This window comes from Pseudoxanthomonas mexicana (assembly GCF_046736355.1).
GTDB lineage: Bacteria > Pseudomonadota > Gammaproteobacteria > Xanthomonadales > Xanthomonadaceae > Pseudoxanthomonas_A > Pseudoxanthomonas_A mexicana_B.
Genome location: NZ_CP157201.1, coordinates 1,935,148 through 1,992,818, shown reverse-complemented (window position 1 = coordinate 1,992,818; position 57,671 = coordinate 1,935,148). Strand labels below are relative to the sequence as shown.

The 57,671-nt window shown below is 69.3% G+C and carries 46 protein-coding genes and 1 pseudogene (2 of these 47 only partly in view); 27 read left to right on the top strand and 20 right to left on the bottom strand.

What is annotated here, in order from left to right; genetic code table 11:
* Nucleotides 1-629: the 3' portion of an efflux RND transporter periplasmic adaptor subunit gene (locus tag AAG688_RS09125; RefSeq protein ID WP_411831947.1), read on the top strand. 601 nt of this gene lie to the left of the window's left edge; only the last 629 of its 1,230 coding nucleotides appear in the window; its start codon lies beyond the left edge, outside the window; its stop codon occupies nt 627-629.
* 11 nt (nt 630-640) lie between these two features.
* On the top strand, nt 641-3,799 hold the full coding sequence (locus tag AAG688_RS09120) for a multidrug efflux RND transporter permease subunit (RefSeq protein ID WP_411831946.1): 3,159 nt from the start codon (nt 641-643) through the stop codon (nt 3,797-3,799).
* A gap of 93 nt (nt 3,800-3,892) precedes the next feature.
* On the opposite strand, the gene AAG688_RS09115 is transcribed toward AAG688_RS09120, so the two are convergent.
* Nucleotides 3,893-5,041 (bottom strand): acyl-CoA dehydrogenase family protein, encoded by a 1,149-nt coding sequence (locus tag AAG688_RS09115; protein ID WP_411831945.1) that lies wholly within the window; start codon nt 5,039-5,041, stop codon nt 3,893-3,895.
* A 123-nt stretch (nt 5,042-5,164) separates the two neighbouring features.
* Between AAG688_RS09115 and AAG688_RS09110 the strand changes: the two genes are divergently transcribed.
* The 4 genes from AAG688_RS09110 (at nt 5,165) to AAG688_RS09095 (ending at nt 11,622) form a co-directional block, all read left to right on the top strand.
* The gene (locus AAG688_RS09110) at nt 5,165-6,160 is read left to right on the top strand and encodes an ArsR/SmtB family transcription factor (RefSeq protein WP_411831944.1); all 996 of its coding nucleotides are present in this window, start codon (nt 5,165-5,167) and stop codon (nt 6,158-6,160) included.
* A complete protein-coding gene (locus AAG688_RS09105) occupies nt 6,157-7,290 on the top strand; it encodes a homocysteine S-methyltransferase family protein (protein WP_411831943.1) in 1,134 nt (377 codons plus the stop codon). Before AAG688_RS09110 ends, AAG688_RS09105 begins: the two co-directional genes overlap by 4 nt.
* A gap of 250 nt (nt 7,291-7,540) precedes the next feature.
* Complete coding sequence (metH, locus tag AAG688_RS09100; RefSeq protein ID WP_411831942.1) at nt 7,541-10,297, top strand: methionine synthase; 2,757 nt, start codon at nt 7,541-7,543, stop codon at nt 10,295-10,297.
* A gap of 140 nt (nt 10,298-10,437) precedes the next feature.
* The gene (locus AAG688_RS09095; protein WP_411831941.1) at nt 10,438-11,622 is read left to right on the top strand and encodes an MFS transporter; all 1,185 of its coding nucleotides are present in this window, start codon (nt 10,438-10,440) and stop codon (nt 11,620-11,622) included.
* 213 nt (nt 11,623-11,835) lie between these two features.
* On the opposite strand, the gene AAG688_RS09090 is transcribed toward AAG688_RS09095, so the two are convergent.
* The 5 genes from AAG688_RS09090 to AAG688_RS09070 all read right to left on the bottom strand — a co-directional run bounded on the left by AAG688_RS09090 (nt 11,836) and on the right by AAG688_RS09070 (nt 15,690).
* The gene (locus AAG688_RS09090; protein ID WP_411831940.1) at nt 11,836-12,447 is read right to left on the bottom strand and encodes a DUF2058 domain-containing protein; all 612 of its coding nucleotides are present in this window, start codon (nt 12,445-12,447) and stop codon (nt 11,836-11,838) included.
* Between the two features lie 74 nt (nt 12,448-12,521).
* The gene (locus tag AAG688_RS09085) at nt 12,522-12,758 is read right to left on the bottom strand and encodes a SlyX family protein (protein WP_411831939.1); all 237 of its coding nucleotides are present in this window, start codon (nt 12,756-12,758) and stop codon (nt 12,522-12,524) included.
* The gene (locus tag AAG688_RS09080; protein WP_411831938.1) at nt 12,748-14,100 is read right to left on the bottom strand and encodes a UDP-glucose dehydrogenase family protein; all 1,353 of its coding nucleotides are present in this window, start codon (nt 14,098-14,100) and stop codon (nt 12,748-12,750) included. The genes AAG688_RS09085 and AAG688_RS09080 overlap by 11 nt, the downstream gene beginning before the upstream one ends.
* 34 nt (nt 14,101-14,134) lie before the next feature.
* Nucleotides 14,135-15,070, bottom strand: a complete 936-nt coding sequence (locus AAG688_RS09075) for an FKBP-type peptidyl-prolyl cis-trans isomerase N-terminal domain-containing protein (protein WP_411831937.1) — start codon at nt 15,068-15,070, stop codon at nt 14,135-14,137.
* A gap of 89 nt (nt 15,071-15,159) precedes the next feature.
* Nucleotides 15,160-15,690 (bottom strand): glutathione peroxidase, encoded by a 531-nt coding sequence (locus AAG688_RS09070; RefSeq protein WP_411831936.1) that lies wholly within the window; start codon nt 15,688-15,690, stop codon nt 15,160-15,162.
* A 160-nt stretch (nt 15,691-15,850) separates the two neighbouring features.
* Here AAG688_RS09070 and AAG688_RS09065 point away from each other — a divergent pair, with 160 nt between their 5' ends.
* The 8 genes from AAG688_RS09065 to AAG688_RS09030 all read left to right on the top strand — a co-directional run bounded on the left by AAG688_RS09065 (nt 15,851) and on the right by AAG688_RS09030 (nt 21,521).
* Nucleotides 15,851-16,093, top strand: a complete 243-nt coding sequence (locus tag AAG688_RS09065; RefSeq protein ID WP_411831935.1) for a hypothetical protein — start codon at nt 15,851-15,853, stop codon at nt 16,091-16,093.
* 3 nt (nt 16,094-16,096) lie between these two features.
* Entirely contained in the window at nt 16,097-16,459 is a 363-nt protein-coding gene (locus AAG688_RS09060; protein ID WP_411831934.1) for a GntR family transcriptional regulator, read from the top strand.
* Complete coding sequence (locus tag AAG688_RS09055; RefSeq protein ID WP_411831933.1) at nt 16,459-17,334, top strand: ABC transporter ATP-binding protein; 876 nt, start codon at nt 16,459-16,461, stop codon at nt 17,332-17,334. The genes AAG688_RS09060 and AAG688_RS09055 overlap by 1 nt, the downstream gene beginning before the upstream one ends.
* Entirely contained in the window at nt 17,331-18,374 is a 1,044-nt protein-coding gene (locus tag AAG688_RS09050; RefSeq protein ID WP_411831932.1) for a hypothetical protein, read from the top strand. Before AAG688_RS09055 ends, AAG688_RS09050 begins: the two co-directional genes overlap by 4 nt.
* Nucleotides 18,375-18,427: 53 nt before the next feature.
* A complete protein-coding gene (locus tag AAG688_RS09045; protein WP_411831931.1) occupies nt 18,428-19,252 on the top strand; it encodes a DUF4097 family beta strand repeat-containing protein in 825 nt (274 codons plus the stop codon).
* A 20-nt stretch (nt 19,253-19,272) separates the two neighbouring features.
* Nucleotides 19,273-19,953, top strand: coding sequence for a hypothetical protein (locus AAG688_RS09040; protein WP_411831930.1), 681 nt, complete (start codon nt 19,273-19,275; stop codon nt 19,951-19,953).
* A 14-nt stretch (nt 19,954-19,967) separates the two neighbouring features.
* The gene (locus AAG688_RS09035; RefSeq protein ID WP_411831929.1) at nt 19,968-20,690 is read left to right on the top strand and encodes a hypothetical protein; all 723 of its coding nucleotides are present in this window, start codon (nt 19,968-19,970) and stop codon (nt 20,688-20,690) included.
* 132 nt (nt 20,691-20,822) lie between these two features.
* A complete protein-coding gene (locus AAG688_RS09030; RefSeq protein ID WP_411831927.1) occupies nt 20,823-21,521 on the top strand; it encodes a hypothetical protein in 699 nt (232 codons plus the stop codon).
* 129 nt (nt 21,522-21,650) lie between these two features.
* Here AAG688_RS09030 and AAG688_RS09025 read toward each other — a convergent pair whose 3' ends face one another.
* On the bottom strand, nt 21,651-23,084 hold the full coding sequence (locus AAG688_RS09025; RefSeq protein WP_411831926.1) for a class II fumarate hydratase: 1,434 nt from the start codon (nt 23,082-23,084) through the stop codon (nt 21,651-21,653).
* Between the two features lie 177 nt (nt 23,085-23,261).
* Entirely contained in the window at nt 23,262-23,528 is a 267-nt protein-coding gene (locus AAG688_RS09020) for a hypothetical protein (RefSeq protein WP_411831925.1), read from the bottom strand.
* On the opposite strand from AAG688_RS09020, the gene purB reads away from it, so the two are divergent.
* The 12 genes from purB (at nt 23,527) to pilH (ending at nt 36,762) form a co-directional block, all read left to right on the top strand.
* Nucleotides 23,527-24,894 carry an adenylosuccinate lyase gene (gene purB, locus AAG688_RS09015; protein WP_411831924.1) on the top strand — a complete coding sequence of 456 codons (1,368 nt, stop codon included), beginning with the start codon at nt 23,527-23,529 and terminating at the stop codon, nt 24,892-24,894. The genes AAG688_RS09020 and purB overlap by 2 nt on opposite strands.
* 49 nt (nt 24,895-24,943) lie before the next feature.
* Nucleotides 24,944-26,128 (top strand): JmjC domain-containing protein, encoded by a 1,185-nt coding sequence (locus AAG688_RS09010; RefSeq protein ID WP_411831923.1) that lies wholly within the window; start codon nt 24,944-24,946, stop codon nt 26,126-26,128.
* A gap of 1 nt (nt 26,129) precedes the next feature.
* Complete coding sequence (locus AAG688_RS09005) at nt 26,130-27,032, top strand: GNAT family N-acetyltransferase (RefSeq protein ID WP_411831922.1); 903 nt, start codon at nt 26,130-26,132, stop codon at nt 27,030-27,032.
* 162 nt (nt 27,033-27,194) lie between these two features.
* On the top strand, nt 27,195-30,023 hold the full coding sequence (locus AAG688_RS09000) for a 2-oxoglutarate dehydrogenase E1 component (RefSeq protein ID WP_411831921.1): 2,829 nt from the start codon (nt 27,195-27,197) through the stop codon (nt 30,021-30,023).
* A 37-nt stretch (nt 30,024-30,060) separates the two neighbouring features.
* Nucleotides 30,061-31,287 (top strand): dihydrolipoyllysine-residue succinyltransferase, encoded by a 1,227-nt coding sequence (gene sucB / locus AAG688_RS08995; protein WP_411831920.1) that lies wholly within the window; start codon nt 30,061-30,063, stop codon nt 31,285-31,287.
* 156 nt (nt 31,288-31,443) lie between these two features.
* Nucleotides 31,444-32,886: a dihydrolipoyl dehydrogenase gene (gene lpdA / locus AAG688_RS08990; RefSeq protein WP_411831919.1), complete on the top strand. Its 1,443-nt coding sequence runs from the start codon at nt 31,444-31,446 to the stop codon at nt 32,884-32,886.
* A gap of 149 nt (nt 32,887-33,035) precedes the next feature.
* A complete protein-coding gene (locus AAG688_RS08985; protein ID WP_411831917.1) occupies nt 33,036-33,629 on the top strand; it encodes a TIGR00730 family Rossman fold protein in 594 nt (197 codons plus the stop codon).
* 67 nt (nt 33,630-33,696) lie between these two features.
* A complete protein-coding gene (locus tag AAG688_RS08980) occupies nt 33,697-33,969 on the top strand; it encodes a hypothetical protein (RefSeq protein WP_411831916.1) in 273 nt (90 codons plus the stop codon).
* Nucleotides 33,966-34,667 (top strand): TorF family putative porin, encoded by a 702-nt coding sequence (locus AAG688_RS08975; protein ID WP_411831914.1) that lies wholly within the window; start codon nt 33,966-33,968, stop codon nt 34,665-34,667. The genes AAG688_RS08980 and AAG688_RS08975 overlap by 4 nt, the downstream gene beginning before the upstream one ends.
* A gap of 144 nt (nt 34,668-34,811) precedes the next feature.
* Nucleotides 34,812-35,267 carry a hypothetical protein gene (locus AAG688_RS08970; RefSeq protein ID WP_411831913.1) on the top strand — a complete coding sequence of 152 codons (456 nt, stop codon included), beginning with the start codon at nt 34,812-34,814 and terminating at the stop codon, nt 35,265-35,267.
* Between the two features lie 10 nt (nt 35,268-35,277).
* The gene (locus tag AAG688_RS08965; protein WP_411831912.1) at nt 35,278-36,273 is read left to right on the top strand and encodes a YhdH/YhfP family quinone oxidoreductase; all 996 of its coding nucleotides are present in this window, start codon (nt 35,278-35,280) and stop codon (nt 36,271-36,273) included.
* A gap of 105 nt (nt 36,274-36,378) precedes the next feature.
* Entirely contained in the window at nt 36,379-36,762 is a 384-nt protein-coding gene (pilH, locus tag AAG688_RS08960; protein ID WP_411831911.1) for a twitching motility response regulator PilH, read from the top strand.
* A gap of 434 nt (nt 36,763-37,196) precedes the next feature.
* On the opposite strand, the gene AAG688_RS08955 is transcribed toward pilH, so the two are convergent.
* A complete protein-coding gene (locus AAG688_RS08955) occupies nt 37,197-38,081 on the bottom strand; it encodes a DnaJ C-terminal domain-containing protein (RefSeq protein WP_411831910.1) in 885 nt (294 codons plus the stop codon).
* Between the two features lie 183 nt (nt 38,082-38,264).
* Complete coding sequence (locus tag AAG688_RS08950) at nt 38,265-38,708, bottom strand: Hsp20/alpha crystallin family protein (RefSeq protein ID WP_411831909.1); 444 nt, start codon at nt 38,706-38,708, stop codon at nt 38,265-38,267.
* Nucleotides 38,709-38,857: 149 nt separating this feature from the next.
* Here AAG688_RS08950 and AAG688_RS08945 point away from each other — a divergent pair, with 149 nt between their 5' ends.
* Nucleotides 38,858-39,337, top strand: a complete 480-nt coding sequence (locus AAG688_RS08945) for a peroxiredoxin (RefSeq protein ID WP_411831908.1) — start codon at nt 38,858-38,860, stop codon at nt 39,335-39,337.
* Nucleotides 39,338-39,379: 42 nt separating this feature from the next.
* On the opposite strand, the gene pbpC is transcribed toward AAG688_RS08945, so the two are convergent.
* The 10 genes and pseudogenes from pbpC to smc all read right to left on the bottom strand — a co-directional run.
* On the bottom strand, nt 39,380-41,692 hold the full coding sequence (gene pbpC / locus AAG688_RS08940; protein WP_411834967.1) for a penicillin-binding protein 1C: 2,313 nt from the start codon (nt 41,690-41,692) through the stop codon (nt 39,380-39,382).
* Nucleotides 41,693-41,802: 110 nt separating this feature from the next.
* The gene (locus tag AAG688_RS08935; protein ID WP_411831907.1) at nt 41,803-46,725 is read right to left on the bottom strand and encodes an alpha-2-macroglobulin family protein; all 4,923 of its coding nucleotides are present in this window, start codon (nt 46,723-46,725) and stop codon (nt 41,803-41,805) included.
* Between the two features lie 453 nt (nt 46,726-47,178).
* Nucleotides 47,179-49,878: a DNA gyrase subunit A gene (gyrA, locus tag AAG688_RS08930; RefSeq protein ID WP_411831906.1), complete on the bottom strand. Its 2,700-nt coding sequence runs from the start codon at nt 49,876-49,878 to the stop codon at nt 47,179-47,181.
* Nucleotides 49,879-50,074: 196 nt separating this feature from the next.
* Complete coding sequence (gene mtnA / locus AAG688_RS08925) at nt 50,075-51,145, bottom strand: S-methyl-5-thioribose-1-phosphate isomerase (RefSeq protein ID WP_411831905.1); 1,071 nt, start codon at nt 51,143-51,145, stop codon at nt 50,075-50,077.
* A gap of 45 nt (nt 51,146-51,190) precedes the next feature.
* Complete coding sequence (gene epmA / locus AAG688_RS08920; protein ID WP_411834966.1) at nt 51,191-52,207, bottom strand: EF-P lysine aminoacylase EpmA; 1,017 nt, start codon at nt 52,205-52,207, stop codon at nt 51,191-51,193.
* Between the two features lie 237 nt (nt 52,208-52,444).
* Nucleotides 52,445-52,699, bottom strand: a pseudogene (locus AAG688_RS08915) (endonuclease domain-containing protein); the annotation flags it as partial.
* A 70-nt stretch (nt 52,700-52,769) separates the two neighbouring features.
* Nucleotides 52,770-55,313 (bottom strand): NAD-dependent DNA ligase LigA, encoded by a 2,544-nt coding sequence (gene ligA / locus AAG688_RS08910; RefSeq protein WP_411831904.1) that lies wholly within the window; start codon nt 55,311-55,313, stop codon nt 52,770-52,772.
* Nucleotides 55,314-55,444: 131 nt separating this feature from the next.
* On the bottom strand, nt 55,445-55,813 hold the full coding sequence (locus AAG688_RS08905) for a glyoxalase (protein WP_411831903.1): 369 nt from the start codon (nt 55,811-55,813) through the stop codon (nt 55,445-55,447).
* 70 nt (nt 55,814-55,883) lie between these two features.
* Nucleotides 55,884-56,621, bottom strand: a complete 738-nt coding sequence (zipA, locus tag AAG688_RS08900) for a cell division protein ZipA (protein ID WP_411831902.1) — start codon at nt 56,619-56,621, stop codon at nt 55,884-55,886.
* A gap of 46 nt (nt 56,622-56,667) precedes the next feature.
* Nucleotides 56,668-57,671: the final stretch of a chromosome segregation protein SMC gene (gene smc, locus AAG688_RS08895; protein ID WP_411831901.1), read on the bottom strand. 2,500 nt of this gene lie beyond the right edge of the window; only the last 1,004 of its 3,504 coding nucleotides appear in the window; its start codon lies off the right edge, out of view; its stop codon occupies nt 56,668-56,670.

Here is a 57,671-nt window from a genome sequence, read left to right as displayed (position 1 = left end):
TCGACCAGATCGATCCGCTGTACGTGAACTTCTCGATGAGCGTCAGCGAACTGGACAGCCTGCGCCGCGCGCAGGGCGAAGGCGGCGTCGAGCTCAACGCCGCCGGCGAATCGCCGGTGCGGGTGCTGCTGCCGGACGGCCGCGTCCATGCACACACCGGCATGCTCGACTTCTCCGGCATCGTCGCCGACCCGGCGACCGGCTCGGTGTCGCTGCGCGCGCGCGTGCCCAACCCCGAGCTGAGCCTGCTGCCCGGCATGTTCGTCACCCTGCAGGCGACCCTGGGTTCGCGCAGCGGCGCCTACCTGGTGCCGCAGGCGGCGATCCAGCGCGACGCCAACGGCGCCTACGCGATGGTGGTCGGCAAGGACGGCAACGTGCTCCGCCGCAACGTGGTCACCGACCGCGCGCAGGACGGCCAGTGGCTGATCAGCGAAGGCCTGCAACCGGGCGACCAGGTGATCGTGGCGGGATTGCAGAAGGTCAAGGAAGGCGCACCGGCCAAGCCGACGCCGTGGACGCCGCCGGCCGCCGCCAACGGCAATGCGCCAGCCGCCCCCGCTCCCGCCGACGCGGCGCCCGAAGCCGCGGCCGGCGATGACGCGGCCGACGGCAAGCAGGCCGAGTAAGGACCCCGCCCATGCCTAAATTCTTCATCGAGCACCCGGTCTTCGCCTGGGTGGTGGCCATCCTGATCTCGCTGTCGGGCGTGATCTCGATCCTCAACCTGGGCGTCGAGTCGTATCCCAACATCGCCCCGCCGCAGGTCACCGTTGGCGCCAGCTATCCCGGCGCCAGCGCCGACACCACCGAGCGCGCGGTCACCCAGATCATCGAGCAGCAGCTCACCGGCATCGACAACCTGCTCTACTTCAACTCCTCGTCCAGCTCCAGCGGACGCGCCAGCATCACCCTGACCTTCGAGTCGGGCACCGACCCGGACATCGCCCAGGTGCAGGTGCAGAACAAGGTCTCGCTGGCCACGCCGCGGCTGCCCACCGAGGTCGTGCAGCAGGGCGTGGTGGTGGCCAAGGCCAACGCCGGCTTCCTGATGGTGGTGGGCCTGCAGTCGGAGAACCCGGCCGTCGACCGCGACGCGCTCAACGACATCGTCGGCTCGCGCGTGCTCGACCAGATCTCGCGCATCCCCGGCGTCGGCAGCACCCAGCACTTCGGTTCCGAGTACGCCATGAACATCTGGCTCAACCCGGACCAGTTGCGCGGCTACAACCTGTCGGCCAGCCAGGTGCTGGCCGCCATCCGCGGGCAGAACGTGCAGTTCGCCGCCGGCGCGGTCGGCTCGGACCCGGCGCCGGAAGGCCAGGGCTTCACCGCCACGGTGTCGGCCGAAGGCCGCTTCAGCACGCCCGAGCAGTTCGAGAACATCATCCTGCGCGCCAACCGCGACGGCACCACGGTGCGGCTGAAGGACGTGGGTCGGGTCGCGTTCGGGCCGGCCTCCTACGGCTTCGACACCCGCTACAACGGCAAGCCGACCGGCGCCTTCGCCATCCAGCTGCTGCCCGGCGCCAACGCGCTCAACGTGGCCGGCGCGGTGCGCGCCAAGATGGACGAACTGCAGCCCAGCTTCCCGCAGGGCGTGACCTGGTTCTCGCCCTACGACAGCACCACCTTCGTGCGCATCTCCATCGAGGAGGTGGTCAAGACGCTGGCCGAGGCGCTGGTGCTGGTGTTCCTGGTGATGCTGCTGTTCCTGCAGAACTTCCGCGCCACCGTCATCACTACGCTGGTGATCCCGGTCGCCCTGCTCGGCACCTTCCTGGGCATGAGCATCATCGGCTTCACCATCAACCAGCTCACCCTGTTCGCGATGGTGCTGGCGATCGGCATCGTGGTCGACGACGCGATCGTGGTCATCGAGAACGTCGAGCGCATCATGAGCGAGGAAGGCCTGCCGCCGAAGGAGGCCACCCGCAAGGCGATGGACCAGATCACCGGCGCGGTCATCGCGATCACGGTGGTGCTGGCGGCGGTGTTCATCCCCAGCGCGTTGCAGGGCGGCGCGGCCGGCGAGATCTACAAGCAGTTCGCGCTGACCATCGCCATCTCGATGGGCTTCTCGGCGTTCCTGGCGCTGGGCTTCACCCCGGCGCTGTGCGCCAGCTTCCTGAAGAGCACGCACGGCGAGCGGCCGAACATCGTCTTCCGGGTCTTCAACAAGTACTACGACAAGGTGAGCCGCAGCTACGTCGGCCACATCGGTAGCGCGATCAAGCATACGCCGCGCTGGATGATGGTGTTCGCCGTGCTGGTGGTGCTGTGCGGATTCCTGTTCACCCGCCTGCCCGGCAGCTTCATCCCCGAGGAGGACCAGGGCTACGCGCTGGCCATCGTGCAGTTGCCGCCCGGCTCCAGCAAGGCGCGCACCAACGAGGTATTCGGGCAGATGCGCGGCATCCTCGAGCAGCAGGACGCCTACGAGGGCATGATGCAGGTGGCCGGCTTCAGCTTCGTCGGCCAGGGCGAGAACGTCGGCATGGCCTTCATCCGGCTCAAGCCCTGGGACGAGCGCGACGTCAACGTCACCGACTTCATCAACCAGATGAACGGCGCCTTCTTCGGCATCAAGGAGGCCGGCATCTTCGTGGTCAACCTGCCGACGGTGAACGGCCTGGGCCAGTTCGGCGGCTTCGACATGTGGCTGCAGGACCGCAGCGGCGCCGGCCAGGAAGCGCTGACGCAGGCCCGCAACCAGTTGCTGGGCAAGGCCGCCGAGAGGCAGGACCTGCTGACCGGCGTGCGCCCCAACACGCTGGAGAACGCGCCGCAGCTGCAACTGCACGTGGACCGCGTGCAGGCGCAGTCGATGGGCATGTCGGTCAACGACATCTACAGCTCGATCCAGTTGATGCTGGCGCCGGTGTACGTCAACGACTTCTTCTACCAAGGCCGCATCAAGCGGGTGACGATGCAGGCCGATGCGCCGTACCGCACCGGGCCCGAGTCGCTGGGCCGCTTCTTCACCCCCAGCAACGCCGCCACCGACGCCGACGGCACGCCGGCGATGATCCCCCTGGACAGCGTGGTCACGCCGGAATGGATCACCAGCGCACCGGCGCTGAGCCGCTACAACGGCTACTCGGCGGTCAACATCGTCGGCGCGCCGATCCCCGGCCGCAGCTCGGGCGAGGCGATGCAGGCGATGGAGGACATCGTCAACAACGACCTGCCGCAGGGCTTCGGCTTCGACTGGAGCGGCATGTCCTACCAGGAAATCCTGGCCGGCAACGCCGCCACCCTGCTGCTGGTGCTGTCGATCCTGGTGGTGTTCCTGTGCCTGGCGGCGCTGTACGAGAGCTGGTCCATCCCGGTGGCGGTGCTGCTGGTGGTCCCGCTGGGCGTGCTGGGCGCGATCATCTTCACCTGGATGCGCGGGCTGCCGAACGACATCTACTTCAAGATCGGCCTTATCACCGTGATCGGCCTGGCCGCCAAGAACGCGATCCTGATCATCGAGTTCGCGGTCGAGCAGCGCCGCGAGGGCAAGACCCTGCGCGATGCGGTGGTCGAGGCGGCGCGCCTGCGCTTCCGCCCGATCCTGATGACCTCGTTCGCCTTCATCATGGGCGTGTTCCCGCTGGCCATCTCCAGCGGCGCCGGCGCCAATTCGCGCCATGCCATCGGCACCGGCGTGATCGGCGGCATGCTGTTCGCCACGCTGCTGGGCCTGCTGCTGATCCCGGTGTTCTTCGTGGCGGTGCGCAGGCTGCTCGGCGACAGGATGGACGAGCCGTCGAAGGAGTACCTGGAGATGCACGACAAGGCTTCGATACGCTGAGGCCTGTGTTGCAGGCAAAAGAAACCCCGGCACAGGCCGGGGTTTCTGTTTGCCCCTTCTCCCCCGCAAGCGGGGAAGAGGGAAATTACAAGATCAGCGCAGCCCGGTCTCGTTGCGGGCGATGACCAGCCGCTGGATTTCCGAGGTGCCTTCGTAGATCTCGGTGATCTTGGCATCGCGGAAGTAGCGCTCCAGCGGCATTTCCTTGGAGTAGCCCATGCCGCCGTGGATCTGCACGGCCTGGTGGGTGATCCACATCGCCGCCTCCGAGGCGGTCAGCTTGGCGATCGCCGCCTCGTTGCTGAAGCGCTGATCCTGGCCCTTGACCCATGCCGCGCGCAGGGTCAGCAGCAGCGCCGCGTCCAGCTTGCACTTCATGTCGGCGATCTTGGCCTGGGTCATCTGGAAGGTGCCGATCGGCGCGCCGAACGCCTTGCGCTCCTTCACGTAGGCAATCGTCGCCTCGTAGGCGGCGCGGGCGATGCCGATGGCCTGCGAGGCGATGCCGATGCGGCCGGCGTCGAGCACGCCCATCGCGATCTTGAAGCCCTCGCCTTCCTTGCCCAGCACGTCCTCGGGCCCGACCACGTAGTCGGTGAACTCGATCTCGCAGGTCGCCGAGGCGCGGATGCCCAGCTTGGGCTCGGTCTTGCCGCGGTGGAAACCGGCCTTCCCGGTGTCGATCATGAAGGCGGTGATGCCCTTGGCGCCCTTGTCCGGCTCGCTCATCGCGAACAGCACGATGTAGCGGGCGACCGGGCCGGAGGTGATCCAGCTCTTCTTGCCGTTGACAACGAAACCGCCGTCGGCCTGCTTGACCGCGCGGCAGCGCATCGCGGTGGCGTCGGAGCCGGACTGCGGCTCGGTCAGCGCGAAGGCGCCGATCTCGCGGCCTTCGGCGATGGCGCGCACGTACTTCTGCTTCTGCGCCTCGCTGCCGAACTTCAGGATGCCGTTGCAGAACAGCGAGTTGTTGACCGACACGATGGTGGAATGGGCGGCGTCGGCGGCGGCGATCTCGACCATCGCCAGCACGTAGGCGATCGGATCCATGCCGGCGCCGCCGTACTCGGTCGGCACCTCGATGCCCATCAGGCCGTTCTCGCCGAGCAGGCGGATGTTATCCAGCGGGAACTCGCCGCTCCTGTCGTGGTGCTCGGCGCTGGGCGCGATCTTCTCCTGCGCGATCCGGCGCGCCACGTCCTGGATCATCAGCTGCTCTTCGGTGAATGCGAAATCCACGGCTACCCCTCACATACCAATTGAAACCGCCATTGTAGCGGCAGCCCCGTACGCGCACGCATGCCGCTTGACCCCCGGCGCCGGCGGACGCTAATATCTCTATATCGCGATAGGAAGATATTTATGGATCTGGAGGACTGGTCGTCCCGCCTGAAGGTCTTCGCCGACGCCACCCGCGTGCGCCTGCTGGCGCTGCTGGAGCAGGAGGAACTGACCGTGGCCGAGCTGTCGGCCATCACCCGGCTGGCGCAGCCGCGCGTGTCCACCCACCTGGCCAGGCTCAAGGAGGCCGGGCTGGTGCGCGATCGCCGCGCCGGCGTGTCGGCCTACTACCGCTTCGACGAGGCCAAGCTGGACGCCGCCCAGCGGGCATTGTGGCACGCGCTCAGCAGCGGCAGCGACGACCCGCTGCTGCGCCAGGACGCCGAGCGCGTGCCGTCGGTGCTGGCCATGCGTGCGGCCGACCAGAACTGGGCCGACTCGGTGGCCGGCGACATGGAGCGCCACTACTCGCCCGGCCGCACCTGGGAGGCGCTGGCGCGCACCGCCCTGCCGCTGCTGGAAACCGGCGACGTGCTCGACATCGCCTCCGGCGACGGCGTGCTGGCCGAACTGCTGGCCCCGCACGCGCGCCGGTACGTCTGCATCGACACCAGCGCGCGCGTGGTCGCCGCGGCCAGCGAACGCCTGCGCCGGTTGGAGAACGTCGAGGTGCGCGAGGGCGACATGCACGCGCTGCCGTTCAAGGACGGCAGCTTCGACCTCGTGGTGCTGATGCACGCGCTCACCTATTCCGGCAAGCCCGCACAGGCGGTGGCCGAGGCCGCGCGGGTGCTGCGCAAGGGCGGCCGCCTGCTGCTGAGCAGCCTGGCCCGGCACGAGCACCGCGTCGCGGTGGAGGCCTTCGGCCACGTCAACCTGGGCTTCACCGCCAAGGAACTGCGCCGCTTCGTCGAGAAGCCCGGCCTGCACGTGGCCAGCCTGGAAACCGTCACCCGTGAGAAGCGCCCGCCGCACTTCGAGGTGATCTCGCTGATTGCGGTGAAGCAGGGGGCAGAGGCCAGGGACCAGGAGCCAGGGCGAGCAGAAGCCAATCCCCGGCGGAAGGCGCAACCATGACGTCCCCCCTGGCCCCCGCCCCCCGGCCCCCGGCCCCATATCGCTTGCCCTGGCTCAATCCCGCGCGCGCCGAGAAGCTGCTGAAGGCGCTGTCCGAGCGCATCCTCGTCATCGACGGCGCGATGGGCACGATGATCCAGCGCCACCGGCTGGAGGAGACCGACTACCGCGGCGAGCGTTTCGCCGACGGCTACGACCACAGCCATCACCCGGCGCACGACGACCACGGCCCGCACTGCGGCCATGATCTGAAGGGCAACAACGACCTGCTGCTGCTGACCCGGCCGGAGATCATCGCCGGCATCCACCGCGACTACCTGGAAGCCGGTGCCGACCTGATCGAGACCAACACCTTCAACGCCACCTCGATCAGCCAGGCCGACTACCACCTCGAGCATCTGGTCTACGAACTCAACAAGGCCGGTGCACAGGTGGCGCGGCAGGCCTGCGACGAGATCGAGGCGCGCACGCCGGATCGTCCCCGCTTCGTCATCGGCGTGCTCGGCCCGACCAGCCGCACCGCCTCGATCAGCCCGGACGTCAACGACCCCGGTTTCCGCAATACCGATTTCGACGAACTGCGCGTCACCTACCGCGAGGCCATCGACGGCCTGATCGACGGCGGCGCCGACACGCTGATGGTCGAGACCATCTTCGACACGCTCAACGCCAAGGCCGCGCTGTATGCCATCGAGGAAGCCTTCGACGCGCGCGGCGCGCGGCTGCCGGTGATGATCTCCGGCACCATCACCGACGCCTCCGGCCGCACGCTCTCAGGGCAGACCGCCGAGGCGTTCTACACCTCGGTGGCGCACGGCCGGCCGCTGTCCGTCGGCCTGAACTGCGCGCTCGGCGCCGGCGACCTGCGCCCGCACGTGGAAACGCTGGCGACAGTGGCCGACTGCCATGTCAGCGCGCACCCCAATGCAGGCTTGCCGAACGCGTTCGGCGAGTACGACGAGACGCCGGAGGAGATGGCCGCGACGCTGAAGGAGTTCGCGCAATCCGGCTTGCTCAACCTGGTCGGCGGATGCTGCGGCACGACGCCCGAGCACATCCGTGCGATTGCCGAGGCGGTGGCGGGTATTGCGCCGCGCAGGCTCCCGCAGGCGCTGGAGCGGGCGGCATGACTCGATTGAGATCGTCTGCTCCATCCCTTCTCCCGCTTGCGGGACAAGGTGGCGCGAAGCGCCGGATGAGGACAAGCCACGCTCTCGATCTGACCGGCCATCCCGCGCGCGTCCTGCCCCCATCCGCCCTTCGGGCACCTGCCCGGCCCGGCGCAGCGTGCCGGGCGTTCGGCCGGCCTGCGCGGCAATGCCGCGCAAACAGGCCGTCCTCACCCCCCGCAAGCGGGGGAAGGGAACACTTTTGCATCGCATGAATCCCTTGCACCGCCCTACCCGCCTGTCCGGGCTGGAACCGCTGGTCGTCACGCCGGACCTGCTGTTCGTCAACGTCGGCGAGCGCACCAACGTCACCGGCAGCGCGCAGTTCCGCAAGCTGATCAAGGAGGAGCGCTACGAGGAGGCGGTGGAGGTCGCGCGCCAGCAGGTCGCCAACGGCGCGCAGATCCTCGACGTCAACATGGACGAGGGCCTGATCGACTCGGCCAGGGCGATGACGCGCTTCCTCAACCTGATCATGTCCGAGCCGGACATCGCCCGCATCCCGGTGATGGTGGACTCGTCCAAGTGGGAGGTGATCGAGGCCGGGCTGAAGTGCCTGCAGGGCAAGGGCGTGGTCAACTCGATCTCGCTGAAGGAAGGCCAGGACGCCTTCGTCGAGCAGGCGCGCAAGGTGCTGCGCTACGGCGCGGCCGCGGTGGTGATGGCGTTCGACGAGCAGGGCCAGGCCGACACCTGCGCGCGCAAGGTCGAGATCTGCACGCGCGCCTATCGCATCCTGACCGAGGAGGTGGGCTTCCCGCCGCAGGACATCATCTTCGATCCCAACATCTTCGCCGTGGCCACCGGCATCGAGGAGCACGACAACTACGCGGTCGACTTCATCGAGGCCACCCGGATCATCAAGGCCACCCTGCCCCACTGCCACGTGTCCGGCGGCGTGTCGAACGTGTCGTTCTCGTTCCGCGGCAACGAGCCGGTGCGCGCGGCGATCCATTCGGTGTTCCTGTACCACGCGATCGCCGCCGGCATGGACATGGGCATCGTCAACGCCGGCGCGCTGCCGATCTATGACGACCTGGATCCGGAACTGCGCGAACGGGTCGAGGACGTGATCCTCAACCGCCGCCGCGACGCCACCGAGCGGCTGCTGGAGATCGCCGAGCGATACAAGGGCAGGAAGGGCGAAAGCAAGAGCGAGGACCTGGCCTGGCGCGGCCGGCCGGTGCGCGAGCGGCTGGCGCATGCGCTGGTCCACGGCATCGACGCCTGGGTGGACGAGGACACCGAGGAGGCCCGCCAGCAGGCCGCACGGCCGCTGGACGTGATCGAAGGCCCGCTGATGGACGGCATGAACGTGGTCGGCGACCTGTTTGGCGCCGGCAAGATGTTCCTGCCGCAGGTAGTGAAGTCGGCGCGGGTGATGAAGAAGGCGGTGGCCTACCTGCTGCCGTTCATCGAGGCGGAGAAGCTGCGCACCGGCGACGTCGGCAAGTCCAACGGCAAGATCGTCATGGCCACGGTCAAGGGCGACGTGCACGACATCGGCAAGAACATCGTCGGCGTGGTACTGGCCTGCAACAACTTCGAGGTGGTGGACCTGGGGGTGATGGTGCCGGCGCAGAAGATCCTGGACATCGCCCGCGCCGAGAACGCCGACCTGATCGGCCTGTCCGGGCTGATCACCCCGTCGCTGGAGGAAATGAGCCACGTCGCGCGCGAGATGCAGCGCCAGGGCTTCTCCACCCCGCTGCTGATCGGCGGGGCCACCACTTCGCGCGCGCACACCGCGCTGAAGATCGATCCGCACTACGACGCGCCCACGGTGTGGGTGAAGGACGCCTCGCGCGCGGTCGGCGTGGCGCAGTCGCTGATCTCGCGCGACCTGCGCGAGAAGTTCGTCGCCGCCAACGACGCCGACTACGCCGAGATCCGCACCCGCCACCGCAACCGTGGCGACGCCAAGCGGCTGGTGTCGCTGGAGAAGGCGCGCGGGCAGAAGTTCGACGGCGGCTGGGACGCCTACGTGCCGCCGGCGCCGCGCCAACCCGGCCTGCACGTGTTCGACGACTACCCGCTGGAGGAATTGCTCGACTACCTCGACTGGACCCCGTTCTTCAGCGCCTGGGAACTGGCCGGCAGGTTCCCGGCCATCCTCACCGACGAGGTGGTCGGCGCGCAGGCCAGCGAGCTGTACCGCGACGCGCGGGCGATGCTGGAGAAGATCATCGCGGAGAAATGGCTGACGGCGAAGGCGGTGTTCGGGATATGGCCGGCGAACAGTGTCGGTGACGATGTGGTGCTCCTGACGGAGCCCCGGGAATGGGGAATGGGGAATGGGGAATGGGAAAGCGATGCTCCTGTTCCCTCCCATTCCCGATTCTCCATTCCCCATTCCCTGCATTTTCTACGCCAACAAGTCGACAAGCCCGCCGACCGCCCCGACTTCTGCCTGGCCGACTTCATCGCGCCGAAGGATTCGGGCGTGCAAGACTGGATCGGTGCGTTCGCGGTCACCGCCGGCATCGGCATCGACGCGCACGTGGCGCGGTTCGAGGCCGACCACGACGACTACAACGCGATCCTGCTCAAGTCGCTGGCCGACCGGCTGGCCGAGGCGCTGGCCGAGCGCCTGCACCAGCGCGTGCGCATCGAATTCTGGGGCTACGACGCCGGCGAGTCGCTCGACAACGAGGCGCTGATAGCCGAGCGATACCGCGGCATCCGCCCCGCGCCTGGCTACCCGGCCTGCCCCGAGCACAGCGAGAAGGCCACGCTGTTCCGGCTGCTGGACGCGACCGCCAACGCCGGCATGTCGTTGACCGAAAGCTTCGCGATGCTGCCGACCGCGGCGGTGTCCGGCTACTACTTCAGCCATCCGAAGAGCCAGTACTTCGTGGTCGGGCGGGTGTCGAAGGAACAGGTCGCCGACTACGCGCGGCGCAAGGGCGCGACGCTGGCGCAGGCGGAAAGGTGGCTGGCGTCCAACCTGGACTACGATCCCGAGTAGCCGCGGCTTCCCGGCCGCCACCCGATGGCGGCCGGACACGATGCGGCAACTGCGCGCCCCCGCCCTCTGGCATCCTTGCCTTCCTGCGCCCCCGCCGCGACGCGATCCGGCCCGGCGCCGCCCTTCCCCGACGCCCGCCGATGCACGCCTCCCCCGCCCCCCGGTCCGCTGCCGCAATCCCGCTCGCGCGCCTGTCCGGCTTCTACTTCGCCTACTACGCCGCGCTGGGCGCGTTCACCCCGTACTGGAGCCTGTACTTGCAGTCGCGCGGCATGGACGTGGCCGCCATCAGCGTGCTGATGAGCCTGTGGTACGCCACCCGCATCGTCGCGCCCAGCACCTGGACCACCGCCGCGGCCCATTCGCGCAACCCGATCCGCTGGCTGTGGCTGGGCTGCGCGCTGACGGTGGTCAGTTTCCTGGCCTTCCTGCTGCCGCTGCGCTTTGCCGGCCTGTTCGCGGCGATGTGCGCCTTCTGCTTCTTCTACAACGCGGTGATGCCGCAGTTCGAGGCGATCACGATGTCGCACCTGGGCGATCGCAGCGATCGCTACGGGCATGTGCGCGTGTGGGGATCGATCGGCTTCATCGCGGTGGTGGCGCTGTACGGCGTGCTGATCGATCGCCTCGGGGTCGCCACCCTGCCCTGGCTGATGCTGCCGCTGCTGCTGGCGATGCTGCTGTCCTCGTTCGGCAACCGCTACGCGCACCTGCCCGAAGCCGCCGCCGATGCGCAGCCGGATGCGTTCCGCGACCGCATCCGCCATCCGCAGGCCATCGCGTTCTTCGCCGCGGCGTTCCTGGCGCAGGTGTCGTTCGGCCCGTACTACACGTTCTTCTCGATCTACCTGGACGAGCACGGCTATTCGGCGTCGCGGCTGGGATTGTTCTGGACGGTCGGGGTGCTGGCCGAGATCGCGGTGTTCTTCCTGTCCGCGCGCATCTTCCGCCGCTGGGACGCCGGCCGGGTGCTGGTGCTGGCCCTGCTCAGCGCCGCGCTGCGCTGGCTCGCCACCGCGCTGTGGCCGGACAGCATGCCGGTGATGCTGCTGGCGCAGCTGACCCATGCGCTGAACTTCGGCGCGTTCTTCGCCGCGGCGATGCAGCTGCTGGTGCGGTTCTTCCCGGGCCGCATGAACGGCCACGGGCAGGGCGTGTTCTACGGGCTGTCGTCGGGCGTGGGCGGCGTGGCCGGCGCGCTGCTCGCCGGCCAGCTCTGGCGCTTCGGCGGCGAGGCCGCGTTCATGGCCTCCAGCGTATTCGCCCTGCTGGCCGCGGCGATCGCCTGGCACTGGCTGGTGCGCGCCGGCGCGCATCGCGGCTGAGCTACTTCCTCCTCCCTTCTCCCGCTTGCGGGAGAAGAGCCTGCCCCGTACTCGATACGGGGTGGCCCGAAGGGCCGGATGAGGGTACGGCGAAGATCAGTTCGCCGAGCTCGCCCTCACCCCAACCCCTCTCCCGCACGCGGGAGAGGGGCTTTCAGGCCGATTGCGCCAGGGTCGGGACGGTTCGGTCCCCGGCAGGCATGCTTGCCGCGATCACCAGATCAGATCGTCGGGCACCTGGTATTTCGGATCCGAATACGGATCCTGTTCGGCCGGCGCGTCCGGATCGATCCTCAGCGCGATCGCCGCCGGGAAGATCGCCTCGGCCTGCGCCAGCAGCGCCGCCGTCACCAGCAGGTAGCGGCCGTTCTGCTGCACCACGCCCAGTTCGCCGGCGTTGAGCGCCTTGAGCTGCGCCTCGGTCACGTAGATGCGCTTGATCTTGCCGCCGTAGGGGAAGTGGCGGGCGATCTCGGCGTCGGCCGCGTTCAGCGCGGCGTCCTTGAGCAGTTCGTCCAGCCTGGCCTTGGCCTCGCGGCGCTGGCGCGCCTGTTCCTGCTTCAGCCGCTCGGCCTCGATGCGTTCTTCCTTCTCGCGCTGGCTGCGGATCGCGTAGGCCTTGGCGAGATCGATGTCCTGCTGCGAGCGGCCACCCTTGCCAGGTGGCTTGCCGCCCCTGGCCTGCTGCGCATGCGGCCGCTTGCCCTCGGGCTTGCGCGGGCCTTGCCGGTCGGCGTCGCGCCTGCCGGTTTCCGGCTTGCGTTCGGGTTTCGGGGCGGGCTTGAAGCCCAGTCCCAGCAGTTGGTCGCGCAGGGTGTCGCTCATGGCGGTATTGCGATGGAAAAGGAAAGGAAGTCCGGTCCGCGCAAGCGTACCGCCATGCCCGGAGAAGCGGAGTGTCAGTAATGCGGCGGCGGCGGCTCGTCGGCCGGATCTGCGTAGAGTTCGGTGCGCACCTTGCGCAGGTCGGAAAGCATGTGGCGCAGCAACTCGGCGTTGCGGCCGCCCTCGATGCGCGCGTCGGCCAGCGCCTGGCTCAATTCGGCCAGCGCGTGCTCCTGGAACGCCAGCCGCGTCTCCAGTTCGATCAGGCGCCGCTCCAGCGCGCTGCCGCCCGTCGCAGGATCATGCTGCATGCAGTGAACGCCCCCTGCCGATGCCGTAGTAAGCCAGTCCGGCGGCTTCCACCTCGGCCGGTTCGTAGAGGTTGCGGCCGTCGAACATGACCCTTTCCTTCAGTGCGGCGCGCAGCTGCCCGAAATCGGGACTGCGGAACTGCTTCCATTCGGTCACCACCACCAGCGCATCGGCGCCTTCCAGCGCTTCGTCGGCGCTGTCGCACAGCACCAGGTCCTCGCGCGCGCCGAAAATGCGGGCTGCCTCGGCACCCGCTTCCGGATCGAAGGCGCGCACGCGCGCGCCAGCCTCCCACAGCTGCGCCAGCAGGCGCCGGCTGGAGGCCTCGCGCATGTCGCCGGTGCCGGGCTTGAACGCCAGTCCCCACACGGCGAAGGTACGCCCGCGCACGCCCTCGTCCTCGCCGGGATCGAAATGGCGCTGGATCAGCTCGAACAGGTGGCCCTTCTGCGCGTCGTTGACCGCCTCCACCGCATGCAGCAGGCGCGCGGGATAGCCGTGCTGGAGGGCGGTGCGCTCCAGCGCCCGCATGTCCTTCGGGAAGCACGATCCACCATAGCCTGCACCGGGATAGATGAAGTGCCAGCCGATGCGCGGATCCGAGCCGATGCCCTGGCGGACCTGCTCGACGTCGGCGCCGACGCGCTCGGCGATGTTGGCGATCTCGTTCATCAGGCTGATCTTGGTGGCCAGCATCGCGTTGGCCGCGTACTTGGTCAGCTCGGCCGAGCGCACGTCCATCACCACGATGCGTTCGTGGTTGCGGTTGAACGGCGCGTACAGCCGGCGCAGCCTGTCGACCGCGGCCGGGCTGTCGGAACCGATGACGATGCGATCCGGACGCATGCAGTCGCCGACCGCATCGCCCTCCTTCAGGAATTCCGGGTTGGAGACCACGTCGAAGCCGATCTCCACGCCGCGCGCCTGCAACTGCGCGGCGATCGCCTCGCGCACCCGCTCGGCGGTGCCGACCGGCACGGTCGACTTGCCGACCACCACGACCGGGCGCTCGATGTGCCGGCCGATGGTGCGCGCCACCGCCAGCACGTCCTGCAGGTCGGCGCCGCCGTCCTGGTCAGGCGGGGTGCCGACCGCGATGAAGATCACCTCGGCCTGGGCGATGGCCACCGCCGCGTCGGTGCCGAAGCACAGCCGGCCGGCGGCATGGTTGGCCTTGAGCATCGGTTCCAGGCCGGGCTCGCGGATGGGGACGACCCCACGTTCGAGGCCCTCGATCCTGGCCGCATCGATATCCACGCAGGTCACCGCGTGGCCGACCTCGGCCAGGCAGGCACCGGTGACCAGTCCCACGTAGCCGGTGCCGAATATCGCAACCTTCATCGTGCCGTTGCCTTCGCCCGCGGCGGTGGCCGCATTACTGCAGGATGCCCATCAGCTCGACGTCGAAGGTCAGCGTGGCGTCGGGGCCGATCACGCCGCCCGGCGCGCCGCTGGCGCCGTAACCCAGATCCGAGGGGATCCAGAAGCGGTACTTGGCGCCGACCGGCATCAGCGAGACGCCCTCGGTCCAGCCCGGGATGACCTGGTTGAGCGCGAACTCGGCCGGCTGGCCGCGATCGTAGGAACTGTCGAACTTGGTGCCGTCCAGCAGCGTGCCGACGTAGTTGACGCGGACGCGGCTGGTCGCGTGCGGGCGCGCGCCGTTGCCTTCGCGCAGCACCATGTACTGCAGGCCGGAAGGCGTGGTGACCACGCCCTTCTGGGCCTTGTTCTGCGCCAGGAAACGCGCGCCTTCCTCGCGGTTGCGGGTGGCGGCCTGGCTCTGGCGGCGGACCAGGAACGCCTGCATCTCGGCCTGCGCCTGCTCGGTGGTCAGCAGCGGCGTGCCGCTCTTGCCCAGCTTGGTGCGCACCGCCTGCATCAGCACCGCCAGGTCGATGTCGTCCTTCATCGGCGCCAGCGCCTGGCCGACCACGTAGCCGCCCAGCATCAGGCCGACCCTGGCCTTGTCCACCGCCGGCGGCGCGCTGCCCGGCGGCTGGCCGGGGATCGGCTGGCCCTGCGCGGCGGCCAGGTTCAGGCGCAGCGACTGGTCGGTCTGGCGCGCCTCGTCCTCGCTCAGCAGCGGCTTGCCGCCGTCGAAGGCGTTCTTCAGCGCCTTCTCGAACGCCGCCAGATCGATGTAGGGGCCGATCGGCTCGAAGGAATTGGACACGTCCACACCGACCGCGTAGCTGACCTTGTCGCGCTCGCTGGCGAGTGCGGTTTTTTCCTGTGCTGACACATTGCCTCCCAGCATCGACATGGTGACCAAAATCCAGGCGGCAACGCCGCGAACCGACCGCTTCATCCAGGACTCCTCGAATGCGCGCCGTGAACGCCACGGCGCCAAACCGCTATTGTGGCATAGCGCCGTGCGGCCAACAGCGCCGCGGTGACTCAGGGCGCCTTGTCCAGTTCAGCCTCGATCGCGGCGATCAGTTGCGGATCCTCCGGCGCGACCTTGCTCGGGAAGCCGGCCACCACGCGCCCGTCGCGGGCAATCAGGTACTTGTGGAAATTCCAGCCCGGGGCCACGCCGGTGGCCTGCGCGAGCGCGCGGTACAGCGGGGTGGCGCCGGCGCCGGTGACCTGCACCTTCTCGAACATCGGGAACTTCACCCCGTAGGTCAGCGTGCAGAACGCCTGGATTTCCTCCTCGCTGCCCGGCTCCTGTCCCTTGAAGTCGTTGGACGGGAAGCCCAGCACCGAGAAGCCGCGCGCGGCATAGCGCCGCTGCAGCGCCTCCAGCCCCTCGTACTGCGGGGTGTAGCCGCACTTGCTGGCGGTGTTGACGATCAGCAGCACCTTGCCGCCGTAGGCCTCGTTCAGGTTGACCGTGCCCTTGCCGGCCAGCGGGCGGTAGGCCACGTCCAGCAGATCCCCGGCCCCGGCATTGCCGGTGACCGCCAGAAGGCCCAGCAAAGCCATTGTTTTCAGGCACTTGGACTTCATGGCACGGCGCTCGGTGGGGTCGGCGGGCAAGTATGCCTTCAGTTGGGTGGCAAAAGCGTTGCGGAGGTGTTGACCGCCCGTGTCTTGGTGTTATAGTTACATACAACACCACTCACCCAGTTAGCCGGGGGGAACCATGAAAGACAAGCGCACCTACCTCATGATCGCGGCCGTCGCCGGCGTCATGCTGCTGGGCCTGGGGCTGCTGGCCGGGCCGGGCGCGCCATCGCCTCTGGCGGCCACGCCGCTGCCGCTGCCGCTGCTCGACGCCGGCGAGGCGGTCGCCGAGCAGGAGGCCGCGCCGCCGCGCCGCCGCGCCCGCGCCTCGCTGTCGATGCCGTACTTCTCCTTCGCGCAGTCGCTGCGCCCGAGGGGCTGAGCCATGACCTCCATCCAATGGAGCGACGGCGCTCCCATCTACCGCCAGCTCAAGGATCGCGTCATCGCGATGATGCTGGACGGCATCCTCAAGCCCGGCGACGCGCTGCCCTCGGTGCGCCAGGTCGCCGCCGAATACCAGCTCAACCCCATCACCGTCTCGCGCGCCTACCAGGAACTGGCCGACGAGGCGCTGGTGGAGAAGCGCCGCGGCCTGGGCATGTTCGTCACCGAGGAGGCGGCGAAGAAGCTGCGCGGCAGCGAGCGCGAGCGCTTCCTGCGCGAGGAGTGGCCGCCGGTCGCCGAACGCATCGAGCGGCTGGGCCTTTCACTGGAAGATTTGCTGCACTCCAAGGGGAAACAATGATGAACGTCGCAGTCGCCAATCCCGTGGTCTCCGCGCACGGGCTGCGCAAGGCCTACAAGAAGAAGCTCGCACTGGACGGCGCCAGCTTCGAGATCGCGCCGGGCCGCATCGTCGGCCTGATCGGTCCCAACGGCGCCGGCAAGACCACCGCGCTGAAGGCCATCCTCGGCCTGACCCGGTTCGAGGGCGATCTGAAAGTGCTCGGGCTGGATCCCTGCACCCAGCGCGACCGGCTGATGAACGAGGTCTGCTTCATCGCCGACGTGGCGGTGCTGCCGCGCTGGCTGCGCGTGCGCGAGGCCATCGACTTCGTCGCCGGCGTGCACCCGCGCTTCGATCGCGCCAAGTGCGAGCGCTTCATCGCCAACACCCAGCTGCGCCCGGGGATGCGCGTGCGCGAGATGTCTAAGGGCATGATCGTGCAGTTGCACCTGGCGCTGGTGATGGCCATCGACGCGCGCCTGCTGGTGCTCGACGAGCCGACCCTGGGCCTGGACATCCTCTACCGCAAGCAGTTCTACCAGCGCCTGCTGGAGGACTACTTCGACGAGGAGAAGACCATCATCGTCACCACCCACCAGGTCGAGGAGATCGAGCACATCCTGACCGACGTGATGTTCATCCGCGACGGCAGGATCGTCCTGCACGCGCCGATGGACGAGGTCGGCGAGCGCTACACCGAGGTGCTGGTCAACGCAGACCGCGCCGACGAGGCGCGCGCGCTGCAGCCCATCGACGAGCGCGCCCTGCCCTTCGGCAAGACCGTGCTGCTGTTCGACGGCGCGCCGCGCGAGCGGCTGGCCCAGCTGGGCGAGACCCGCGTGCCCGGCCTGGCCGATCTGTTCGTCGCCATCATGAAAGGAACCTACGCATGAACGCCGTCGCCACTCCCCGCGCCTCCGCACCGGTTCCGCACCCCACCCACCGGCTGCGCCTGCTGCTGCGCCGCGAGTTCTGGGAGCACAAGGGCGGGTTCTTCTGGGCGCCGCTGGTGACCGGCGGCATCTTCCTGCTGCTGAGCGTCATGGGCATCGTCGTCGGCCTGGTGGCCGCGCGGAAGATTCCCAACGATGCGCGCGTCAACCTCGAAAGCGGCTCCTTCCAGATCAACGGACTGGATCTTTCGCTGCTGACCTCGCAGCTGAGCGCCGAGAACCTGCGCGAACTCGGCGAGGCACTGGACGTCAGCCTGTTCATGGCCTCCACCTGGCCGATGATCGTGCTGGCCTTCGTCGTGTTTTTCTACTGCCTGGGCAGCCTGTACGACGAGCGCAAGGACCGCAGCGTGCTGTTCTGGAGGTCGCTGCCGGTGTCCGACGCCGAGACCACGCTGTCCAAGGTGCTCAGCGCCACCCTGGTGGCGCCGCTGCTGGCGATACTGGCGGGCGTGGTATCGATGTTCGGCTTCCTGATTGTCATCAGCCTGGTGGTGCTGTTCCACGGCGGCAATCCGCTGACCCTGCTGTGGGGACCGGCCAGCCCGCTGCGGGTCTCCGGTCAGTTGCTGGCGGCCATCCCGGTCTACGCCATCTGGGCGCTGCCGGCGGTGGGCTGGCTGATGCTGTGCTCGGCCTGGGCGCGCAGCAAGCCGTTCCTGTGGGCGCTGATGATCCCGCTGTTCGCCGGCATCTTCGTCAGCTGGTTCGACCTGATGCAGTTCTTCGACCAGGGCAGCGGCTGGTTCTGGAAGCACGTGGTCGCGCGCCTGCTGCTGAGCGTGGTCCCCGGCAGCGACATCTTCTACCGGGGCGCGGACTTCGCGCTGCTGAGCGGCGCGCAGAGCATCCACCAGCTGATTTCGCTGAAGGTGACCTACGGCGCGCTGGCGCGGCCGGAGACCTGGATCGGCGCAGTCGCCGGCGTGGCGATGATCCTCGGCGCGATCCGCCTGCGCCGCTGGCGCGACGACGGCTGACGCGCCACGTCCCCGGCACCTTCTACTTCTTCATTCGCTGCAGGAGTTTCCCCATGCGCAAGACGATGTTGATCGCCGGCCTGCTGCTGCCCCTGGCCGCGGCGGCGCAGGAGCCGCAGTGCAAGCATTCGCAGCCCCGCAACCTGCAACTGGACCTGGCGGGCGTCAGGACGGTGGTCTTCGAGATCGGTTCGCACGACCTGAGGGTCGATTCGCGTCCCGGCGCCAGCGCCGCCGTCCAGGGACGCGCCTGCGCCTCCAATGCCGATGACCTGGCCACGCTCAGGCTCAGCCAGCACAGGAGCGGCGATACGCTGCTGATCCGGGCCGAGAACGAGAACCGCGCATTTGGTTTCTCCTTCGGCAACCGCTACGCCTACCTGAAGCTCGAGGCCAGCCTGCCCGATACCGTGCCGGTCCAGCTGAAGGTCGGTTCCGGCGATGCGGTGGTCACCGGCGCGCCGGCGCTGGACGCCAGCGTCGGTTCCGGCGAGGCCACCGCCCGGCGCATCCGCGGCCTGACCAGCGCCTCGGTCGGCTCGGGCGAAATCGAGCTGGAGGACATCGGCTCGCTGCGGGTGTCATCGATCGGTTCGGGCGAGATCACCGCCCGCCAGGTGCGCGGCAACGTCGAGGTCGGCGGCATCGGTTCCGGCGACTTCGGCCTGGACGGGGCCAGCGGCGACGTGAAGATCCGCTCGATCGGCTCGGGCGACGCCGAGCTGCGCAACGTGTCCGGCGCGGTGCGGGTGGATTCGATCCGTTCCGGCGACCTGGACGTGCGCGGCGCGGCCAGCCTGTCGGTCGGATCGATCGGCAGCGGCGATGCGAGCCACCGCGACGTCCGCGGCGCCATCGACCTGCCGCGCAAGCGCTGAACCCGCACCGGAGATTGCCCATGAACGACATGCCCATCCGCCGTCCCCTGCTGCAACCGCTCCTGCTGGCCTGCCTGCTGGTGGGCCTGCCGCCGCCGGCCGCACAGGCCGCCGGGCCCGCGAAGGGCTCCGTCAGTGGCGAAATCAGCCAGGAAATGGCCGAGGCCCGCCGCGAAGTGCGCGAGGAACTGGCCAAGGCCCGCGCCGAGCTGGAAACCGGGAACCTGGACGTGGGCAACAACCTGCGCTTCGGCAAGTCCGGCGACACTGATCGGAAGGCGCTGCCGAAAGCGGAGATCACCCCGCGCGGCGATTTCCTGATCGACGGCAAGGCCGTGGCCATCGACGCTTCCCAGCGCAGCGAACTGCTGGCCTACCGCGGCCAGGTCATCGACATCGCCCGCGCCGGCATCGACATCGGCGAGCGCAGCGCGCAGATCGCCCTCGACGCGGTGGACCGCGGCCTGTTCGGCCTGATCTTCAGCGCCATGAGCGGCAGCCTGGAGCGGCGCCTGGAGAAGCAGATCAAGACGACCATCGAACCGGGCGTGCTGGAGATCTGCCGCAGCCTGCCCGGCCTGCTCGCCTCGCAGCAGCGCCTGGCCGACAGCCTGCCGCCGTTCCGTCCCTACGCCACGCTGGAGGCGGACGACGTCGAAGACTGCGAGAAGCAGGTCCGCCGCGAATTCGCCAACCTCTGACCGGGAGCAAACCCATGCGCAAGTTCCACATGATCGCCCTCGCCGCCCTGCTGCCGCTGGCCGCCTGCGGCAGGAACGACCCGCCGCCGCCTTCCGGTGGCGAATCCGCGACCGCACAGCCGGCCGACACCGCGCTGGGCCGCAAGATCCAGCAGGCCATGATCGCGGCCGGCGAGAAGCTGGCCACTGAGAACGTCAGCGTCGGCTGCAATACCGGCCGCGGCGTGGGTTACGGCTGCAAGCCCGGCGACCGCAACCAGCCCAGGGCCGAGATCACCCCGCAGGGCGACCTGCTGATCGCCGGCAAGCCGGTGCCGATCGACGCGGCCCAGCGCGAACTGCTGCTGGCGCACCGGGCCAACATCGTCGCCATCGCCCGGGCCGGCATCGCCATCGGCATGCAGGGCGCGGATCTGGGCGTGAAGGCCGCCAGCGGCGCGCTGAAGAGCGTGTTCACCGGCACCACCGACGATTTCGAGAAGCAGATGGAAGCCGAAGGCAAGCGCATCGAGGCCGAGGCCCGGAAGCTGTGCGTCCTCATGCCCGGCCTGCTGGCCTCGCAGAACGCGCTGGCCGGCGCGCTGCCGGCCTTCAAGCCCTACGCCACGATGGACGCGTCCGACATCGACGACTGCAAGGACGGCAACTACGAACTGGACTTCGACGGTGACGCCAGCACCACCGCGGGCGCTGGCACGGACACCGATGCCGCCGTGGAGGCCGATGCCGCGGCGTAGGCCTCCCCGGGCGCGGAGCCCGAGCAGCCGTAACCGCCCCTGCCACCGGCCGTCGTTGCGATGCGGCCGGAAACCGGGCGCGCGGCACCCACGTGCCCATCGATCAGCCACTTCGGACCCAGGAGAACACCCGTGCATCCGGATTTCGAAACACGCCTGCAAGCCTTCGAGCGCAGCCAGCGTCGGCTCCGCTCATGGGTATACCTGCTGGCGGCCTCGCTGGCAGCGGCCATCGCGGCGCTCGCGCTCCAGCCCGGCGCGGTGTCGGCCAGCGCGACCGCACCGGTGGCCGGTCCGCTGCGCGTCACCGAACTGGTGGTGGTCGATCCGCAGGGCGTGGAGCGCGTGCGCATCGGCGGCGACCTGCCCGACGCGGTGATCAACGGCCGCCGGGTGCCGCGCGGGAGCAAGGCCGCCGGCGTCATGCTGTACGACCGCAGCGGCCAGGAGCGCGGCGGCTACGTCACCTGGGACGAGAGCGACAACATCGGCCTGACCCTGGACGGGCGCAAGGGCCAGAACGCGCTGTTCGTCGCCGGCCCGGATGGTTCCACCGCCTTGCAGCTCTGGCAGGGCGGCCAGTTGGTCGAACTGCGCGCCGACGGAAACGGCGCCCGCCTCACCCACACCCGCAACGGCGCCATCACCCTGCAGCAGCCGGAAATCGCCCGGTTGTCGGAGGCGACCTGCACGCTGTTCCGCGGCGGCCTGCGCGAGGAAGTGCCGGGCGGGCTGTCGGTGGAGAAGATCCGCCAGATCTGCCAGGGCCGCTTCAGCACGACCGCCTGCAACGCCTGCCTGGATGGCGACGGGACGGCCACGGCGCGATAAGCCGTGATCCGAGGCATTCCGATTGGGATTCCTGCTCTTCCGTCATCCCCGCCTGCGCGGGGATGACGACACTTGCCCGAAAGGTTCCCCAACGCTGTCGGGACAAGTCCTTGGTGTGCCGGGCAGCGCCTAACCGCCCCCGCCGCCCAGCTTGCCGTGGATGCCGCCCTTGGCCAGCAGCGCCGGATCCAGCAGCGGCCCGAGCGTCTTCTCCGGCAGCCCGGTGACCTCCATCGCCACTTCCAGCACCGGCCGGCCCTGCCGGTAGGCCTGCTTGGCGATGGCCGCGCCCTGCTCGTAGCCGATCACCGGGTTGAGCGCGGTGACCAGGATCGGATTGCGATCCAGCGCGCGGCTGACGTTGTCCCGGCGCACCTTCAGCCCGGCGATCGCCGAGTCGGCCAGCAGGCGCATCGCGTTCGAGAGCAGGCCGATGCCGTCGAGCAGGTTGGCGGCGATCAGCGGCAGGGTGACGTTGAGCTGGAAGTTGCCGCTCTGCCCGGCCACCGTGATCGCGGCGTGGTAGCCCATCACCTGCGCGCAGGCCATCACCGTCGCCTCGGGGATCACCGGGTTGACCTTGCCCGGCATGATCGAACTGCCCGGCTGCAAGGCCGGCAGCTCGATCTCGCCGAGGCCGGCCAGCGGCCCGGCGTTCATCCAGCGCAGGTCGTTGGCGATCTTGGTCAGCGCCACCGCCAGCGCGCTGAGCTGCCCGGACAGCTCGACCGCGTCGTCCTGCGCGGCCAGGCCCTCGAACTTGTTGTCGGCGCTGTCGAATCTGGCCTTCGTCAGCGTCGTCAGCGCCTTGGCGACCTTGCCGCCGAAGCGCGGATCGGCGTTGATGCCGGTGCCGATGGCGGTACCGCCCAGCGGTAGCCGGCGCAGGCGCTTGAGGCTGTCCTCGATGCGCGCCTGCGCGGAGGCCAGCTGCGCCGACCACGCCGAGAACTCCTGCCCGAAGGTCAGCGGCATCGCGTCCATCAGGTGGGTGCGGCCGGTCTTGACCACCTTGTCCAGCGCCTTGCCGCGCCTGTCGATGGTCTTGCGCAGGTGCTTGAGCGCCGGCAGCAGTCGTTCCACCGTAGCCAGCTGCGCCGAGACCCGCAGCGCGGTCGGGATCACGTCGTTGGAGCTCTGGCCCAGGTTGACGTGATCGTTGGGATGCACTTGCGCCTTGCCCGCGCGCGCGGCCAGCGTGGCGATGACCTCGTTGGCGTTCATGTTGGACGAGGTGCCCGAGCCGGTTTGGTAGATGTCGATCGGGAACTGCGCATCGTGCCGCCCTTCGGCCACCTCCAGCGCGGCGGCCCGCACGGCCCGGGCGATGCCCTTCGGCAGCAGGCCAAGTTCGGCGTTGACCTGCGCCGCGGCGGCCTTGACCAGCCCCAGCGCGTGGACGAAGCCCGGCGGCATCGGCCGGCCGGAGATGGGGAAGTTCTGCACCGCGCGCTGTGTCTGCGCGCCCCACAGCGCCTCGGCTGGCACCTGCAACTCGCCCATGCTGTCCCGCTCCACGCGGGTAAGGGGGGCGGAGGGCCTGGCCCGGTTCTTCTGCGTCATCAGCGTGTCTCCATGTGAGGGCTACGGCTGGCGCGCGACGTGCAGGCCGCAACGGCTGGCTGGAAGCGGAATGATACGCCACGGGCCTGGCGGGACCGGGTGGGATAGAATGCGCGCGCCTTGTTTTTGCTCTGCTCTTGCTCGATGGGGCCCCTGAGGCACGGTGGGCGGATCGGGTCAAACCCGCAGGGCGGCGCGCAGGACGCGCGCCGTTTTTCGAAGGTACATGGATGTGCCTTCGAAAAATTCCCGGTCCGCACACGCACCCGCGCAAAGCGCGGGCGTGCCGCCGGGGTGTGCTTTCTTTTGGTTACTTTTCTTTGCACAAGCAAAGAAAAGTGACTCGCGCCTTTCAGGCGCGAAACGCCTTGATCGCCATTCGCCACCGTATTCCGCGACACCGCCGGCTACGGATCTGCCTTCCACCATAAAGATAGCTTCCATGTCCCACGCCTCCCTGCTCGCCCTGTCCCCGCTCGACGGCCGCTACGCCTCCAAGGTCGATGCGCTGCGCCCCGTCTTTTCCGAATACGGCCTGATCAAGGCGCGGGTCAAGGTGGAGATCGAATGGCTGCTGGCGCTGGCCGCCGAACCGGGCATCGCCGAGCTGGAGGATTTCTCCGTGACCGGCAAGGCCAGGCTGCGCGCGCTGGCCGACGGCTTCTCGGTCGAGCACGCCGCGCGGGTCAAGGAGATCGAGCGCACCACCAACCACGACGTCAAGGCGGTCGAGTACTTCATCAAGGAGCAGCTCAAGGACGACGCCGAACTCGGCCCGGCGCTGGAGTTCGTCCACTTCGCCTGCACCAGCGAGGACATCAACAACCTCAGCTACGGGCTGATGCTGGAACAGGCGCGCCGCGAGGCGCTGCTGCCAGCGCTGGACGGCGTGGTCGCCACGCTGCGCGCGCTGGCCCATGCCCAGGCCGGGCAGTCGATGCTGTCGCGCACGCACGGCCAGACCGCCTCGCCGACCACGCTGGGCAAGGAGATCGCCAACGTCGTCGCGCGCCTGGCGCGGCAGCGCCGGCAGATCGCCGCGGTCGAGCTGACCGGCAAGATCAACGGCGCGGTCGGCAACTACAACGCCCACGTGGCGGCCTACCCCGACGTGGACTGGCCGGCGTTCGCGCAGCGCTTCGTCGAGGGCCTGGGACTGGTGTTCAACCCCTGGACCACCCAGATCGAGCCGCACGACAACGTCGCCGAGATCGGCGACGCCGCGCGCCGCGCCAACACCATCCTGATCGACCTGGCGCGCGACATCTGGGGCTACATCTCGCTGGGCTACTTCAAGCAGAAGCTCAAAGAGGGCGAGGTCGGCTCCAGCACGATGCCGCACAAGGTCAACCCGATCGACTTCGAGAACGCGGAAGGCAACTTCGGCCTGGCCAACGCGCTGTTCGAGCACTTCAGCGCCAAGCTGCCGATCAGCCGCTGGCAGCGCGACCTGACCGACTCGACCGTGCTGCGCGCGCTCGGCGTCGCCTTCGGCCACACCCAGGTGGCGCTGGACTCGCTGGCCAAGGGCCTGGGCAAGCTGGAAGTGAACCCGCAGCGCCTAGACGCCGACCTCGACGCCGCCTGGGAAGTGCTGGCCGAAGCCGTGCAGACGGTGATGCGCCGGCACGGCCTGCCCAACCCCTACGAGCAGCTGAAGGCGCTCACCCGTGGCCAGGGCATCACCGCCGAGTCGATGCGGGCGTTCGTCGAATCGCTGGACCTGCCCGCCGCCGACAAGCAGCGCCTGCGCGAACTGACGCCTGGCGCCTACACCGGCCTGGCCGAGCGGCTGGCGCGCGGGATCTGAAGCCGCGACCTGCGCGCACGGCCGGCCCGGCAGGCCCAGGAGGCCACCCATGATCGAAATCGACGCCCGCAAGCACTTCCCGCTCGGCATGAAGCCGGCCGACTTCCTGCGCCGCTACTGGCAGAAGCAGCCGCTGCTGATCCGCAACGCCTTCCCCGGCTTCGTCCCGCCGATCGAGCCGGAGGACCTGGCCGGGCTGGCCTGCGAGGAAGGCGCGCTGTCGCGCATCGTCGTCCACGACCGCGCCCGCGACGGCTGGACCCTGCGCAGCGGGCCGTTCGCCGAGGAGGAATTCCCCGGCATGCCCGACCACGACTGGACCCTGCTGGTGCAGGACGTGGACAAGTGGGATCCGGACGTGCGCGCGCTGCTGCGGCACTTCGACTTCCTGCCGCGCTGGCGGCTGGACGACATCATGGTGAGCTTCGCCGCCACCGGCGGCTCGGTCGGCGCGCACATCGACCAGTACGACGTGTTCCTGCTGCAGGCCCAGGGCCGCCGCCGCTGGCAGATCGACGCCAGCGGCAATCCGCCGTCCGACTTCCGCCCGGACGTCGAGCTCAAGCTGCTGCGCGAGTTCAACCCGACCCACGAGTGGGTGCTGGAACCCGGCGACATGCTCTACCTGCCGCCCGGCGTGCCGCACCACGGGGTGGCGCTGGATCCGTGCCTGACCTTCTCGGTAGGCATGCGCGCGCCGTCCTCGGCCGAGCTGATCGGCGACTGGCTCGACACCCTGGTGGCCGACGCCGACGAGAACCTGCGCTACCACGACGAGGACTTGGTCCCGCCGCAGGATCCCAACGAGATCGACGCCGAGGCGATGCGCCGCGCGGTCGAGGCGCTGAACGCGCTGCGAATGAACGATCCGGACCGGCTGGGCGACTGGTTCGGCCGCTTCGTCACCACCTACCGCGCCTCCGGCGACGTGGCGCCGGCGCCCGGCAACCGCTCGCGTATCGAGGTCGAATGGGACCTGCAGCACGGCGCGCTGCTGTCGCGGCATCCGTTCTCTCGGCTGGCCTGGCGGCGGCGCAGCGGCCGCGGCGCCAGCCTGTACTGCAACGGCGCCGACTACGAACTGCCGGTGGCCGACGCCCGCGCCATCGCCGCCGCCGAGACCTTCGACGGCGCCGGCTACGCGGCGCTGGGCGAGGCCGGCCGCGACGCCTTGCTCGCGCTGATGGCCCAGGGCCACTATGCGCTGCTGACCCCGGACGACGACGAAGACTGACATGCGCGATTTCAGCGTCGAACCCATCGACTACGCCAGCGGCGTGGACGACCTGCGCCTGGTCCGCGAGACCGTGTTCGTGCACGAGCAGCAGGTGCCGCTGGAAGAGGAATGGGACGCGCTGGATCCGATCTGCCACCACGTCGTCGCCCGCGACGCGCAGGGCCGGCCCATCGGCACCGGCCGGCTGACCCCGCAGCGCCGGATCGGGCGGATGGCGGTGCTGCGCGAATGGCGCGGCCGCGGCGTCGGCGACGCATTGCTGGAGGCGCTGCTGGCGCAGGCGCGGCGCCAGCAGTGGCCGGAGGTCAGCCTGCACGCGCAGGTCAGCGCCGAGACCTTCTACGCCCGCCACGGCTTCCTGCCCGAGGGCGAGCGCTTCACCGAGGCCGGCATCGTCCACCAGGGCATGCGCCGCCGGCTGGATGGCGCGGTCGCCGTGGAATACCCTTCCGCCGCGCTGGCCGCCCTCGTCGGCCTGGCCGCGCAGGCCCGACGTTCATTGATGATCTACAGCCGCGCCCTGGACCCGGGGCTGCTGGATGCGCCGACGGTGCTGGAAGCCCTGCGCCGCTACGCCACCCGGCCCGGCCCGAACGAAGTCCGGATCCTGCTGCAGGATCCGGCCGCCCCGCAGCAGCACCTGTCCCCGCTGCTGGCCCTGGCCCAGCGCCTGCCCAGCGTGTTCGCCTTCCGCGCGGTCACCGATCCGCATGATCTGGCCTATCCCTCGGCCTTCGTGGTCAACGACGGCGGCGGCTACTACTTCCGACCGCTGGGCCATCGCCCCGATGGCGAGACCGACCTCGACGGCCCCGCGCGCGCCCGCCAGCTGCGCGAGGAATTCGCCCGCACCTGGGAACGCGCGCGCCCGATCAGCGAATACCGTGCGCTGGGGATCTGAACCCCTGCCGCATTCCGGCGCGAAATCAGGATGAAAGTAGCCTTTTAGTCCAATACGCATGCGCCCCTGAACAGGCTTGCGGGTATAATTTCGCCCCGCTGCGCCAGCGGCATCGCAAATCATCCTTTCCCACCTTTTCCGTACCCCATCGCCTACGCCATCGTGGACAATCTCCTCAAGCAGTTTGCGCAATCCTCGCAGCTCAACGGAGGCAACGCCTCCTACGTCGAAGACCTGTACGAGCAGTACCTGGTCGCCCCGGAGAGTGTCGGTCCGCAGTGGAAATCGTTCTTCGACGGCTTCAAGGGCCGCGAGGCCGGCGATGTCCCGCATTCGGTGGTCATCGAGCAGATCGCCGGCGCCGCCCGCCAGGCCGCCAACGCCGGCCCGCTCGCCCCCGCTGCCGGCGACGAGCGCGAACGCAACGTCGGCCGCCTGATCACCGCCTACCGCTCGCGCGGCCACCTCGGCGCGCAGCTGGATCCGCTGGGCCTGACCCCGCCGATCAACCCGCCGGACCTGGACCTGGCCTTCCACAACCTGTCCGAGCGCGACCTGGACAGCGAGTTCAGCACCGGCAACGTCGGCGGCCATGCGCGGATGAAGCTGCGCGACCTGCTGGCGCGCCTCAAGGCCACCTACAGCGGCGCCATCGGCGCCGAATTCATGCACATCTCCGAGGCCGGGCAGCGCCAGTGGCTGTACCAGCGGCTGGAAGCGGCCGGCGGCCGGTACGGTCTGTCCGCCGACCAGCAGCGCCGCACCCTGGAGCGGCTGACCGCCGCCGAGGGGCTGGAGCGCTACCTGCACACCAAGTACGTCGGCCAGAAGCGCTTCTCGCTGGAAGGCGGCGACTCGCTGATCCCGCTGATGGACGTGCTGATCCGCCGCGCCGGCGAGGGCCAGGTCAAGGACATCGTCATCGGCATGGCCCACCGCGGCCGCCTCAACGTGCTGGTCAACACCCTGGGCAAGAACCCGCGCAAGCTGTTCGACGAGTTCGAGGGCAAGTTCGAGCACGACAACCCGCTGGCCCACGCCGGCGACGTCAAGTACCACATGGGCTTCTCGGCCGACATCGCCACCCCGGGCGGCGCGGTCCACCTGGCGCTGGCGTTCAACCCCTCGCACCTGGAGATCGTCGACCCGGTGGTGGCCGGCAGCGTGCGCTCGCGCCAGGAGCGCCGCGGCGACAGCCAGCGCAGCGCGGTGATGCCGGTCATCATGCACGGCGACGCCGCCTTCGCCGGCCAAGGCGTGGTGATGGAGCTGTTCCAGATGTCGCAGGCGCGCGGCTTCGCCGTCGGCGGCACCGTGCACGTGGTCATCAACAACCAGGTCGGCTTCACCACCAGCAACAAGGAAGACGCGCGCTCGACCCTGTACTGCACCGACGTGGCCAAGATGGTCGGCGCGCCGGTGCTGCACGTGAACGCCGACGACCCGGAGGCGGTGGTGTTCTGCGCCAACCTGGCGTTCGACTTCCGCCAGCAGTTCAAGAAGGACGTGGTCATCGACCTGATCTGCTACCGCCGCCACGGCCACAACGAGGCCGACGAGCCGGCGGCGACCCAGCCGTTGATGTACCAGACCATCCGCAAGCACCCGACCACCCGCGAGCTGTACGCCGCCCGGCTGGAGAAGGCCGGCGTGCTGCCAGCCGACGCCGGCAAGGCGCTGGTGGACGAGTACCGCGCCAAGCTGGATTCCGGCGAGGTCACCACCGAGCTGGCCAAGACCAAGTCCGACGAGCTGGCCATCGACTGGTCGAAGTACGTGGCAGGCAAGCTCAGCGATCCGGTCGATACCAAGGTCAAGCGCAAGGCGCTGGACTCGCTGGCGCAGATCATCAACACCATCCCGGCCGGGGTGACCCTGCACCCGCGCGTGGCCAAGATCTACGAGGACCGGCTGAAGATGGCCGCCGGCGAGCAGGCCGCCGACTGGGGCTTCGCCGAGAACCTGGCCTACGCCACCCTGCTGGCCGAGGGCCACGGCCTGCGCCTGGTCGGCCAGGACGCCGGCCGAGGCACCTTCTTCCACCGCCACGGCATCCTCCACGACCAGAAGACCGACAGCTACTACCTGCCGCTGCGCCAGCTGGTCGAGTCGCCCGAGCAGGCCACCATCATCGACTCGCTGCTCAGCGAGGAGGCGGTGATGGCGTTCGAGTACGGCTTCTCCACCACCGATCCCAACACCCTGTGCATCTGGGAAGCGCAGTTCGGCGACTTCGCCAACGGCGCGCAGGTGGTGATCGACCAGTTCATCGCCGCCGGCGAGGCCAAGTGGGGCCGCATTTCCGGCCTGACCCTGCTGCTGCCGCACGGCTACGAGGGCCAGGGCCCGGAGCACAGTTCGGCGCGCCTGGAGCGCTTCCTGCAGCTGTGCGCGCTGGAGAACATGCTGGTCTGCGTGCCGACCACGCCCGCGCAATGCTTCCACATGCTGCGCCGGCAGATGCGCATGACCACCCGCAAGCCGCTGGTGGTGATGACGCCCAAGTCGCTGCTGCGCCACAAGCTGGCCGTGTCCAGCCTGGACGAACTGGCCGACGGCGAGTTCCAGCACCTGATCCCCGACGCCTCGGCCGATCCGAAGAAGGTCAGGCGCGTGGTGCTGTGCTCGGGCAAGGTCTACTACGACCTGCTCGAGGACGCGACCAAGCGCGGCCAGGACGACGTGGCGCTGGTCCGCGTGGAGCAGCTCTACCCGTTCCCGCGCGAGGCGCTGGCCGCCGAGCTCAAGCGCTACGGCAAGGCCGCCGACGTGGTCTGGTGCCAGGAAGAGCCGCAGAACCAGGGCGCGTGGTACCAGATCAAGCACCACCTGCAATTCTGCCTGCAGCCGGGCCAGTCGCTGTACTACGCCGGCCGCTCGCGCTCGCCGTCGCCGGCCGCCGGCCACTTCGCCGAGCACGTCGAAGAGCAGCTCAAGCTGATCGCCGAAGCGCTGGTCGACAAGCTCGGCGACAAGAACGTCGCCGAATAACCCGCATCCCCTTACACGAACCATCCAGGACGCCCCAATGGCCACCGAAGTCAAAGTTCCGGTACTCCCCGAATCCGTTTCCGACGCCACCATCGCCAGCTGGCACAAGAAGGCCGGCGACGCGGTCAAGCGCGACGAGAACCTGGTGGATCTGGAGACCGACAAGGTCGTGCTGGAAGTGCCCTCGCCGGTCGACGGCGTGCTGAAGGAAATCAAGTTCAAGGAAGGCGACACGGTGACCAGCTCGCAGCTGCTGGCGATCATCGAGGAAGGCGCGGTCGCCGCCGCGCCGGCCGAGGCGAAGAAGGACGACAAGCCCGCCGCCGGCGCCGAGGAAGTGCAGCCCAAGGCCGCCGCCGCCCAGGCCGAGGCCAAGGCCCCGGCCAGCACCAAGCCTGCCCCCGCCGCCTCGACCGACGGCCTGCCGCCGGGCGCGCGCTTCACCGCCGTCAGCCAGGGCATCGACCCGGCGCAGGTCGCCGGCACCGGCCGCCGCGGCGCGGTGACCAAGGAAGACCTGGTCAACTACGCCAGGGCCGGCGGCGCCGGCACCGCCGGCGGCGCGCGTCCGGAAGAGCGCGTGCCGATGACCCGCATCCGCAAGCGCATCGCCGAGCGGCTGATGCACTCGAAGGAATCCATCGCCATGCTGACCTCGTTCAACGAGGTCAACCTGGCCAAGGTCGCCGCCGCGCGCAAGCAGATCGGCGAGGACTTCCAGAAGGCCCACGGCGTCAAGCTCGGCTTCATGAGCTTCTTCGCCAAGGCCGCCGCCAACGCGCTGCAACGCTTCCCGATCATCAACGCCTCGGTCGACGGCGACGACATCATCTACCACGGCTACGCCGACATCTCGATCGCCGTGTCCACCGACAAGGGCCTGGTCACGCCGGTGCTGCGCAACGTCGAGCGGATGTCCTTCGCCGACATCGAGAAGGGCATCGGCGAATACGCCGCCAAGGCCCGCGACGGCAAGCTCGCGCTGGAGGACCTCCAGGGCGGCACCTTCACCATCACCAACGGCGGCACCTTCGGCTCGCTGTTCTCCACCCCGATCGTCAACCCGCCGCAGAGCGCCATCCTGGGCATGCACGCCATCAAGGAGCGCCCGATCGCCGAGAACGGCCAGGTCGTGATCGCGCCGATGATGTACATCGCCCTGTCCTACGACCACCGCATCATCGATGGCAAGGACGCGGTGCTGTTCCTGGTCGACATCAAGAACCAGCTGGAGAATCCGAACAGGATGTTGTTCGATCTCTGAGAGCCGGGAATCGGGAATGGAGAATCGGGAATGGGAAAGCATCTCTCCCTCCCGCCCTCCATTCCCGCCTGAATCCAGCCGGATGGAGAAATCGAGCCGACGCCGGCGCTTTCACGATTCCCCATTCCCTATTCCCCATTCCCGTGTGAGCAAAGCATGAGCGAACAACAACAATACGACGTCGTCGTCATCGGAGCCGGTCCCGCCGGCTATCACGCCGCCATCCGCGCCGCGCAGCTGGGCATGAAGGTCGCCTGCATCGACGCGGCGCTGGGCAAGGACGGCAAGCCGGCGCTCGGCGGCACCTGCCTGCGCGTGGGCTGCATCCCGTCCAAGGCGCTGCTGGATTCCTCGCACCAGTACCACAACCTCACCCACTCGTTCGAGCAGCACGGCATCAGCGTCAAGGACGCGAAGATGGACGTGGCCAAGATGGTCGCGCGCAAGGACGCCATCGTGAAGCAGTTCACCGGCGGCATCGCGATGCTGTTCAAGGCCAACAAGGTCACGCCGTACTACGGCTTCGGCCAGCTGCAGCCGGGCAACGTGATCAAGGTGAAGCAGCACGACGGCAGCGAAGTCGAGCTGAAAGGCGCCAACGTCATCATCGCCGCCGGTTCGGATTCGATCGAGCTGCCGTTCGCCAGGTTCGACGGCGAGAACATCGTCGACAACGTCGGCGCGCTGGACTTCACCGAGGTGCCCAAGCGCCTGGCCGTGATCGGCGCCGGCGTGATCGGCCTGGAACTGGGCAGCGTGTGGAAGCGCCTAGGCGCCGAGGTCACCATCCTCGAAGCCCTGCCCGACTTCCTGCCCGCCGCCGACGCGGAAGTGGGCAAGCTGGCCGCGCGCGAGTTCAAGAAGGAAGGCCTGAATATCCTGCTCGGCGCCAAGGTCGGCAAGACCGAAGTCAGCGGCAAGGGCAAGAAGCAGGAAGTGGTCATCAGCTATTCGGACAAGCACGGCGAAAAGACCCTGACCGTGGACAAGCTGCTGGTGGCCGTGGGCCGCCGCGCCGCGTCCAAGGGCCTGCTGGCCGAGGGCACCGGCGTGCAGCTCAACGAGCGCGGCCAGATCGTGGTCGACGACCATTGCCACACCGGCGTCGACGGCGTGTGGGCCATCGGCGACTGCGTGCGCGGCCCGATGCTGGCGCACAAGGGTTTCGAGGAAGGCATCGCGGTAGCCGAGCTGATCGCCGGCCTGCCGGGCCACGTCAATTTCGACACCATTCCCTACGTCATCTACACCGCGCCGGAAATCGCCTGGGTCGGCAAGACCGAGCAGCAGCTCAAGGCCGAGGGCGTGCCGTACAAGACCGGCAGCTTCCCGTTCGCCGCGGTTGGACGCGCGGTGGCGATGGCCGAGCCGACCGGCTTCGCCAAGGTGATTGCGCATGCCGAAACCGACCGCGTGCTGGGCCTGCACCTGATTGGCCCGAACGTGAGCGAACTGGTCCACGAAGGCGTGCTGACGATGGAATTCAACGGCAGCGCCGACGACCTGGCCCGCATCTGCCACGCCCACCCCTCGCTGTCCGAAGCCATCCACGACGCCGCGATGGCGGTGGACAAGCGGGCGATACACAAGGCGAATTGAAGCGGGGAATCGGGAATGGAGAATAGGGAATCGTAAAACGGTTTCCTATTCACCGCCCCGTACGGGACGCCGGCAGCGATGCCGGCGTTTTCGCTTTTCCGCTATTGCTCTTCTACCATTCCCTATTCTCCATTCCCCACTCCCGCCTCATGAAAACCATCTGCGTCTATTGCGGCTCCAACGCCGGCAGCAAGCCCGTCTACGCCGAGCGCGCCGCCGCGCTGGGCGAGCGCATCGCCCGGGAAGGAATGACGCTGGTATACGGCGGCGGCAACGTGGGCCTGATGGGCGTCGTCGCCGACGCGGTGCTGGCCGGTGGCGGCCAGGTGGTCGGCGTGATTCCCGAGCAGTTGCTCAACCTGGAAGTCGCGCACAGGGGCGTCACCCGGCTGGAAGTGGTCGCCAACATGCACGAGCGCAAGAAGCGCATGTTCGACCTGTCCGACGGCTTCGTCGCCCTGCCCGGCGGCTTCGGCACGCTGGACGAGATGTTCGAGATGCTGACCTGGCGCCAGCTCGGCATCGGCGACAAGCCGTGCGCGTTCCTCGACGTGGAGGATTTCTACGCGCCGTTGCTGGGCATGATCGATCGCATGGTCGCCGAGCGCTTCCTGCACCCGGACCAGCGCGACGATCTGTGGCACGGCGAGGACATCGACGCGATGCTGCAGTGGATGCGCGACTACGCGCCGGCGCAGGCTTCCAAGTGGCTGGACGACAAGCGCCGGGCCACGCTTCGCTAGCATCGAAAATCGCGGCGGATCACCGCCGTTTCCATAGGTTCCGCATATCCGCAACCGGATCGCGTCCATGCATGTCCACGCGCATGCGGCGATCGCGCGGATCTCCACAACATGGATCGCCACGCTGCGGACGATGCGCGTGCTTCATCGGCGTGCGCAACTGATTTCAATCAATGTCGCACTGCATTGCGATGCCTACATTGGACTTGCCGCCAAGCGACAGACCATGCACGGATCGCGGCGAAGGCATCCGGCATGGCTGCACCGGCGGGATACGCAACCGGAAGCGCGATCGACGCGCGCCGGCAACCGCAGCACCCAACCGAGGAAGTCCAGATGAAAACCATCGAACTCAGCATCGCATTGGCCGCCCTGCTGGCGGCCGCGCCGCTGGCCGCGCATGCGCAGGAATCCAGGTCTCCGCTGACCTGGGAAATCACCGCGGTTTCCGACTACGTCTTCCACGGCGTGTCGCAAAGCGACGAGAACCCGACCGCGCAGGCCGGCCTCACCTACACCGCGCAGAACGGCCTGTACGCGGGCGCGTGGGCTTCGGGCGTGGACTTCGGCAGCAACAAGCCCGACTTCCAGGTCGATGCCTTCGTCGGCTACAAGCTCGACTTCAGCGACGCGGTCGGCTTCGACGCACGCCTGAAGCGCTACCACTATCCCGACGCCGGCGCGCGCAACTTCAACGAGCTGGTCACCACCACCACCTTCCTCAAGCAATACAGCCTGACCGTGGCCTACACCAACGACGGCGGCGGCAGCGACACCGACGTGTGGTACTACCGCGGCAGCGCCAGCTGGCCGTTGTCGAACGATTACAGCCTCAACGCGCTGGTCGGCCGCACCGACTTCCGCGAGAACGCGGTGATCGGCGCCAGGGACTACACCGACTGGGGCGTCGGCGTCAGCAAGCGCTGGGGCATGGTCAAGGCTTCGCTCGACTTCTACGGCACCGACGGCAACGGCCGCGACAACGCCGGCAGGCTGGCCGACAACCGCCTGGTGCTGACAGTCGGCGTCGGCAACTGAAGTCCCGTCCGCGCGGGTGGCGTGCATGGCGCGCCCCCGCACGGAAAACCCGGCTGCGGAGCCAAGGCCACGGTGCTCTCGTGGGGCCATGCCCTTCTTCCGCACGGTATAGTCGCGGCAATCCACGCGTGACTGCACCACGACATGAAACCGAATCCGGCCGCCTGCGCGCTGGCCCTGCTGATTCCGCTGGCCGCCGGCTGCGCCAGCGGCCCGGCGCCTTCCAGTGGCCGGGTCGATCTGGCGCGCATGATGGCGCTGCACCAGGACATCCCCGATGTCGCCCTGGAAGGGCCGCTGGGAAGCCGCGGCAACCCCATCCGCGCCAATGGCGCCCACGGCCAGCGCGACTATCTGGCGCGGCTGCGCTGCGGCGACGGACGCGCGCCGCGATTCGATCGCATCGGTTCCATCGGCATCGGCCCCTACGGCAAGATGCTCGACGACTACCGCGTCCAGTGCGAAGGCGCGCCGCAGCGGATCGTCACGATGGACCTGTACCACTGCGTCGAGGAAACCCGCGCCATCGACGGCTTCGAAATCGTCGCGCGCGTCGTCCCCATTCCCCGCTTCGGCTCGTGCCGGAGCGATGCACATTGATTCCCATGCCATGACCCTGCCCGCCAGCTTCCCCGCCTTCCGCATCCACAACGACGCCGCCGGCTACCGCAGCGGCATCGAGGACATCGCGCTCGACGACCTGAACCCGGGCGAGGTCGTCATCCGGGTCGCCTACTCCTCGGTCAACTACAAGGACGCGCTGGCCGGCACCGGCCAGGGCAAGATCCTGCGGCGCTTCCCGCTGGTCGGCGGCATCGACGTGGCCGGGCACGTGGTCGCCTCCACCGATCCGGCGTTCCGGGAGGGCGACGCGGTGCTGGTCACCGGCAGCGGCCTGAGCGAGACGCGCGACGGCGGCTACGCGCACTACGCGCGGCTGCAATCGCGCTGGGTGATCCCGCTGCCGGCCGGGCTGAGCCTGCGCGAGTCGATGATCCTCGGCACCGCCGGCTTCACCGCCGCGCTGGCGCTGTACCGCATGCTCGACAACCGGCAGACGCCGGATCTGGGGCCGCTGGCGGTGACCGGCGCGAGCGGCGGCGTCGGTTCGCTGGCGGTGGACATCTTCAGCAGGGCCGGCTTCGAGGTGCACGCCATCAGCGGCAAGCCGGAACAGGCCGGCTACCTGCAATCCATCGGCGCGGCCCGGGTGCTGCCGCGCGAGGCGCTGGCGACCACGCGGCCGATGGAGACCGCGCGCTTCGGCGGCGGCCTGGACAACGTAGGCGGGCCGATGCTGGCCAGCCTGCTGGCGCAGACCACGCCCTACGGCAACGTCGCCAGCGCCGGGCTGGCGGCCACCGCCGATCTCGGCACCACGGTCATGCCGTTCATCATCCGTGGCGTCTCGCTCGTCGGCGTCGCCTCGGCCGGAACCGCGCGCGACATCCGCGACGATATCTGGCGGCATTTGGCCGACGACTGGAAACCGGCCCATCTGGATGCGATCTGCACGCGGGAAACCACGCTGGACGGGCTTCCCGCGGTGTTCGGACAGATGCTCGCGGGCGGTTCGCTGGGCCGGACGCTGGTGCGCGTCGGGTAAACGCGAACGCCGTCACAGGCGCCGCCGCGCGGGCCGGCACGGCCCCGGTTTCTTGTTCTCCGGATCTGGCTCTACAATCGACGCGGGGAAAATCCGGGGAACCACATGGCACGCATTCTCATCGTCGACGATTCGCCTTCGCAGTTGCTGGGCATCCAGCGCATCGTCGAGAAACTGGGGCACGAATCGATCACCGCCGAGGACGGCGCCGCCGGCGTCGAGGTCGCCAAGCGCGAACTGCCGGACATGGTGCTGATGGACGTCGTGATGCCCAACCTCAACGGCTTCCAGGCCACGCGCACGCTCAGCCGCGAAGCCACCACCAAGCACATCCCGGTCATCCTGGTCACCACCAAGGACCAGGACACCGACCGCATGTGGGGCCTGCGCCAGGGCGCCAAGGCCTACCTGACCAAGCCGTTCTCCGAGGACGAGCTGGCTGAGGTGATCGAACGCATCTTCGCCAGCACGCAGCCACCGGCGGCCTGAGCGCACGGCGGCGGCGATGAGAAAAGAGCAGGCGCGAAGCCTGCTCTTTTTTTGAATCTGTAGCGCCGAGCTTGCTCGGCGGATGCTCTGGCTCAACGGATGCTCGCCGGGGCAGCGGAGCAAGCTCCGCTCTACAAGGGAGCACGTATAGCGCCGGGCTTGCTCGGCGAATGCTCGCCGGAATAGCGGGAGCAAGCTCCGCTCTACAAGGGATCGCGTGTAGCGCCGAGCTTGCTCGGCGGATGCTCGCCGGAGCAGCGGAGCAAGCTCCGCTCTACAAGGGAGCACGTGTAGCGCCGGGGCTAGCCCGGCGGATGCTCGCCGGGGCAGCGGAGCAAGCTCCGCTCTACGAGGGATCGCGTGTAGCACCGAGCTTGCTCGGCGAATGCTCGCCGGAATAGCGGGAGCAAGCTCCGCTTTACACTCGCGGTCCGTCAGTCCTTCTCGTCGAACGCCTTGGCCAGCGCCTGGTAGGCCTTGCGCTGCTTCTCGCTGGCCGCGCGCGGCGCGGTGATTTCCAGTTCCACGATCTGATCGCCCGGCGGCGTGCCCGGCAGGCCGCGTCCGCGCAGGCGCAGCTTGCGGCCGGCGTCGGAATCGGGCGGGATCTTCAGATCGACCGATCCGCCCAGGGTCGGCACGCTCAGCGTCGCGCCCAGCGCCGCCTGCCACGGCGTCACCGGCAGCACGCAGATGATGTTGCGGCCATCGACCTCGAATTGCGGATGCGCGGCGTATTCGATCTCCAGCAGCAGGTTGCCGCCGCCGGCGCCCTGCCCGGCCAGGCGGATGGTCTGGCCTGGGCGGATGCCGGTCGGCACCTTGACGTCCAGCTGCTTGCCGTTGACGTTGACCCGCACGCTGCCGCCGTCGTGGACGACCTGCAGCGGCACCGCCAGCCTGGCGCGGGTGTCGCGCGGGGCCTGCGGGCCGCGCGGCTGCGCGCCCTCGCGGGCGCGGCGGCCGAACAGGCCCTCGAAGAAATCGCTGAAGCCGCCGTTGCCGCCGGCCCCGCCGAACACTTCCTCGAAATCGAAATCCTGCCCGCCGTAGCCGCCGCGGCCGAAGTCGGGCGGCGGGCGGAACTCCTCGCCCGGCCGGTAGCCGCGCGCGCGCAACTGGTCGTAGGCGGCGCGCTTGGCCGGATCGCGCAGCGCCTCGTAAGCCTCGTTGACGGCCTTGAACTGGTCCTCGGCGCCGGCCTCCTTGCTGACGTCGGGATGGTACTTGCGGGCCAGGCGGCGGTAGGCGGTCTTGATTTCCGCATCGCCCGCGCCGGGCTCCACGCCCAGCACCGCGTAGTAGTCCTTGAACTGCATCGGAACTCCGCTGTTGCACAAGGCGCACGCCGTGCATGCGCCGGAAAAGGAAAGGCCCGCGACGCGGACGCCACGGGCCGATTCTAGAGCGTGTCATGCACCGAAGCACTTTCCCACGCGCCGGGCCGCTGGACGGGCGGCGGCAATCGCCGCCACCCGTGTCCGCCGTTGCCGGAAAGCCGGTTACTGCACCTGGATGCGGCGCGGCGTGGTTTCCGGCTTCTTCGGGATGTCGATGCGCAGCACGCCGTGGCCGCCGGTGGCGGTGATGCCTTCCGGGTTGGCGCTGTCAGGCAGCGCGAAGCGGCGGTAGAACACGCCGTGGGCGCGCTCGACGCGCGAGTAGCGGCCCTGCTGCTCGGTCTTCTCCGCATGGCGCTCGCCGCGCAGGGTGAGGATGCCCTTGTCCATGTGGATCTCGATGTCCTTGGGGTCCACGCCGGGGATGTCGGCCAGGATCACGAAGGCGCTGGCGTCCTCGCGGATGTCCACGCGTGGCACCCACTGGCTGGTCACGACGTTGGACTGGTCGCCCTCGGCCTCGCCGAGGAAGCGGTCGAAGACCTGGCGGATCTCGTCCTGCAGGCCACGCGTATGGGTCCACGGGTTGTATTGCGCGATGTTCATGGCTTGTCTCCTGTCTGCGAACGGGCGCCCTGCCACAGCGGCGCCGATGCCGATCAGGTAGGTCGGGATGCGGATATTTCAAGGCCGTCACCCCCCGGGCGAATACCGCCGGTAAACTCCGTTCAGTCACCCCCATCCGAGGCTCCCCCATGACCATCGAAGTCGGCCAGCGCATCCCCGAAGTCATCCTCAAGCGCATCCGCGAAGGCGTCGAGACCCTCGACACCACCACCCTGTTCAAGGGCCGCAAGGTGGTGCTGTTCGCCGTGCCGGGCGCGTTCACCCCGACCTGTTCGGAGAAGCACCTGCCCAGCTACGTGCAGCACTTCGAACAGTTCCGCAACCGCGGCATCGAGGTGTTCTGCGTGTCGGTCAACGACCCGTTCGTGATGCAGGCCTGGGGCAGGACCCAGGACGTGCCCGACGGCCTGCAGATGCTCGCCGACGGCAACGGCGACCTGGTCCGGGCGCTGGGCCTGGAGATGGACGCCAGCGGCTACGGCATGGGCATGCGCGCGCGCCGCTTCGCCCTATACGTCGAGGACGGCGTGGTCCGCAACGTGTTCCTGGAAGCGCCGGGCGAGTACAAGGTGTCCTCGGCCGAGCACGTGCTGGCCAACATCGGCTGAAACCGCTGGCGGCGGCGCGGTCTGCGCCGCCGCCAGCGCGCGCTACTCCACCACGGTGAAGCGCACCCGCGTCCACGCACCGCTGTCGGCCAGCGCGGTGAGCTGGTGGATACCTGGCTCGCGGAACTCGTGCGACAGCACCTGCGCCCCTTGCGTCTGCGCCAGCCAGCGACCATCCAGCAGCCATTGCACGCGCGCCTCGCTGCCCAGCGCGCGCAGTTGCAGGCGGATGCCCTTGTCGCCGCCCGGCGCGCGCGCCAGCATGGCGCCGTCGTCGAGGCCGTCGATGCGCAGTTCCTCGACCGCGTCGCGGCCGTCGGGCGCGCAGTCCGGCGACAGCGGCGGCAATCGCGAGGCGCGCCGCGCCGCCGCCGGCAGCCAGGGCGAGGCCAGCGCCGGCCAGCGGGCGATCTCGACCTCGCGCGCCTCGTGCGGCAGCGCGCACTCGGCCGACAGCCGCAGGCCGCTGCGCGCATCCACGCGCAGACGCTCGCGGCCGGCGTGCCACAGGCGCGCGTCGCGCTCGGCGAAGGTCGGCGGCACCGCGCCGTCCAGCGTCCACGCCTTCATCCTGCGCTGGCACAGCTGCGGCGCCTGCGGCTCCGGCGGCAGGCCCAGCGGCCAGCAGATCTCGGCCTCGGCCACGCCCGGGGGCGGCGGCACCGCGGCCGCGTCGGTGCTGCCGCGCGGCAGGCTGTCGATGACCTCGAACATCAGCGGCAGCGCCGTGATCGCGCCGTACTGGCCGGGCAGCGGCGTGCCGTCCGGCCGCCCCACCCACACCCCGACCGTATGGCGGCTCGTGCCGCCCAGCGCCCAGGCATCGCGGAAGCCGTAGCTGGTGCCGGTCTTCCACGCCACCGGCGGCCGCGCGGCGGTGTCGAAGGCGCCGCTGCCGTAGCCCGGCCGAGGGTGCGATTGCAGGATCTCGCGCACGATCCACGCCGCGCCCGGCGACATCAGCCGGCGCTCGTCCAGCGCATCGTCCGGCGTGTAGCGCACGCGCGCCGACAATCCCTGGCGGTTGAACGCAGCGAACGCGCCGACCAGATCCTCCAGTCGCGCGCCGGTGCCGCCGAGGATCAGCGACAGGTTGGGCTGCGCGCCGCGCGGGTAGCGCAGGTTCACCCCGCTGTTGGCCAGCCGTGCGGAAAAACGCGCCGGCCCGACCCGGTCCAGCAGATCCACCGCCGGCACGTTCAGCGACAGCCGCAGCGCCTGCGCCGCGCCGATCGGGCCATTGAAGGCGGTATCGAAATTGCCCGGCCGGTAGCCGCCGAACGATTGCGGCGCATCGATGAACAGGCTCTCCGAATGGATCAGCCCGTCGTCCAGCGCCAGCGCGTACAGGAACGGCTTGAGCGTCGAACCGGGCGAGCGCCAGGCCTGCACCATGTCCACGTGGCCCAGCCGCGCCTTGTCGCCGAAGCTCACCGAGCCGACGTAGGCGCGCGCCTCCATGCTGGCGTTGTCCACCACCAGCAGGGCGGCCGAGGTGCGCTCGGGTAACTGCGAGAAATACGCGGCCACCCGTTCCTCCAGCGTGCGCTGCAAGTCGGCGTCCAGGGTCGATTCGATGCGATCCCGACGTGGCTGCGCGCGGCGCAGCCGCTCGGCCAGCAGCGCGGCGCTCAGCGGCGGCTGCAGCGAGCGCGCCACCACCGGTTCGATGCGTGCATCGTCCACCTGCTCCTGCGTCCATACGCGCAGGCGCGCCATGCGGTCCAGCACCTTGTCGCGCGCGGCCTGCGCCGCCTCGGGATGGCGATCCGGGCGCAGCCGGCTGGGCGCTTGCGGCAGCACCGCCAGCAGCGCGGCCTCGGCGTGCGACAACCGCGCGGCCGGCTTGCCCAGGTAGGCCCAGCTCGCCGCCTCGACGCCCTCGATGGTGCCGCCGAACGGCGCGCGTTGCAGGTACAGCGACAGGATCTCGCGCTTGGACAGGCGCGCCTCCAGTTGCAAGGCGCGCAGCATCTGCCGGGCCTTGCCCCACGGCGTCCGCGAATGCGGCTCCAGTAGCCGCGCCACCTGCATCGTCAGGGTCGAGCCGCCGGAGACGATGCGGCCGCCGCGCGCCCATTGCCCGGCCGCGCGCAGCAGCGCCCACGGGTTGATGCCGGGGTGGCGCCAGAACCAGCGGTCCTCGTAGTTCAGCAGCGCCTGCAGGTACAGCGGCGAGACCTCGTCCAGGCCGACCGGATGCCGCCAGACGCCCTCGGCGTCGGCGAAGGCGCGCAGCGGCGCACCGTCGCGCGCGACCACCAGCGTGCTGGTGTCGCGCGCCCGCGGCAGCGGCGGCGGGAAGGCCAGGTCGAGCAGGAGCAGGCTTGTGAGCAGTCCCGCGGTGAGGAGCAGGAGTGAGCGGAGAGGAGTGAGGAGTGAGCGAAAGCGGGATTTACCCGCCCGCCCGGCTTTTCGCTCTACCTCACTCCTCACTCCTCTCCGCTCACTCCTCGCTCCCCGCCTCAAGGCTGAACGACCGTAATAGCCGCCGGCGTGGAGCGGCCGATGCCGCGGATCTCCGGACGGTACATGTCCTCGACCATCGGCGGCGGCACCGCGTAGGTGCCGGGGGTGACCGCGCGGACCAGGTAGAACAGCTTGGCGCTGCCGCCGCGCCCCAGCCTGAGCGCGGCCACGTAGCGGTCGTCGCGGAACTCCTCGTGCTGCACGTCGGCGGCGTTGCCGCGATCGCTGACCGCGATGCCGTCGACCACCACCTCGGCCCACTGCCGGCTGTCGCCGAGGTTGAAGTTCTCGATCTCCAGCCCGGCCGGCAGCAGGTCGGTGAACAGCGCATCGTTCATCGCGACCTGCGAGCTGACCGACACCCGCACGATCAGCGCCTCGCCCTCCTTCAGCGGGCCGGGCTTCCACGGCTTGCCGTCGGTGGTGTAGTAGGTCCGCTCGATGCCGATGACGCGCTCGTCCGGCGCCGGCGCGCTGCGCGGCACGCCGGCCACCTCCAGGCTGGCGAACATCGGCGGCTCGCCCTCGGGGACGAAGCGCACGCCGCGGGCCAGCGTGGCGTAGTCGAAGGTGCGGCCGAACATCCGCGTCGGCGCGATCGCCTCGCTGTCGCCGCCGACCCGCCACTGGCCGGACACCAGCTTCTTCTGGTCGGCCATCAGCGCCTTGCCCAGCCGCGCCAGCGCCACCTGCTCCTGCGTGCTCAGCCACAGCCACCCGCGGTTGCGGCGCGCGTCCAGCTCGCGCCCCAGCCCGACCGCGCGCCCGTCGTACTCCGGCCTGGACAGCTTGTGCGCATGCACCAGCGCGATCATCAGCGCATCGTCGCGAAGCCGCGTGCCGTAGTCGCCGAGGTAGTCCGGGCGATCGCCGCTCTTGCCGAAGCCTTCGGCGATCGCCTTCTCGCCGCGAGTCTTGTCGCCCTGCAACGACAGCGCCAGGCCCAGGTGCACCAGCGGCAGGCCGGTCATCGACTTGCCGCGATCGTTGTCGTACAGCGCGCGCAGCGTACCCAGCGGCGCGCGGTTGACCCGCGCCAGCGCATAGCCGGCCTGTGCCTGGTAGGCCAGGCGCAGGTGATCGCGGTGGCTGTAGCCGTAGAACTGCGCGCCGCCGGCCAGCAGGTCCTCGCTGAGCCGGGTCAGCGCCTTCTGCAGCACCGTCTCCGGCACGGCGAAGCCGGCCTGGCGCGCGTCGAGCAGGAACTCGACGATGTACGGCGTCAGCCCCGGATTGACGTAGCTGTCGTCGCCCCACATCGAGAAGTGGCCGTTGGCCACCTGCATCGACGCCAGCCGGCCGAACGCGCCCTCCATCCGCTCGCGCCGCTTGGCCGCGTCCAGGCCGCGGGCGCCGAGCATCCGCCCGGTGTCCTCGTCCAGGATCAGCGCGGCATAGCCCTTGCTGGTGGTCTGCTCGGCGCAGCCGTAGGGATAGTCCAGCGCGCCTTGCAGCGCGCTGGCGAACGGGATCGGCGGCAGCGCGCTGACCGTCATCCGCACGTTGACCGAATCGCTCATCAGTCCTTCGGCGAAGCCGGCGTCCAGCGCCACCGGCGCCAGCGGATCCAGCACCTGGGTGCGCGCGCGCAGCACCGACGGCCAGGCCGCGCGCACCGGCAGGTCGTAGCGACGATCGACGCCGAAGCCGCCGCCGTCCACCCGCACGCGCACCTGCGCGGTGGTGTGGCCCTCGCCGGCCACGATCGGGAAGCTCAGCGTCTGCTTGGCGTCGGCCGCGAGCTTGATCGCGCGCGCGCCCTCGGCCACCGAGATCGGGCCTTCGCCTTCCACCCGCACGCGGAAGTCGGCCGGCTTGCCGGTGAAGTTCTGCACGTCCAGCGTGACCATGCTGCGATCGGTCGGCGCCAGCACGCGCGGCAGGCTGGCCTCGGCCACGACCGGCGCGCGCACCAGCGCCTCGCGATCGCGGCTGCCGTAGCGCTCGTCCGAATACACCAGCGCCGAGACCCGCAGCGTGCCGTTGAAGTCCGGCACCTTGAGCCGCACGCGCGCGTTGCCCTTGGCGTCCAGCCTGACCGGACCGGCGTACAGGTCGACCGTCTGCACGCGCGCGGTCGGCCGGCGCGCCTGCGGCAGCGCTTCCAGCGCCATGTCGCCGCCGAAGCGGATGCGCGCGCTGCCGCCCTCGAAGCTCTCGATCACCCGGCCGTACAGATCGTAGGCGTCCACGCCGAAGCGGCGCTGGGCGAAGAAGTGCGCGTTGGCGTCCGGCACCGGGAAGCGGGTGATGTTGAGGATGCCCACGTCCACCGCCGACACGGTGACGTGCGCGACCTGCCCGGCCAGTTCCGGCACGCTGACGGTGACCGGCAGTTCCTGCTCGGGACGCATCTGCGCCGGCACCGACAGGCCGACCGCGACCTTGCGCGCCTTGCGATCCATCGGCACGTGCGCCACGCCGACCGCGCGCGCCGGGGTGATCTTGCTCGGCGCCGAACCGCCGCGGAACACCAGCGCGGTCACGTAGACGTCGTGGCGCTCCCAGTCCTCGGTGACCGGGATGGTGAACTTCGCGCCCGGCTTGGCGTCGATGGCCTGCACGTAGAGCATGCGATCGCTCTCGACCATCAGCAGGCCCTTGCCCGGATGCGGCGGCGTCACCGTCACCTGCAAGGTGTCGCCGGCCTTGTAGGCGGTCTTGTCCAGCGCCAGCTTGACCTTGTCCGGACGCGCGTCGAGGCCGCGGTTCTCGTCGTTCCAGCTCCAGCCCGCGTGGAACTTGTGGCGCGCGGTCAGGCCGGTGGACGGGTCGAACACGTCCAGCCGGTACTCGCCCCACTGCACCGGGAAGTGCAGCTTGGACGCGCTGGCGCCGAGATCCAGCGTGCGCGTCTCGACGTTCTCGTAGCGGCGGGTGAAGTCGTAGTTCCAGCCGCCCTCGCCGTTCTGGTTCCAGTGGTAGTCGCGGTGCTCGCGCACCAGCGTGACCTTGACGCCCTTGGCCGGCTGCGGCTTGCCCTGCGCGTCCACGCGCAGCAGTTCGAAGCCGGCGTCGGCGTTGGCGTCGGTGCCTTCCTCGTCGTCGAACAGCGGGCGCACGCCGACCAGCGCGTCGGCCGGCCACAGCACGCGCTTGAGCGTGCGGTTGACGGTGCGGCCGCCGGTCTCGTACAGGCTGCCGGAGACGATCGCGGCGATCGGGCTGGTCGGCTTGGCTTCGTCCGGCAGCGCGACGTCCTGCGCCAGCCGGCCTTGCTCGTCCAGCGTGGCGTCGATGACGTCGCTGGCCTCCTTGGGCAGATCCAGCGTCGCGTCGCCGAAGAACCAGCCCGGCATGCCCTCGACCGGATGCCGCTCCACCATCACCGCCAGCTTGGCGGTGAAGCGATTGCCGGCGGCGGGCGCGCCGTACAGGTAGGCGCCGGCCGCTTTCAGCTTCAGCGGCTGGCCCGGCTTGAGCGCGCGCTGGGCGCTGTCCAGGTCCAGCTTCATCCGCTCCGGCAGGAACTCCTCGATGCGCAGGGTCATGCCCTGCACCGCTTCCCTGCTGGCCGGATCGGTGCGGAACTCGACCTGCCAGCGCCCGGTCGGCGCCTCGGCCGGGATGATCTGCTCGAAGCCGAAATAACCCTGCTCGCCCGGCTCCAGCCGAGTCTCGCGGAACACCTTGCCGTCCGGCTGCTTCAGCCGCAGGAACACCGGCTGCGCCTTGCCGTCGGCGCCCTTGACCGGCTTGCCGTCGGCGTCGCGCAGCAGCGCGGAGATGCGCACGGTCTCGCCCGGCCGGTACAGATCGCGGCCCGACCACGCGAACACGTCGAACCACGCCTGCTGGCGGCCGGCCACGGCGAACTCCGACAGGTCCAGCGCCGGCTGGTTGAACGGCAGCATCGACACGTCCTTGCCGCGCCGTGCGACCAGCACGTGGCCGGCGTCCAGCGTGTAGTTCAGCAGCGCGTTGCCGTTGCCGTCGGTCTTGCCGCTCAGGTGGGTCTCGCCCTTGGCGTCGAGCACGCGCAACTCGACGCCGCCGACCGCGGCGCCGTCGTGTAGCGAGGCGGTGTGCACGAACAGCTTGTCCTTGTAGGCGCGCGCGTGCAGGCCGAGATCGCTGACGGTGAAGAACGCGGTCTCGTATTCCCCGGAGAACCTGCCGGTGCGCTTCATCACCGCGAAGTACAGGCCCGGCTCCTGCAACTCGCGGATCTCCTGGATCGGTAGGTACGTCAGCAGCCGTTCGTTGGGCTTGCCGCCGAGCAGGAAGCGGTTGACGTAGACCGGTTCGGCCAGCTGGCCCAGCGGCGTGTTGTCGCCGTAGTCGCTGTCCAGGTCCCAGCTGCCGCGGCGGCCGCCGCGCTGGTATTCGGAGAAGAAGCGCGGCAGCGACTTCTCGGCCACGCGCAGGAACTCGACGTCGACCTCGTTGACGTTGATCGACACCACCGGCAGGCCGCGGCTCTCGCGCGCCGGCAGCACGCTGCCCTGCGAGGCGAAGCCGACCGCCGGCTCGATCTCGCCGGTGTGGATCTTCTCGACGACCTCACTGCCAAGGCGCCCGCCGGCCGCCGCCAGCAGGTCCGGCTTGATGCGCACCTGGTAGTCGCGGGCCGGATCGACCGACGGGAAGCGCAGGATGCGGCCATTGTCGTCCAGCACCCAGCTGCCGCTGACCGCCTCGCCCTTGTCGCCGCTCACCGCCAGCAACGCGTCGAAATCCTGCGAGGCGACCACCGGCTGGGTGAACTCCACCGCCAGCGCGAGCCCGCCCTGGTACTGGTCCGGATATGCGCTGGCCACGCCGAAGCCCTCGACGGCCTCGCGCTGCGCCGCGACCGGCTCGCCGCTGGCCTCGGGCAACTGGCCGGCCGGGTTGCGCTTGCACGCCGGCAGCGCCAGCGCCGCCAGCACCAGCACGGATACAAAAAAAGCGCGGCCCGGAAGGGAACGCGCATGCATGGAGTTCTGTCGTGCCGGGGCCATCGCTTTTCCCTGCGTGATGTACGCCGGGAGTATAGAACGTCGCCGCGGCTTCGGAAGGGAGGGAAATGGCGATCGGAGAGGTAAGCCGTGCCGGTGCAGAAATGAAGCATCCGGATTCCGGATGTCCCCTTCCCTTGCTTGCGGGGGAGGTGCAGAGAAGGCGGATGGGGCGTCGCAGGCGCGAAAAACGCCCTCATAAAACGCCCTCATCCGGCGCTGCGCGCCACCTTCTCCCGCAAGCGGGAGAAGGGAACTCGGGGAGCACTCCAAGGACGGGCCCATACCCCAGATATGCTCTGGCGTCATCCCCGCGAAGGCGGGGAATGATGGAAGGAAGCATTCGGGGATGTTCCAGGCAAGTTCCCTTTGCCGGGGCGACGGCAGCCACCGGCCCGTGGCCGATGGCTGCGCTTCCGCTATCCGCTGGCTCTACTCCACCGGCGGCGCGGCGGAATCCGAAGGAGCCTCCGGCGGCGGGGCGATCTCGCCCGTTTCTTCCTCGTCGTCCAGCGAGGCATCCAGGCGTTCGACCGCCTGCAGCGTCTCGCCTTCGCCCAGGCGCATCAGCGTCACGCCCTGGGTGTTGCGGCCGACCTGCGAGATCTCCGAGGCGCGCGTGCGCACCAGCGTGCCGCCGTCGGAAATCAGCAGCACCTCGTGGTGATCGGACAGCTGCACCGCGCCGACCAGCCGGCCGTTGCGCTCGGTGGTCTTCAGCGCGATCACGCCCTTGGTGCCTCGGCCCTTGCGCGGGTAGTCCACGGCCGGCGTGCGCTTGCCGTAACCGCGCTCGCTGGCGGTGAGGATGTCGCCGTCGCCGTCGATCATCACCAGGCTCACCACTTCCGAGCCGCCCTCGTTCTGCGCGCCCTCGCCCGCCTCGGCATCGCCGTCGGCGGCGGAAGCGTCGTCGGCCGCGTCATCGGCGTCGCCGGCGACCAGGCGCATGCCGCGCACGCCGGTGGCGGTGCGGCCCATCGGCCGTACCGACGCCTCGGAGAAGCGCACCGCGCGGCCGTTGGAGGCGAACAGCATGATGTCGCGCTCGCCGTCGGTCAGCGCCACGCCGACCAGCGCGTCGCCCTCGTCCAGGTTGATGGCGATCTTGCCGCGCGCCAGCTTGAACGCGAACTCGGTCAGCGGGGTCTTCTTGACCGTGCCGTTGCGGGTGGCGAAGAACACATAGCGGCCTTCGGCATACTCGCGCACCGGCAGCACCGCCTGCACGCGCTCGCCGGCTTCCAGCGGGATCCAGTTGATGATCGGGCGGCCGCGCGCGTTGGAGCCGGCCTCCGGCAACTGGTAGACCGGCAGCCAGAACACCTTGCCGCTGCTGGTAAAGGTCAGCAGCGTGTCGTGGGTGTTGACCAGCCACAGCTGGTCGATGAAATCCTCTTCCTTGGTCGCCGCCGCGCTGCGGCCGCGGCCGCCCCGCCGCTGCGCGCGGTAGGCGCTGGCCGGCTGGCGCTTGGCGTAGCCGGCGTGCGACAGCGTGACCACCACGTCCTCCGGCGCGATCAGGTCGAGGATGTCCAGATCCTCCTCGCTGTGGCGGATCTCGCTGCGGCGCGCGTCGCCGAACTCGGCCTTGACGTTGAGCAGCTCGTCGCGGATCACCTGCATCAGCACGTCCGGGTTCTCCAGGATGCGGATCAGGCCGGCGATGGTCTCCAGCAGCTGCTTGTATTCCTCGGTGAGCTTTTCCTGCTCCAGGCCGGTCAGGCGGTGCAGGCGCATCTCCAGGATCTGGGTGGCCTGCGCGTCGGTGAGCTGGTACACCTTGCCGTGGAGCGGGCCGTCGATGAAGCCAACACCCAGCGGCAGGTCCTCCGGCCGCGAGGACTCGGCGCCCGACGCGGCCAGCAGCGCGCCGACCAGGCCCGGCTCCCAGGTCTTGGCGAGCATCCGCTCCTTGGCTTCCTGCGGGTTGGCCGACGTCTTGATCAGCTCGATCATCTCGTCGATGTTGGCCAGCGCGACGGTCAGGCCCTCGAGGATGTGGGCGCGGTTGCGCGCCTTGCGCAGCTCGAAGATGGTCCGGCGGGTGACCACCTCGCGGCGGTGGCGCACGAACGCCTCCAGCATCTGCTTGAGGTTCAGCAGCTGCGGGCGGCCGTCGACCAGCGCGACCATGTTGATGCCGAACACCGACTCCATCGGCGTCTGCGAGTACAGGTTGTTGAGCACGACCTCGGCCGACTCGCCGCGCTTGATCTCGATGTAGATGCGCATGCCGTCCTTGTCGGACTCGTCGCGCAGTTCGCTGATGCCCTCGAGCTTCTTCTCTTTCACCAGCTCGGCGATCTTCTCGATCAGCCGCGCCTTGTTCACCTGGTACGGGATCTCGGTGACGATGATCGACTCGCGGCCGTTGTCGGCCACCTCGATGTCGGCCTTGGCGCGCATGCGCACGCGCCCGCGGCCGGTGCGGTAGCCAGCCACTATCCCGCTGGTGCCGTTGATGATGCCGGCGGTGGGGAAATCCGGGCCGGGGATGTACTGCATCAACCCGTCCACGTCGATCTGCGGATCCTCGATCAGCGCCAGCAGGCCGTCGACCACCTCGCCCAGGTTGTGCGGCGGGATGTTGGTCGCCATGCCGACCGCGATGCCGGCCGAGCCGTTGACCAGCAGGTTCGGGAACCGGGTCGGCATGACCGTCGGCTCCAGTTCCTTCTCGTCGTAGTTGGGCTGGAAGTCGACCGTTTCCTTGTCGATGTCGGCCATCAGCTCGTGGGTCAGGCGCGACATGCGCGCCTCGGTGTAGCGCATCGCCGCGGCGCTGTCGCCGTCGACCGAGCCGAAGTTGCCCTGCCCGTCCACCAGCAGGTAGCGCAGCGAGAACGGCTGCGCCATGCGCACCAGCGTGTCGTACACCGACTGGTCGCCGTGCGGGTGGTACTTGCCGATCACGTCGCCGACGATGCGCGCGGACTTGTAGTACGGCTTGTTGCTGTGCGCGCCCAGTTCGTTCATCGCGTACAACACGCGGCGGTGCACCGGCTTGAGGCCGTCCCGGACGTCCGGGAGCGCGCGTCCCACGATCACGCTCATCGCGTAGTCGAGGTAGCTCTTGCGCATCTCGTCTTCGAGGTTGACGGGGATGATTTCCTTGGCGGGTTCAGCCATTCGGGATCCGTATCTCAGGTGTTTTTCGGGCCGAAAACCGCTTGCCGACGCGGGGCCGGCAAGGCGTGTGCGGGCAGGGTTTCCGGCGGATTCTGCAACCGCCGGATTCTACCACAGGCGGCGGCGTCCCGCAGGCCCGGACAGGCCGGCGAAACAAGCACTTGGCGCGGTTTTCGGCGTCCCGGAGGGACCGGATTCAGGTGCCGAAGGCGGCGCGCATGCGGGCCGGGTCGGGATGCTCGATGACGCCCTTCTCGGTCACGATGGCGTCGATCAGATCGGCCGGGGTCACGTCGAACACCGGGTTCCACGCGGTGATGCCCTCGGCCACCGTGCGCACGCCGCCGATGCCGAACATCTCGGCCGACTCGCGCTCCTCGATCTCGATGGCGTGGCCGTCCGGCGTGGCCATGTCCACCGTCGAGGACGGCGCGACCACCATGAACCTGACGCCGTGGTGGCGCGCGGCGATCGCCAACTGGTAGGTGCCGATCTTGTTGGCGGTGTCGCCGTTGGCGCAGATGCGATCGGCGCCGACCACCACCCACTGCACCGCGCCGGACTTCATCAGGTGGGCGGCGGCCGAGTCGGCGATCAGGGTGGCGGCGATGTCGTCCTGCTGCAGTTCCCACACGGTCAGGCGCGCGCCCTGCAGCCACGGCCGCGTCTCGCCGGCGTAGACCTTGCCGATGCGGTCCTGCGCGACGCCGGCGCGGATCACGCCCAGCGCGGTGCCGAAGCCGGCGGTGGCCAGCGAGCCGGTGTTGCAATGGGTCAGCACGCCGCTGCCGGGCGCGATCAGCGCCGCGCCCAGCGAACCCATCCGCCGGTTGGCGGCCAGGTCCTCGCTGGCGATGGCCTCGGCCTCCTGGATCAACCGCGCGCGCCAGTCGGCGCCGGAAGACTTCAGCGTCACCCGCATGCGCAGCAGCGCCCAGGCCAGGTTGACCGCGGTCGGGCGCGCGGCATTGAGGTGCTGCATCGCCGGTTCCAGCTTCTCGGCCGCTTCCTCGCCGTCGCCCGCCTCGATCCCGCGCGCGGCCAGCACCACGCCCCAGGCCGCGGCGATGCCGATGGCCGGCGCGCCGCGCACCGTCAATGCGTGGATGGCGGCGGCGACCTCGTCGCTGCTGCGGCAGGTCGCGTACTCGACCACGAACGGCAGCTTGCGCTGGTCCAGCAGTTCCAGCGCCTCGCCGGTCCAGCGGATGGGGCGGATGCGGTCGTAGCGGGCGTAGTCGAAGCCCGGCGTGTCGGTGTCGTTCATGCGTCCATTGTAAAGCCAGCGGCGCGGGAGCCGTCGGGCGGCAGTTCAGGCGTGGGCGAAGTCGAAGGCCAGCACGTCGGCGATGCGCGAGGTGCCGAGCATGGCCATCAGCAGCCGATCCACGCCGAGCGCGACGCCCGCGCAATCGGGCAGGCCGTGCGCCAGCGCCGACAGCAGGAACTCGTCCAGCGGCGGGCTTTCCGCGCCACGGCCGGCGCGCACCTGCCCGTCGCGCAGGAAGCGCGTGCGCTGCTCGTCGGCATCGGCGAGCTCGTGGTAGCCGTTGGCCAGTTCCAGCGGGCCCAGATACAGCTCGAAGCGCTCGGCCACCATGACACCGTCGCTTTCGCGCAACCGCGCCAGCGCGCACTGCGAGCTGGGATAGTCGTGGATGGCCAGCAACTCGTCCGGCGGGAAGCAGGGCTGCAGGCGGTGGGTCATCAGCAGGTCCAGCCAGTCGTCGCGGCCGAGCCCTTCCGGATCGATGCGGACATCGCCCAGCGCGTTGCGCAGTTCCTCCTCGCTGGCCCGCATCGGATCCAGTTGCAGCCGCTGCCGGTAGAGGTCGCGGTAGGCCATGCGCTGCAACCGTACCTGTCGTCCCACCAGCGCCAGTGCCTGCTCCAGCAGCGCGGCGCATTCGTCGATCAGGCGCTGGTGATCCCAGCCGACGCGATACCACTCCAGCATCGTGAACTCGGGATTGTGGCGGCCACCGGCCTCGCCGTCGCGGAACACCCGTCCCAGCTCGTAGCAATCGCCGACGCCGGCGGCCAGCAGGCGCTTGAGCGGGAATTCCGGCGAGGTCCGCAGCCAGCGCCGCGCCGGACCGGCATCGACGTGGCCACCGAAACGCAGCGAGAACGAGGCGATGTTGGGATCGGTGTTGCCGGCGCGGGAGAGGATCGGGGTCTCCACTTCCAGCACGCCGCGAGCGGCGAAGAAGGCGCGGAAGACGGCGTTGAGGCGGGCGCGGAGGTGGAGGGTCTGGAGGGTGGCGGTGGGTTGCCAGGTGGACGCGCTTTCGTCTACCGGGAAAGTGGATGCGCGTGTTATCTGCAATACAGACGGCTGTGGGGTGTTCGGCTTCGTTTGCCCCCTCACCCCGGCCCTCTCCCCCGCAAGCGGGGGAGAGGGAGCTGAACGTCGAAGCTGGTCGGAATCGACTTGGCCTTGGCTCGATCTTGGGCTCCCTCTCCCCCGCTTGCGGGGGAGAGGGCCGGGGTGAGGGGGGCTCTTCTGCAACTCATGCCAGATCGCATCGATCACCGCATCGGTGCGCAAAAGCGCATCGTCATTCCAGAAACGAACCACACGCCATCCTGCCTCCTGTAACTGCCGCATACGCCGCTCATCCTCTTCGGCGCGTTCCAGATGCTGTCCTCCATCCAGTTCCACCACCAGCATCCTCTCCACGCAGGCGAAATCCAGGATGAAGCCCTCCGCGCGATGCTGGCGGCGGAACTTCACGCCCAGTTGGTGATTGCGCAGGCGCGACCAGATCCTGCCTTCGGCATCGGTCTGGTCGCTGCGCAGGCGTTTGCTGTGATCCATGATGGATTACCCCCTCACCCGAGCCCTCTCCCCCGCTCGCGGGGGAGAGGGAAGTCGGTGACGCGCATGCTCAGCTTGCATCGTGACCGGCCAGGAAATCGAGCAGCTTCTGCTCGTCCCAGATCTCGATGCCCAGTTCCTGCGCCTTGGCCAGCTTGGAGCCTGCCGCCTCGCCGGCGACGACGATGTGGGTCTTCTTCGACACGCTGCCGGAAATCTTCGCGCCCAAGGCCTCGAGCCTGGCGCCGGCCTCGTCGCGGCTCATCGATGCCAGGCCGCCGGTCAGCACCACCGTCCTGCCGTCCAGCGGGCCGGTCACCGCCTCTTCCAGCATCGGCGCATCGGCGAGGATGCGGGCGATGTCGCGCTCGCCGTCCAGCAGGAGCTTTGGATGCCCGGGCTGATCCAGCCATTCCCGCAGCGCCGCGGCGCAAGTCTCGGGCAATCCGGCGGCGACGAACCGTGCCGGCTCGGCATCGATGATCGCCTGCGCCGTCGGCAATGCGGCGACCAGCGCCTGCGCGCGCAGCGGGGTGACGGTCGGGATCTCGGCCTCGGCCAGCAGCGCCGCCAGGTCCAGCTCGGGCCGCAGCCTGGCCGATGGCGGATGGGCGTCACGGATGCGCACCTTGCCGATGGTCAGCAGGTCGTCGATGGCCTGCTGGTTGCCCGGCTGCTCGAAGAAATGCCCGAGCGATCGCGCGACCTCGCCGCCGATGTCCGGCACCCGCTTGAACAGCGGCCAGGGCAGGTGGCGGATCAGTTCGAGATCGCCGAACCACTGCGCCAGCGCCTTGGCCGTGCTCTCGCCGACGTGCTGGATGCCCAGCGCGAACAACAGCCGCTCCAGCGCGGCGTCGCGCGAGCGGTCGATCGCGTCGACCAGGTTCTCGGCCCACCTGGTGGCGATCTTCTTCGGGTTCCATTCGAAGTCGATGCGCTGCGCCAGCGCCTGCGCGCGCCAGTCGTCGCTGCCGCCGTCGAGCCTGACGATCGCGTTGAGCACCTCGCCGCTGCCCTCGGGGCGCAGGTGCGGCTTGACCGCGGCGGCCAGCGCTTCGGGCGACTCGGCGTCGAGCACCAGCTTCAGGTGCAGCAGTTGATCGCGGCCCAGCCGGTACAGGTCGGCGACGCCGCGCACGATGCCGGCATCGACCAGGGTCTCGACGTACTTGTCGCCCAGGCCCTCGATGTCCATCGCCCGGCGCGAGGCAAAGTGGCGGATGGTCTCCTTGCGCTGCGCGGGGCAGCTCAGCTCGCCCGAGCAGCGCCAGACCGCCTCGCCTTCCTCGCGGACGATTTCCGACCCGCACACCGGGCAGCACGCCGGCATCCGCCACGGTTCCGCGCCCTCGGGGCGGCGCTCGGCGATCACGCCGACCACTTCCGGGATCACGTCGCCGGCGCGGCGCACGATCACGCTGTCGCCGACGCGCACGTCCAGGCGCTCGATCTGGTCGGCGTTGTGCAAGGTGGCATTGGTCACCACCACGCCGGCCACGTGCACCGGCGCCAGCCGCGCCACCGGCGTGGCCGCGCCGGTGCGGCCGATCTGGATCTCGATGGCCTCCACCGTGGTGGCCTGCTCCTGCGCCGGGTACTTGTGCGCCAGCGCCCAGCGCGGCGCGCGCGAGACGAAGCCCATCTCGCGCTGGCCTTCGTAGTCGTCCAGCTTGTAGACCACGCCGTCAATGTCGAACGGCAGGCCGTCGCGGCGCTCGCCGATGCGGCGGTAGTAGTCGAGCAGCCCGTCGACGCCCTCGACCACCTCGCCCAGCGCGCTGACCGGGAAGCCCCACGCACGCAGTTGCCGCAGCGTGGCCGAATGCGAGCCCGGCAGTTCGCCGCCTTCCACCAGGCCGACGCCGTAGGCGAAGAACGCCAGCGGCCGCTGCGCGGTGATGCGCGGATCCAGCTGACGCAGCGAACCGGCCGCGCCGTTGCGCGGATTGGCCAGCACCTTGCCGCCGTGTAGGCGGGCATGTTCGTTGTACCGCTCGAAGTCGGCGCGGGGCATGTAGATTTCGCCACGGACTTCGAGGATTTCGGGAATGGAGAATGGGGAATGGGGAATGGGAGAAGCCGCATCCCCGCTTTCCACCATTCCCGACTCCCCATTCCCCATTCCCGCCGTTCCATCGCGCAAGCGCAATGGAACAGCCCTGACCGTCCGCAGGTTGGCGGTGACATCCTCGCCGGTGGCGCCGTCGCCGCGGGTGGCGCCCTGCACGAACACGCCGTGCTCGTAGCGCAGGCTGATCGCCAGGCCGTCCAGCTTGGGCTCGGCCGAGAACAGCAGGCGCGGCCGGTCCAGCTTATCGGCGATGCGGCGGACGAAGTCGCGCACTTCCTCGTCGCTGAAGGCGTTGCCCAGCGACAGCATCGGCAGGGCGTGGCGGACTTCGGCGAACTTCGCCGGCGGCGCGCTGCCGACGCGCTGCGTCGGCGAGTCGGGCGTGATCAGGTCGGGGTGCTCCGCCTCCAGTTCGTCCAGTTCGCGCAGCAGGCGGTCGTACTCGGCGTCCGGGATGTTGGGCTCGTCGAGGACGTGGTAGCGATAGTTCGCGTCGTCCAGTTGGCGGCGCAGGTCGGCGATGCGGGCGGCGGGTTCCATGTTGCGATTCTACCGATCGCCGCGATGCGGGCGGCATGGTCGCAGCGTGGATGGACGGCTCCGCATCGGATCCGCACCGTCCATCACGGCAGCCAGCGCCCACCTGCGCAGCGATCACCCCCGGCAGGCGATCATGCGGTCCATTGCGCGAAGTGCAGCAGGACGCCGGCGGGATCCCACGCGTAAGTCACCAGCGCGCCGTAGGGTTCCTGTTTCGGCGGGGCGACCCGCGCCCCGGGAAAACGGCCCGTGGCCAGCACCTCGGCGATCCGCGAATGGCAGGCGCGCGAATCCGCAACGGTGACGTGCAGCATTGCGTTCTCCGCCCACTCCCTGACGTAGTAGCGCTGGAGATAGAAGCGATGCCCGGCGTTGGCCAGGAGCGCGAGGTTCTCGTCAGACCACTCGGCCTTCCAGCCGAGCGCGAGGTAGAAATCCCGGGAAATCCCGAAATCCTTCGCGGGAACGAAAGGCCTGACATCGCCGATTTTCAAATCCATGAGCCAACGCCCTCCGATTGTCCGGGGAAAGCCGCAGAGTCGATGCGAACTTTTTACAGCGGCATGGCGCCTACCACCGCGGCGCCTTGGTCAGCGGCGGCGCCTCGTGCTGGCGGTCGTAGGCGCGCAGTTCCTCGCGGATGTGCATGATGCGCTGGCGGCCCAGGGTGTTGCGGCTGTCGTCCAGCACCACGCCGCCGAGCAGTTCGGCCATGCGCTCGACGTTGGGCAGCATCTTCTCCCAGGCTTCCAGCGCGGTCATAGGCGCCGGCAGGGTCAGGAAGAACGCGATGGCCGGGGTTTCCATCTCGCGGATGGTGGTCATGTCGAAGCTGCCCGGCTGCAGGATGTTGGCCATGCTGAACACCGGGCCGCGCTCGGGATGGCCTTCGATGAGCCGGTGGAACACGTTCATGTGGCCGTAGATCAGGCCGGTCTTCTCGGCCGCCACCACGATGTCCTCGCCGCGCAGCGACTGGCCGGCCTTGGCCGCCACGTACAGCGAGACGATCTTGTCGAAGTCCTGGCTGGGACGCTTGCCCAGATCGCTCTCCGCGCCGGCGACCGGGGTGCCGCCGGCCAACCCCAGTTCGGGCTGGCTGACCCGCTCCTCGCCGTAGTCGCGATCGGCTTCGTAGGCGGGCGGGTCGGCGGCCAGGCTGGGCTCGACGCGGGCGTTGTCGCGCTCGCTCGGCTCCAGCCGGCGGCCCTGCCCCGGCTTCTTGGGCCGGCCGAACACGAAGATCGCCACCAGCAGGATCAGGCCGGCAACCAGGATGCCGATGCGTAGCATTGCCATGTCGGACACTTGGGGATTCTCCGGCAGGGTTGTCGTTCGGGGCTCGTATCTTGTATCAGGCGGCGCCGGCCAGGCGCGCGGCTTCTTCCAGGTCCACCGACACCAGCCGGCTGACGCCGGGCTCGCGCATGGTAACGCCGCTGAGCTGGTGCGCGGCCTCCATCGTCGCCTTGTTGTGGCTGACGAACAGGAACTGCACCTTCTCGCTCATCTCCTTGACCATCGCGGTGAAGCGGCCGACGTTGGCCTCGTCGAGCGGCGCGTCGACCTCGTCGAGCAGGCAGAACGGCGCCGGATTGAGCTGGAAGATGGCGAACACCAGCGCCACCGCGGTCATCGCCTTCTCGCCGCCGGACAGCAGCGAGATGTTGGACACGCGCTTGCCCGGCGGGCGCGCCATGATCGCCACGCCGGTGTCGAGCAGGTCCTCGCCGGTCAGTTCCAGGTAGGCGTGGCCGCCGCCGAACAGGCGCGGGTACAGCTGCTGCACGCCGGCGTTGACGCGGTCGAAGGTGTCCTTGAAGCGGCCGCGGGTCTCGCGGTCGATCTTGCGGATGGCCTCTTCCAGCGTCTCCAGCGCGGTGGTCAGGTCGACGTTCTGCGCTTCCAGGTACTCGGCGCGCTGGCTGGCCTCGCCGTACTCGTGGATGGCGGCCAGGTTGACCGGCTCGAGCCGGCGCATGCGGCCGTCGATCTGCTGCACCGCCTGTTCCCACTCGGCCAGGTTGGCGACTTCGGGCAGCGTGTTGATCACGTCCTCCAGCACGAAGCCGGCGGCGACCACCGCTTCCGACAGCTGCTCGGCCTTCAGCGCCAGCGCCTGCTGGTCCAGCCGGCGCTGGGCGATGCGCTCGCGCTGGGCCAACGCCTGCTCGTCGCGCTGGTGGCGGGTCTGCTCGTACTGGCGCAGCTGGCTGTCGATGCCGTCGAGCACACTGCGCGCCTCGGCGAGCTGGCGGTCGGCGTTGACACGCTGTTCGAGGGCGGCCTGGCGCTGGGCTTCCAGTTCCTGCACCGGCGAGTCGCCCTCGTTGAGCTGCTGGGCCAGTTCGCCCAGCC

Coding starts and splice junctions, on each gene's coding strand:
- mtnA (WP_411831905.1), bottom strand. CDS start 51,145: ATGAACGACACCGACACGCCGGGCTTCGACTACGCCCGCTACGACCGC.
- AAG688_RS09060 (WP_411831934.1), top strand. CDS start 16,097: ATGACCTCCATCCAATGGAGCGACGGCGCTCCCATCTACCGCCAGCTC.
- AAG688_RS09090 (WP_411831940.1), bottom strand. CDS start 12,447: ATGAGCGACACCCTGCGCGACCAACTGCTGGGACTGGGCTTCAAGCCC.
- AAG688_RS09055 (WP_411831933.1), top strand. CDS start 16,459: ATGAACGTCGCAGTCGCCAATCCCGTGGTCTCCGCGCACGGGCTGCGC.
- AAG688_RS09045 (WP_411831931.1), top strand. CDS start 18,428: ATGCGCAAGACGATGTTGATCGCCGGCCTGCTGCTGCCCCTGGCCGCG.
- pilH (WP_411831911.1), top strand. CDS start 36,379: ATGGCACGCATTCTCATCGTCGACGATTCGCCTTCGCAGTTGCTGGGC.
- AAG688_RS08975 (WP_411831914.1), top strand. CDS start 33,966: ATGAAAACCATCGAACTCAGCATCGCATTGGCCGCCCTGCTGGCGGCC.
- gyrA (WP_411831906.1), bottom strand. CDS start 49,878: ATGGCTGAACCCGCCAAGGAAATCATCCCCGTCAACCTCGAAGACGAG.
- AAG688_RS09050 (WP_411831932.1), top strand. CDS start 17,331: ATGAACGCCGTCGCCACTCCCCGCGCCTCCGCACCGGTTCCGCACCCC.
- AAG688_RS09120 (WP_411831946.1), top strand. CDS start 641: ATGCCTAAATTCTTCATCGAGCACCCGGTCTTCGCCTGGGTGGTGGCC.
- AAG688_RS08950 (WP_411831909.1), bottom strand. CDS start 38,708: ATGAACATCGCGCAATACAACCCGTGGACCCATACGCGTGGCCTGCAG.
- AAG688_RS09005 (WP_411831922.1), top strand. CDS start 26,130: ATGCGCGATTTCAGCGTCGAACCCATCGACTACGCCAGCGGCGTGGAC.
- AAG688_RS09025 (WP_411831926.1), bottom strand. CDS start 23,084: ATGACGCAGAAGAACCGGGCCAGGCCCTCCGCCCCCCTTACCCGCGTG.
- AAG688_RS08905 (WP_411831903.1), bottom strand. CDS start 55,813: ATGGATTTGAAAATCGGCGATGTCAGGCCTTTCGTTCCCGCGAAGGAT.
- metH (WP_411831942.1), top strand. CDS start 7,541: ATGAATCCCTTGCACCGCCCTACCCGCCTGTCCGGGCTGGAACCGCTG.
- AAG688_RS09085 (WP_411831939.1), bottom strand. CDS start 12,758: ATGCAGCATGATCCTGCGACGGGCGGCAGCGCGCTGGAGCGGCGCCTG.
- lpdA (WP_411831919.1), top strand. CDS start 31,444: ATGAGCGAACAACAACAATACGACGTCGTCGTCATCGGAGCCGGTCCC.
- AAG688_RS08955 (WP_411831910.1), bottom strand. CDS start 38,081: ATGCAGTTCAAGGACTACTACGCGGTGCTGGGCGTGGAGCCCGGCGCG.
- AAG688_RS09075 (WP_411831937.1), bottom strand. CDS start 15,070: ATGAAGCGGTCGGTTCGCGGCGTTGCCGCCTGGATTTTGGTCACCATG.
- AAG688_RS09110 (WP_411831944.1), top strand. CDS start 5,165: ATGGATCTGGAGGACTGGTCGTCCCGCCTGAAGGTCTTCGCCGACGCC.
- AAG688_RS09040 (WP_411831930.1), top strand. CDS start 19,273: ATGAACGACATGCCCATCCGCCGTCCCCTGCTGCAACCGCTCCTGCTG.
- ligA (WP_411831904.1), bottom strand. CDS start 55,313: ATGGAACCCGCCGCCCGCATCGCCGACCTGCGCCGCCAACTGGACGAC.
- AAG688_RS08970 (WP_411831913.1), top strand. CDS start 34,812: ATGAAACCGAATCCGGCCGCCTGCGCGCTGGCCCTGCTGATTCCGCTG.
- AAG688_RS08965 (WP_411831912.1), top strand. CDS start 35,278: ATGACCCTGCCCGCCAGCTTCCCCGCCTTCCGCATCCACAACGACGCC.
- AAG688_RS09020 (WP_411831925.1), bottom strand. CDS start 23,528: ATGGAAGCTATCTTTATGGTGGAAGGCAGATCCGTAGCCGGCGGTGTC.
- AAG688_RS08945 (WP_411831908.1), top strand. CDS start 38,858: ATGACCATCGAAGTCGGCCAGCGCATCCCCGAAGTCATCCTCAAGCGC.
- purB (WP_411831924.1), top strand. CDS start 23,527: ATGTCCCACGCCTCCCTGCTCGCCCTGTCCCCGCTCGACGGCCGCTAC.
- AAG688_RS09010 (WP_411831923.1), top strand. CDS start 24,944: ATGATCGAAATCGACGCCCGCAAGCACTTCCCGCTCGGCATGAAGCCG.
- AAG688_RS09065 (WP_411831935.1), top strand. CDS start 15,851: ATGAAAGACAAGCGCACCTACCTCATGATCGCGGCCGTCGCCGGCGTC.
- AAG688_RS09035 (WP_411831929.1), top strand. CDS start 19,968: ATGCGCAAGTTCCACATGATCGCCCTCGCCGCCCTGCTGCCGCTGGCC.
- AAG688_RS08980 (WP_411831916.1), top strand. CDS start 33,697: ATGCATGTCCACGCGCATGCGGCGATCGCGCGGATCTCCACAACATGG.
- AAG688_RS09105 (WP_411831943.1), top strand. CDS start 6,157: ATGACGTCCCCCCTGGCCCCCGCCCCCCGGCCCCCGGCCCCATATCGC.
- AAG688_RS09070 (WP_411831936.1), bottom strand. CDS start 15,690: ATGGCTTTGCTGGGCCTTCTGGCGGTCACCGGCAATGCCGGGGCCGGG.
- AAG688_RS08935 (WP_411831907.1), bottom strand. CDS start 46,725: ATGCATGCGCGTTCCCTTCCGGGCCGCGCTTTTTTTGTATCCGTGCTG.
- AAG688_RS09095 (WP_411831941.1), top strand. CDS start 10,438: ATGCACGCCTCCCCCGCCCCCCGGTCCGCTGCCGCAATCCCGCTCGCG.
- sucB (WP_411831920.1), top strand. CDS start 30,061: ATGGCCACCGAAGTCAAAGTTCCGGTACTCCCCGAATCCGTTTCCGAC.
- AAG688_RS09080 (WP_411831938.1), bottom strand. CDS start 14,100: ATGAAGGTTGCGATATTCGGCACCGGCTACGTGGGACTGGTCACCGGT.
- AAG688_RS08985 (WP_411831917.1), top strand. CDS start 33,036: ATGAAAACCATCTGCGTCTATTGCGGCTCCAACGCCGGCAGCAAGCCC.